At 69.0% G+C, this 57,671-nt stretch carries 46 protein-coding genes, 1 tRNA gene and 4 pseudogenes (2 of these 51 running past the window's edge); 27 read left to right on the top strand and 24 right to left on the bottom strand.

Translation table 11 applies throughout. The features are described 5' to 3' along the window. Positions 1-134: the start of a helix-turn-helix domain-containing protein gene (locus ACF1B9_RS14670; RefSeq protein ID WP_391742326.1), read on the bottom strand. Its footprint begins 160 nt before the window's first position; 134 of the gene's 294 nt are visible here — the first part of the coding sequence; its start codon is at positions 132-134; the stop codon falls past the left edge of the window. Between the two features lie 828 nt (positions 135-962). Here ACF1B9_RS14670 and ACF1B9_RS14665 point away from each other — a divergent pair. Beyond that, positions 963-1,259: a hypothetical protein gene (locus ACF1B9_RS14665; protein WP_391742327.1), complete on the top strand. Its 297-nt coding sequence runs from the start codon at positions 963-965 to the stop codon at positions 1,257-1,259. Positions 1,260-1,635: 376 nt separating this feature from the next. After that, the gene (locus ACF1B9_RS14660; RefSeq protein WP_391742329.1) at positions 1,636-2,526 is read left to right on the top strand and encodes an aminoglycoside phosphotransferase family protein; all 891 of its coding nucleotides are present in this window, start codon (positions 1,636-1,638) and stop codon (positions 2,524-2,526) included. 117 nt (positions 2,527-2,643) lie between these two features. Here ACF1B9_RS14660 and ACF1B9_RS14655 read toward each other — a convergent pair whose 3' ends face one another. Continuing rightward, positions 2,644-2,859 carry a hypothetical protein gene (locus ACF1B9_RS14655; protein ID WP_391742330.1) on the bottom strand — a complete coding sequence of 72 codons (216 nt, stop codon included), beginning with the start codon at positions 2,857-2,859 and terminating at the stop codon, positions 2,644-2,646. 570 nt (positions 2,860-3,429) lie between these two features. On the opposite strand from ACF1B9_RS14655, the gene ACF1B9_RS14650 reads away from it, so the two are divergent. Then, on the top strand, positions 3,430-3,990 hold the full coding sequence (locus ACF1B9_RS14650) for a hypothetical protein (RefSeq protein ID WP_391742331.1): 561 nt from the start codon (positions 3,430-3,432) through the stop codon (positions 3,988-3,990). Positions 3,991-4,150: 160 nt separating this feature from the next. Here ACF1B9_RS14650 and ACF1B9_RS14645 read toward each other — a convergent pair whose 3' ends face one another. Next, positions 4,151-4,501, bottom strand: a complete 351-nt coding sequence (locus tag ACF1B9_RS14645) for a helix-turn-helix domain-containing protein (RefSeq protein ID WP_391742333.1) — start codon at positions 4,499-4,501, stop codon at positions 4,151-4,153. Positions 4,502-4,588: 87 nt separating this feature from the next. On the opposite strand from ACF1B9_RS14645, the gene ACF1B9_RS14640 reads away from it, so the two are divergent. Next, positions 4,589-5,515, top strand: coding sequence for a hypothetical protein (locus tag ACF1B9_RS14640; protein ID WP_391742335.1), 927 nt, complete (start codon positions 4,589-4,591; stop codon positions 5,513-5,515). Beyond that, complete coding sequence (locus ACF1B9_RS14635) at positions 5,515-7,338, top strand: hypothetical protein (RefSeq protein ID WP_391742336.1); 1,824 nt, start codon at positions 5,515-5,517, stop codon at positions 7,336-7,338. Before ACF1B9_RS14640 ends, ACF1B9_RS14635 begins: the two co-directional genes overlap by 1 nt. A 234-nt stretch (positions 7,339-7,572) precedes the next feature. Here the strand turns inward: ACF1B9_RS14635 and ACF1B9_RS14630 are convergent. The 7 genes from ACF1B9_RS14630 to galU form a co-directional block, all read right to left on the bottom strand. Beyond that, positions 7,573-7,646 (bottom strand) — tRNA-Ala (locus ACF1B9_RS14630). 97 nt (positions 7,647-7,743) lie between these two features. Next, positions 7,744-8,868, bottom strand: a complete 1,125-nt coding sequence (gene glpR / locus ACF1B9_RS14625; protein WP_391742338.1) for a gephyrin-like molybdotransferase receptor GlpR — start codon at positions 8,866-8,868, stop codon at positions 7,744-7,746. Positions 8,869-9,026: 158 nt separating this feature from the next. Beyond that, positions 9,027-9,638, bottom strand: a complete 612-nt coding sequence (locus tag ACF1B9_RS14620; RefSeq protein WP_391742340.1) for a GNAT family N-acetyltransferase — start codon at positions 9,636-9,638, stop codon at positions 9,027-9,029. Between the two features lie 17 nt (positions 9,639-9,655). Then, on the bottom strand, positions 9,656-10,156 hold the full coding sequence (locus ACF1B9_RS14615) for a molybdenum cofactor biosynthesis protein B (protein WP_391742655.1): 501 nt from the start codon (positions 10,154-10,156) through the stop codon (positions 9,656-9,658). A gap of 62 nt (positions 10,157-10,218) precedes the next feature. Next, positions 10,219-10,719, bottom strand: a complete 501-nt coding sequence (moaC, locus tag ACF1B9_RS14610; RefSeq protein ID WP_391742341.1) for a cyclic pyranopterin monophosphate synthase MoaC — start codon at positions 10,717-10,719, stop codon at positions 10,219-10,221. Between the two features lie 124 nt (positions 10,720-10,843). Then, positions 10,844-12,157 (bottom strand): gephyrin-like molybdotransferase Glp, encoded by a 1,314-nt coding sequence (gene glp / locus ACF1B9_RS14605; RefSeq protein ID WP_391742343.1) that lies wholly within the window; start codon positions 12,155-12,157, stop codon positions 10,844-10,846. Positions 12,158-12,161: 4 nt separating this feature from the next. Further along, positions 12,162-13,064 (bottom strand): UTP--glucose-1-phosphate uridylyltransferase GalU, encoded by a 903-nt coding sequence (galU, locus tag ACF1B9_RS14600; RefSeq protein WP_391742344.1) that lies wholly within the window; start codon positions 13,062-13,064, stop codon positions 12,162-12,164. A gap of 106 nt (positions 13,065-13,170) precedes the next feature. Between galU and ACF1B9_RS14595 the strand changes: the two genes are divergently transcribed. Next, on the top strand, positions 13,171-13,758 hold the full coding sequence (locus ACF1B9_RS14595) for a 5-formyltetrahydrofolate cyclo-ligase (protein WP_391742346.1): 588 nt from the start codon (positions 13,171-13,173) through the stop codon (positions 13,756-13,758). On the opposite strand, the gene ACF1B9_RS14590 is transcribed toward ACF1B9_RS14595, so the two are convergent. Next, positions 13,748-16,498 (bottom strand): penicillin acylase family protein, encoded by a 2,751-nt coding sequence (locus ACF1B9_RS14590; RefSeq protein WP_391742347.1) that lies wholly within the window; start codon positions 16,496-16,498, stop codon positions 13,748-13,750. The genes ACF1B9_RS14595 and ACF1B9_RS14590 overlap by 11 nt on opposite strands. A gap of 240 nt (positions 16,499-16,738) precedes the next feature. Between ACF1B9_RS14590 and ACF1B9_RS14585 the strand changes: the two genes are divergently transcribed. From ACF1B9_RS14585 to ACF1B9_RS14560, 6 genes and pseudogenes are all read left to right on the top strand, one after another. Then, positions 16,739-18,325, top strand: coding sequence for a potassium/proton antiporter (locus ACF1B9_RS14585; RefSeq protein ID WP_391742349.1), 1,587 nt, complete (start codon positions 16,739-16,741; stop codon positions 18,323-18,325). Between the two features lie 517 nt (positions 18,326-18,842). Beyond that, a complete protein-coding gene (locus ACF1B9_RS14580) occupies positions 18,843-20,126 on the top strand; it encodes an MFS transporter (RefSeq protein WP_391742351.1) in 1,284 nt (427 codons plus the stop codon). Between the two features lie 66 nt (positions 20,127-20,192). Further along, positions 20,193-20,534 (top strand): FmdB family zinc ribbon protein, encoded by a 342-nt coding sequence (locus ACF1B9_RS14575; protein ID WP_391742352.1) that lies wholly within the window; start codon positions 20,193-20,195, stop codon positions 20,532-20,534. 83 nt (positions 20,535-20,617) lie between these two features. Beyond that, positions 20,618-21,451 carry an S-methyl-5'-thioadenosine phosphorylase gene (locus ACF1B9_RS14570; RefSeq protein ID WP_391742353.1) on the top strand — a complete coding sequence of 278 codons (834 nt, stop codon included), beginning with the start codon at positions 20,618-20,620 and terminating at the stop codon, positions 21,449-21,451. 459 nt (positions 21,452-21,910) lie between these two features. After that, on the top strand, positions 21,911-22,402 hold the full coding sequence (locus ACF1B9_RS14565) for a hypothetical protein (protein WP_391742354.1): 492 nt from the start codon (positions 21,911-21,913) through the stop codon (positions 22,400-22,402). Between the two features lie 9 nt (positions 22,403-22,411). Then, positions 22,412-22,579, top strand: a pseudogene (locus tag ACF1B9_RS14560) (MscL family protein); the annotation flags it as partial. Positions 22,580-22,689: 110 nt separating this feature from the next. Here ACF1B9_RS14560 and ACF1B9_RS14555 read toward each other — a convergent pair. Together ACF1B9_RS14555 and ACF1B9_RS14550 are read right to left on the bottom strand one after the other, a co-directional pair. Beyond that, positions 22,690-22,899, bottom strand: coding sequence for a hypothetical protein (locus ACF1B9_RS14555; RefSeq protein WP_391742356.1), 210 nt, complete (start codon positions 22,897-22,899; stop codon positions 22,690-22,692). Between the two features lie 21 nt (positions 22,900-22,920). After that, positions 22,921-23,226 (bottom strand): annotated as a pseudogene (locus tag ACF1B9_RS14550) (hypothetical protein); the annotation flags it as partial. Positions 23,227-23,500: 274 nt separating this feature from the next. Here ACF1B9_RS14550 and ACF1B9_RS14545 point away from each other — a divergent pair. The 3 genes from ACF1B9_RS14545 to ACF1B9_RS14535 all read left to right on the top strand — a co-directional run bounded on the left by ACF1B9_RS14545 (position 23,501) and on the right by ACF1B9_RS14535 (position 26,910). After that, entirely contained in the window at positions 23,501-24,658 is a 1,158-nt protein-coding gene (locus tag ACF1B9_RS14545) for a low temperature requirement protein A (protein ID WP_391742357.1), read from the top strand. A 201-nt stretch (positions 24,659-24,859) separates the two neighbouring features. Next, a complete protein-coding gene (locus ACF1B9_RS14540; RefSeq protein WP_391742358.1) occupies positions 24,860-26,005 on the top strand; it encodes a P1 family peptidase in 1,146 nt (381 codons plus the stop codon). A gap of 134 nt (positions 26,006-26,139) precedes the next feature. After that, positions 26,140-26,910 carry a DUF6227 family protein gene (locus ACF1B9_RS14535; RefSeq protein WP_391742360.1) on the top strand — a complete coding sequence of 257 codons (771 nt, stop codon included), beginning with the start codon at positions 26,140-26,142 and terminating at the stop codon, positions 26,908-26,910. Positions 26,911-27,018: 108 nt separating this feature from the next. On the opposite strand, the gene ACF1B9_RS14530 is transcribed toward ACF1B9_RS14535, so the two are convergent. Next, a complete protein-coding gene (locus tag ACF1B9_RS14530) occupies positions 27,019-28,605 on the bottom strand; it encodes an MFS transporter (RefSeq protein WP_391742362.1) in 1,587 nt (528 codons plus the stop codon). Positions 28,606-28,698: 93 nt separating this feature from the next. On the opposite strand from ACF1B9_RS14530, the gene ACF1B9_RS14525 reads away from it, so the two are divergent. Next, positions 28,699-29,799, top strand: a complete 1,101-nt coding sequence (locus tag ACF1B9_RS14525) for a helix-turn-helix transcriptional regulator (protein WP_391742364.1) — start codon at positions 28,699-28,701, stop codon at positions 29,797-29,799. A gap of 86 nt (positions 29,800-29,885) precedes the next feature. Here ACF1B9_RS14525 and ACF1B9_RS14520 read toward each other — a convergent pair whose 3' ends face one another. Further along, positions 29,886-30,884: an RNA polymerase sigma factor RpoD/SigA gene (locus ACF1B9_RS14520; RefSeq protein ID WP_391742365.1), complete on the bottom strand. Its 999-nt coding sequence runs from the start codon at positions 30,882-30,884 to the stop codon at positions 29,886-29,888. Between the two features lie 148 nt (positions 30,885-31,032). On the opposite strand from ACF1B9_RS14520, the gene ACF1B9_RS14515 reads away from it, so the two are divergent. Both ACF1B9_RS14515 and ACF1B9_RS14510 read left to right on the top strand, forming a co-directional pair. Continuing rightward, positions 31,033-31,365, top strand: a complete 333-nt coding sequence (locus ACF1B9_RS14515) for a GNAT family N-acetyltransferase (protein WP_391742367.1) — start codon at positions 31,033-31,035, stop codon at positions 31,363-31,365. Between the two features lie 71 nt (positions 31,366-31,436). Then, a complete protein-coding gene (locus ACF1B9_RS14510) occupies positions 31,437-32,540 on the top strand; it encodes a questin oxidase family protein (protein WP_391742369.1) in 1,104 nt (367 codons plus the stop codon). A gap of 100 nt (positions 32,541-32,640) precedes the next feature. Here ACF1B9_RS14510 and ACF1B9_RS14505 read toward each other — a convergent pair. Continuing rightward, positions 32,641-33,422: pseudogene (locus tag ACF1B9_RS14505) on the bottom strand (dioxygenase). A gap of 135 nt (positions 33,423-33,557) precedes the next feature. Here ACF1B9_RS14505 and ACF1B9_RS14500 point away from each other — a divergent pair. Beyond that, on the top strand, positions 33,558-34,070 hold the full coding sequence (locus ACF1B9_RS14500) for a MarR family winged helix-turn-helix transcriptional regulator (RefSeq protein WP_391742371.1): 513 nt from the start codon (positions 33,558-33,560) through the stop codon (positions 34,068-34,070). 112 nt (positions 34,071-34,182) lie between these two features. Here ACF1B9_RS14500 and ACF1B9_RS14495 read toward each other — a convergent pair whose 3' ends face one another. Together ACF1B9_RS14495 and ACF1B9_RS14490 are read right to left on the bottom strand one after the other, a co-directional pair. Then, the gene (locus ACF1B9_RS14495; protein WP_391742372.1) at positions 34,183-35,715 is read right to left on the bottom strand and encodes an MFS transporter; all 1,533 of its coding nucleotides are present in this window, start codon (positions 35,713-35,715) and stop codon (positions 34,183-34,185) included. Positions 35,716-36,042: 327 nt separating this feature from the next. Beyond that, positions 36,043-36,759 (bottom strand): TetR/AcrR family transcriptional regulator, encoded by a 717-nt coding sequence (locus ACF1B9_RS14490; RefSeq protein WP_391742374.1) that lies wholly within the window; start codon positions 36,757-36,759, stop codon positions 36,043-36,045. 344 nt (positions 36,760-37,103) lie between these two features. Between ACF1B9_RS14490 and ACF1B9_RS14485 the strand changes: the two genes are divergently transcribed. Further along, on the top strand, positions 37,104-38,381 hold the full coding sequence (locus ACF1B9_RS14485; protein ID WP_391742375.1) for a M6 family metalloprotease domain-containing protein: 1,278 nt from the start codon (positions 37,104-37,106) through the stop codon (positions 38,379-38,381). A 40-nt stretch (positions 38,382-38,421) separates the two neighbouring features. Here ACF1B9_RS14485 and ACF1B9_RS14480 read toward each other — a convergent pair whose 3' ends face one another. The 4 genes and pseudogenes from ACF1B9_RS14480 to ACF1B9_RS14465 all read right to left on the bottom strand — a co-directional run bounded on the left by ACF1B9_RS14480 (position 38,422) and on the right by ACF1B9_RS14465 (position 42,700). Further along, entirely contained in the window at positions 38,422-40,236 is a 1,815-nt protein-coding gene (locus ACF1B9_RS14480) for a class I adenylate-forming enzyme family protein (protein WP_391742376.1), read from the bottom strand. 98 nt (positions 40,237-40,334) lie between these two features. Further along, positions 40,335-40,463 (bottom strand): annotated as a pseudogene (locus ACF1B9_RS14475) (serine hydrolase); the annotation flags it as partial. A 78-nt stretch (positions 40,464-40,541) separates the two neighbouring features. Next, positions 40,542-41,966 carry a sensor histidine kinase gene (locus tag ACF1B9_RS14470; protein ID WP_391742378.1) on the bottom strand — a complete coding sequence of 475 codons (1,425 nt, stop codon included), beginning with the start codon at positions 41,964-41,966 and terminating at the stop codon, positions 40,542-40,544. After that, entirely contained in the window at positions 41,963-42,700 is a 738-nt protein-coding gene (locus ACF1B9_RS14465) for a response regulator transcription factor (RefSeq protein ID WP_391742379.1), read from the bottom strand. The genes ACF1B9_RS14470 and ACF1B9_RS14465 overlap by 4 nt, the downstream gene beginning before the upstream one ends. A 171-nt stretch (positions 42,701-42,871) precedes the next feature. Between ACF1B9_RS14465 and ACF1B9_RS14460 the strand changes: the two genes are divergently transcribed. The 3 genes from ACF1B9_RS14460 to ACF1B9_RS14450 are packed head-to-tail and all read left to right on the top strand — an operon-like array spanning position 42,872 to position 45,481. Then, on the top strand, positions 42,872-44,233 hold the full coding sequence (locus ACF1B9_RS14460) for a ferric reductase-like transmembrane domain-containing protein (protein WP_391742381.1): 1,362 nt from the start codon (positions 42,872-42,874) through the stop codon (positions 44,231-44,233). Between the two features lie 11 nt (positions 44,234-44,244). Next, positions 44,245-44,688 (top strand): FMN-binding protein, encoded by a 444-nt coding sequence (locus tag ACF1B9_RS14455; protein ID WP_391742383.1) that lies wholly within the window; start codon positions 44,245-44,247, stop codon positions 44,686-44,688. Next, positions 44,681-45,481 carry an FAD:protein FMN transferase gene (locus ACF1B9_RS14450; RefSeq protein WP_391742385.1) on the top strand — a complete coding sequence of 267 codons (801 nt, stop codon included), beginning with the start codon at positions 44,681-44,683 and terminating at the stop codon, positions 45,479-45,481. The genes ACF1B9_RS14455 and ACF1B9_RS14450 overlap by 8 nt, the downstream gene beginning before the upstream one ends. 720 nt (positions 45,482-46,201) lie before the next feature. On the opposite strand, the gene istB is transcribed toward ACF1B9_RS14450, so the two are convergent. Next, entirely contained in the window at positions 46,202-47,041 is an 840-nt protein-coding gene (istB, locus tag ACF1B9_RS14445; RefSeq protein WP_391742387.1) for an IS21-like element helper ATPase IstB, read from the bottom strand. Next, positions 47,041-48,333: an IS21 family transposase gene (gene istA, locus ACF1B9_RS14440; RefSeq protein ID WP_391742388.1), complete on the bottom strand. Its 1,293-nt coding sequence runs from the start codon at positions 48,331-48,333 to the stop codon at positions 47,041-47,043. Before istA ends, istB begins: the two co-directional genes overlap by 1 nt. A gap of 477 nt (positions 48,334-48,810) precedes the next feature. Here istA and dpdE point away from each other — a divergent pair, with 477 nt between their 5' ends. The 4 genes in view from dpdE to dpdH are tightly spaced (each overlapping or abutting the next) and all read left to right on the top strand, a layout consistent with a single transcriptional unit that may run on beyond the window. Beyond that, complete coding sequence (gene dpdE, locus ACF1B9_RS14435; RefSeq protein WP_391795914.1) at positions 48,811-52,350, top strand: protein DpdE; 3,540 nt, start codon at positions 48,811-48,813, stop codon at positions 52,348-52,350. Continuing rightward, positions 52,350-54,944 carry a protein DpdF gene (gene dpdF / locus ACF1B9_RS14430; protein ID WP_391742391.1) on the top strand — a complete coding sequence of 865 codons (2,595 nt, stop codon included), beginning with the start codon at positions 52,350-52,352 and terminating at the stop codon, positions 54,942-54,944. Before dpdE ends, dpdF begins: the two co-directional genes overlap by 1 nt. Next, complete coding sequence (gene dpdG / locus ACF1B9_RS14425) at positions 54,944-55,810, top strand: protein DpdG (RefSeq protein WP_391742393.1); 867 nt, start codon at positions 54,944-54,946, stop codon at positions 55,808-55,810. Before dpdF ends, dpdG begins: the two co-directional genes overlap by 1 nt. Continuing rightward, positions 55,803-57,671, top strand: the 5' portion of a protein-coding gene (gene dpdH, locus ACF1B9_RS14420; RefSeq protein ID WP_391742394.1) for a protein DpdH. It continues 1,182 nt past the right edge of the window; 1,869 of the gene's 3,051 nt are visible here — the first part of the coding sequence; its start codon is at positions 55,803-55,805; the stop codon falls past the right edge of the window. Before dpdG ends, dpdH begins: the two co-directional genes overlap by 8 nt.

Here is a 57,671-nt window from a genome sequence, read left to right as displayed (position 1 = left end):
AGACCCAGCCCCTGAAGGGTCATCTGCCTGGTCAGGGCTTGTGCGACAGCCTGGACCACCCTGGCCTGGGGCTGGTCAACGAACGTCGCCTCGGGCCAGTTCTTCGGGTCCCGAGCCAGCTCCCGCGGCGGCATACTGCGGCCTCGACGACGCCTTCGAGGTCATCACGTTCGGGGTCAGCGAGCAGCTGCGCGCGAACTCTCCATCCCTGCCTGCGACATCGAGAATCAGGACGCGGTCAACGCCCTGTACAACCGCTTCCACCGCGCCTGGACCCGTATGAACCGGCTGCTGGACGCGGCACCGCATCAGCGCCGCAGCCGGCTCCCCAGAGCTGCGGGGCTCAAAGTCGCTGCCCAGTGGAACGGCGACCGTGGACAGCCCGCGCTCCGCCACCTTGAAGAGCTCGCTAACCGGCTGGGCACCGTCCCAGTCCGCACCGCCTTCAGCAAAGGCCCGATGCGCCACTGGGGCGGGGACACGACGATCGACACCACCTGCGTGCCGACTTGGGCCCCCCCACACCCGCAAGCGCTCCGCCCTGGAGTGGCACTACAAGGGCGGTGGGGACCGCGAGTTCGGCTACAGCGCCACGCTCGCCATCGCGGCCCACGCCGACCCGGACCGAGCCGGCCGCTACCCACAGCTGATCTTCGGCATGGTGCTGCACACACCCAAGAAGGACATGGGCCGCCACGCCCACTACGTCAGCGCCGTGCTCGCGCAGCTCACCGAACTCCGTAGCTTCACGGCGGCCGATCGCGCCTACACCAAGCTCCTCCCCGAGATCTTCCACCAACCGATGCGCGCCCTCGGCTACATGCCCGTGCTCGACTTCACTGAGCCCCAGGTCACCGCCGCTACAGCGGAAGGCAATCATCAGGGCGCGATCACCAAAGTGGGCCGCCTCTTCTGCCCCCTCACCCCGCGCCGTTTGCTCGACCTCTACACCTTCCTGGGCCTTGGCCTACCAGACGTTGCGTGCCCACATCGAAGGTGGCAATGGGCGGCTGAAGTCTGTCGACACCGCCCTGCACGCCCGGGAGAGACGTCAGCCCCGTGGCCGTGTCGCTCAAACTCTGCTGTCCGCCATCACCGTCATGGTCCACAACATCAAGGAGCTCGAGCAGTACCTGGCAGCCAGCAAGCAGAGCGCGATCACCGGCCTCGACCTCGAGCCGAGCGATGTCCTTCTGCCTTACCCGGCGATCAGCTTGACGGTCGCGCCCCGCTCTCAGGTGCTGAGCCGCAGCCCCTGAGTGGGCACGTTCCAGGTAATTGAAGATCGACACGTCGCGAGACCGCAGGAGCCTGCCTCCACGCCTGCGGTCCCCGCGGCATGTCCGCATCCCAACCCCCGGTCTGTTCCGACGCGGACTGCCACGCTTCCCAGCGGCCCGGCAGGCTGACTTTCACACAAGCAGGAGCTCAAACGACGAGATCCCGGTCAGACGATGACCGTCTGACCGGGATCTCGTGTGTGCGGTGGGGCGTTCACGAATGGGTCTGACCTGGGGCTTCCCAAGCTTTTGAAGATCTTTTCCCGCGTGGGGAGTGATCGTTCCCCGATGGCCTCCTACGGAACGACGTCGATATGTAGGTGCATGGCGGCAGTTCGGGCTGCAAGCTACCGGGATGAATTTGGAAGAGTTGGAAGAGGTCGACGCGCGGTTGGTGGGTCGATTCGGCCCTCTGGCGGAGGGTTGGCTCGCTGAGGTTCCGAATCTCGCTGCGCGGCTGGCCGTGCGGTGGGGATTCGTGCTCGGTGAGCTGTTCGAGAGCGGAGCCTCCTCCGTCGTCTTGCGCTGCCAATGGCCTGACGGAAGACCAGCGGTTCTCAAACTCAGTCCGGATCGGGACCTGTTGACCCAGCAGGTGGAGATGCTGCGCGTGTTCGCGCCGTCGGGTCGGGTGCCGGCCGTGCTGTCTGTCGACGCGGTGGCCGGGGCGATGGTGTTGGAGGAAGTCCTGCCCGGCACCGTGGCCGAGGACATGCCGCAGATGTCAATGCCGCAGCAGTGGGGAGAGCTGCTTGCCGCATTGCACGCCGTGGCCCCGCCCGCGCACTGGCCACTGGATCTGCGCGGTCGGTTTGACGAAGCCTTCGTCCGGATCGGGCGGCGGCTGTCCGAGCCGGCCATCGGCGCACGGATTGACCAGGCCGCGTGGCAGCGGGCGATACGGCGCTGTGAGACGTTGCTGGACAGCCAGGCCAGGATCGTGCTGCTGCACGGCGATCTGCACCTCGGCAACGTCCTGGACGGCGGCCCGTCGCGCGGCCTGATCGCAATCGACCCCAAGGCATGCGTGGGCGATCCCTGCTTCGACGCCGTCGACTACGTGGTGGCCGGCGCCGGACAAGAGGGTATCGAGGCCCGTTGCCAGCGGGTGGCGACCGCGTGCGGGCTCGATGGGGACCGGTTGTACGCCTGGAGCCGAGTGATCGCCCCCATGGCAGCCATCGCGCACCTCACCTACGGCGGTCCGGAGCCGATGATCGACGAGCTACTCGCTCTGTCCGGCTGATCCCACGCGGAGGTCCGTTCCTGCCGGTCCGAGTGCTCTCGGCTCTCGTTGGCCACGTGTCGTTTTCCATGGTGCCCGGCCACCACTTCTTGGCACCCAACTCAGTTGGCAGAGAGGTCAGTTCTGCTCTCGGAACTCGTCCAGGAGCCGGAAGAACTCTTCGACGGGCGCGGATCCGTCGGATGCCTCACGTTCGATCTGAGCGGCCCAGCTGAGCGAGCTCGGCCGGCCGAAGTGCCGGCAGAGCCACTGGCTGAACGGGCCGTCGCCCCAGAAGGGGGAGGGCTCGTCGATGGAGTGCACGCCCAGCGCTATCTGGTATCCGACAAGCATGGATTCCAGATGGCGAAGCGACCCTTGCCGTGGCAGTCACATGCCGGGCCGCAGGCGGATTTGCTCCAGGAAGTCGTACACATCAGTGCACTCCCGCCAGGGCTGGACGGTGCTCTGCGAGTCATCTTCGGGCGGCATGAGCAGAGCCTACGGGCCGCTCACGAACGAGTAGCCCTGACCTGAACGGCGATGAACGCTTGGGGCCCGCTGCCCCGAATTGTTCCACAACGTAAAGAGAGACCAGCCATACCCGCGCCCGAGGGTGCAGGATTTAACCGCTCAACTCGTCGGATGAGCCTTGAAGATGGCTGGTCTCGAGGTCAATTAGGCCCTCTTCTCCAACAACCGTCAACCCCATACCCGTATCAAGTGCCACACCACACTCCTGAGCAATCAGCCAGCAGACCAACACGCCATCGCTCTGCACCGTATCCAGGTCACTCACGCGTACGTCCGGCCTGCGGGACAGCCCAACGTCCCTGGATTGTTTGGCATTTGGGTGTCTGGGATGTCTGGCGTTCCCTACGATGTCTGGCATCAGTGTTGGCTCCAGAGAGTCCAAGGGGACGCATGGGTTTCGAGGGCGAGGAAGCCGCGGCGCCAGGGTTGCGTGTCGCCATCGAGTTCTATGGCGAGAAGGCAGAGCGACTGTCTCGGCGGGCGAAGGAGCTGGAAGAGCAACTCGGTTCCGTGCGGGAGGAGATGGCCCAGACTCTCGTTACCCGTGATCAGCTCTCTCGCGCGCTGGCGGAGATCGACGCGGGCACCGCACCGCAGCCAGACAAGACCGCACCGGAAGAAGAGCCCCCCGAGGCTGCACCACCTGACAGTGCCGCGAAGGCCAGCTCCGCACGCGGAGGCAGCAGCGCCGATTCGGGCAAGCGCCGGTCCGCCTCGGGTGAGCTGATGCGCGCGATCGAGCAGGTGCTGACCACGGCCGGTGTTCCTTTGCATCTGAAGGAGCTCACTGCGGCGCTCGGCCGGCCGACCGAGGGCAAGCCGGGGACAGCCGCATTGGAGTCGGTGCGGTCCACCTGCAAGCGGTTGGTGGAGACCGGGCGCCTGGTGCAGCCGGAGACCGCTGTGTTCGCGATCGCTCCTGGCCGCCGGGAAGGAGCCGCCGCAGGCTAGCGCTCCTCAAAAAGGTGTCCTCTCCTCCCCTGGCAGGGAGGAGAGGACGCGGTTCTTTCGAGGTGGAACCCTCTGGAGAACCTTCACGCGGCCCCTTATCAGTTGGCTCACGTTTGCCTTCGAGGCTAGAGCAATCCCGCTCGCCTCGGGGGCGCGTGGCCTATTTCGTCGTCCCTTCCGCAGCCCTTCGCGGGGGACGGGAAGGCCTAATTCCATGCGTATGACGCATTTCCCCGGCGGCCGGATAGAGCGGCACTCCCAGAAAGTGCTCCAGCCGGGCAACGGTGGCGATGTCCGGCCAGGACTTTCCGTCGAGCAGGTCGGCCACGGCCTGCCGGTTGACTCCGGAGCCGTCGGCGAGCTGCCGCAGGCTCCGCCGGGGTGCACGGAGTGCTGCGGCGAGGGCGCGGGCGACGGCCTGGACGGTGGCTGCCGCCACGTCGCCGATGACGGCCTCTGGCCAGGCTTCCGGATCGCGGGCAAGCTCGCGCGGCGGCGTTCGCCGGTTCATGCCACCGACCATGCTGATGCACTCCTTTACGTGAAGATCGTGACCGACCCCTTCACTGGCTGCTTGACCAGCCGGTGGGATTGGTCCGTGACGTTGAGCCCGCAGGTCTCCGCCCGTATCCGCAACTACCGCCCCCGCCTGCCCAGGCAGCAGTGGGCTCCGGTCGCCGACCAGGTGCGGGCCACTGTCGCGGCGGCGGCCCCGGCAACCTGTTACGACGCGGCGCATCTGCTGCATGTGGTCGGCCGCATCGCGGTCTGGGCCGACAGCACGGGTCTGCCACGGGATCCGGGGCTGTGGCTGCGGACCGAGACGATCGACGGGTTCATCCTGCTCGGTCTCGCCGGCCAGGAGGGCAGCACCCGCCAGACCTTCCGGACGTGGCTGCGCCTTACTCGGGAAGCCCTGGTGTGGGTGCAGCGCGGAGAGGCCCCGCCGGTCCGCATCGCCGCCAGCCGACTTCCCCAACCTCCCTATGAGCCAGGCGAGTTGGCCAGGCTGAAGGGGTGGGCTGAGCTGCTTCCCGGTCGGGCCCGGCTGGATGGACTGGCCCTGATGGCGCTGGGCGCGGGCTGCGGGCTGCAGCCCGGCGAGGTTCCGGCCGTGCGGGGCAGCGACCTGCGAGTCACTGCCCGGGGCATGGTGGTTCTCGACGCCCCCTGGCTGGGCCGTCTGGTGACCTGCCGCGCTCCCTGGGAACAGGCTCTGGCCGAGCTCGCCGTGCTTGCCGGGGACGACTACGTATTCCGGCCAGGCCGGAAGGTGGAGGCGGCGAAGAACCTGGTCAGCTCCTGGCCCGCCCGGCACAGACCGCACGCGGGTCTGCCCGCGCTCGCGGCCCGGCGGCTGCGGACCACCTGGATCGTGGACCTGCTGGGCCAGCGGATCGATCCGGCACTGGTCGCGGACGCTGCGGGGATGCGTTCGACCGCCGCGCTGGGCCCCTACTTCCACTGGGTCCCGCCCCTGGCTCCGGAGCAGGCCGCCGAGCTGCTGCGCGGACCCGCCCAGTGATGCGCCGCCCGCAGGACGCCGAGGACACACTGTCTGCGGTGCGGCGACTGCGGCCCAAGCCGCCGCTGAGCGGAATGCGGAAGATCCCGGACTCCAAGGTCGGCCAGCTGCTGACACTCCTGGACCGCACCGGTGTCCCCCAGGAGCTGGAGGATCTGCTCCGCGACCGCCCCGGCCCCAAGGGTGTACGCCCGCGGGTGGTTCTGGCCGGGTTGCTGCTGTCGGCGTACTACACAGGCAGGGCCACGGTCGCCGACGCCCGGCGTCTGCTCCACTACGGTCTGGAGCCCAGAGCCCGTACCTGGCTGGGCATCCCGGAACGCCCTCCGGCCGGAGCCGCCGCCCGGATCGCTTCCAGCAAGCGGCTCTACCGGGGACTGAACGCGATCACCACGCTCCTGGACCCCGCCCGCCACGACCGGCGTTCCCGACTGCCGCAGCGGCACGCCGACTTCCACGCCGCCCTCTGGGACAGCCCCGAGGGCCGCACCGCCGCCGCCCGCCTCCAGCTCCTGGCCAACCGCCTGGTCCTGGCATCCGTACGCATGGCTGACCAGCGTGGATACCTGCGCGGCTGGAACGGCGACGTCGGCGTCGACGCCACCGACATCCGCGTCAGCGCCCGCCCCGACAGCAGCCGACTGACCACCGCCTCGACGGAAGTCACCGCCGGCTGGCACTTCAAGGGCGGCACCGGCGACAAGGTCTTCGGCTACAGCGCAACCCTGGCCATCGCCGCCCACCACCGCGACCCGGGCAATGACGCCCCCGGGGCCTACCCGCAGCTGTGTCTGGGCTTCGAACTCGACACCCCCACCGTCCGCACCGGCCCCAACGCCGTCACGATCCTCACCCAGATCACCCAACTCGGCCTGCCCACCGGCATCCTCGCCGCCGACCGCGCCTACACCGGCTGCAGCCCGTCCACCTTCCAGACACCCGTCCGCCGACTCGGCTACCGCCTCGCCCTGGACTACAAGGTCAAAGAACGTGGTCTGCAAGGCAGTTGGCAAGGGGCGCCACTCGTCGACGGCTCCCTGCTCTGCCCGCTCACCCCGGCCCCACTCATCCACGCCACCGCTGGTGCCGACGACGACACTGTCCGGTTCCGCAGCGACGCGCTCCGCGAGAAGATCGAAGCCCGCGAGCCGCACCACCTCAAACTCAAGCAGGGCCCTGACGCCCGCGGCGCGATCCGCCTCCAGTGCCCGGCCAGCGGCCCGTCCCCCTCGGTCAACTGCACCCGCCGCGACCGGCTGAGGCCCCGCGCACAGGCTCCCGCCGCCATGCCTTCCCGGGTGATCGACCTCAGCCTGCCCCTGCCCCGGAATCTGCCGACCGCGGCCCGCCCCACCGTCCAGGTCCCCGACGCCGAACGCTTCGCACCGCCACCTGCAGTCACGCTGCCCCAGGTGTGCTGCGCGGGATCGATCACCGTGCCCGCCGACACCGAGGCCAACTGGCGTCTGGCCAAGTACCGCCAGGACGTGCATTACCTCCACACCCCATGGCTGAACACCTACCGCCCCATCCGCAGTCACAACGAAGGTGCCAACGGCCGTTTCAAGAGCGGGACCCTCGACATCGGCAACCCCAAACACCGGCCCGCCCCCGGTCAGGTCGCCCAGACCCTCCTCCTGGCGGTCATGCTCACCGTCGCCAACCTGACCGTTCTGGAAACCTGGCTCACCGAACGCGCCGGCCCGGACGCACTCACCGACGCCGACTTCGACACCACCGGCCCCCTGCCCCCGCCCAGCACCCCGCGCATCGCCCTGCCGGAAACAGACAACGGGCGCCACCCGCCTCCGCGCTCCCGCTGAACCTGACTCCGTACGACAACTCCAGCCCACCCGCGCACGCCGAACTCCCCGCAGATCGGCGTGCGCCGCCATGCCCGCACCACACCCACAGGCCACAAGGCACATGCCAGCCCGACATAACCTGCGCACCCAGACCTCCAGACAAGCCCCAGAAACGACGAAATCCCGCCCGATCAATGTGATCGGACGGGACTCGTGAACCGCTTACGAGCTAACTCGTGAACGGCCCTGCGGTGGACCTGTGGGGATTTGAACCCCAGACCCCCTCGATGCGAACGAGGTGCGCTACCAGACTGCGCCACAGGCCCTTGCAACGAGTGAAACTCTAGCACCCCCACAGGGGTGCTCGGAAATCCGGTCCTTGCTGGTCAGCCGAGTCGGTGTCGCAGCGGGGCCCGAAGGCACTCACTCGTTGGCGGCACGAGGGCGTTCCCCGTCCTCGTACTGGTCGAAGAGCGGGGTCCGGCCGCGGTCGCGGGTGCGCCGGGACTGGTTGGTCCGCTGGCGCGGCGCCGGGTCGACGGGGGGCGCCACGGCGTGCGAGGTGCCCGTCTGAGTGGGCTCGGCGGCGCTGGAGCGGGCCGCGCTCCAGGTCTCCGGGTTGCCCACCTCGACGCCGCCCGTGACACGCGGGGCGACCGGGGCGGTGACGTACGTCGGCAGCGGGACCGGCACCGGCTCCCAGCTGTCGCCCTGGACCCGGCCGCGTTCACGCTGCTGGTCGACCCATTCCGCGTGGTCCGTCTGCTCGACCAGGGCGCGGCGGCCGGCCTCCTGCGGGGAGACCGCGGGGGCGGGCTCGGGCTCGGGGTGGCGCGTTTCGGGCTCCTCGTCGGCCTCGGCGGGGGCCGCCGCGGCCGGCTGGTGCCTGCGGGGACGGTTCTCACGCAGATGCTGCGCCGCGACCTCGGCCCGCCGCCGGTCCATGGTGAAGGCGAACCTGCGTCGCTCCTGGGAGCGCAGATGCACGATGTACGTGCTCAGCAGCACCGCCGGGACCGCGGGCGCCCAGAGGAAGCCGAGGCCGCCCACCGCCGCGACGACCGCGCCGAGAGTGAAGGCGAGGAAGAGGACGACAGTGGTGCGCCGCCGGCGCGCGAGTACCTGGAGGCGCTGGGCGCGCCGGACCCGCTCGGCGTCCGCCGCACCGGCGCGCGGGCGCGCGCGCCGCGAAGGGCCGGGCCCGGAGCGTTCCCGGTCCGAGCGCTCGGGCGGGTGCGCCGGGTCGTGCATCCGGGCTTCGGTGTGCGCCGGAGGCGCGGCGAAGGCCCGGACGTCCACGGAATCCAATCGATCCGTGACGACGTCCGGGTCGGCGTCGGGCTCCGCCTCCTCGGCGATGCGTCCCCGCAACTCCTTGGCGTACCGGCGCTCCATGGCCGCCCGTCCGGACAGCAGCCGGATGGCGGTGCTGAAGCGTTCCGTCGGGCGGGCTTCATTGAGCTCGTCCTGCCTGCGGAGCCACATCGGCACCAAGTAGGCGGCCCAGGCCCCGACGATGACTGCGTAGATGAGGCCGCTGCTGCTCACGTCTCACACCGTAGAGGGGTTTGCACGGGGGCATCCGCCAATTGGCCCGGTGTGTCGCACGATCCGGCTGATTTCAAGGACTTTTTTTGTGATTGTTCAGATCGCCCGTGCGTGTTTGCGCGTTCGTTTGCGGCCATATGCCGACCAATATCGAACACTTATTTCATTTCCCGTGGGGTTCCGGGTCGTGCCTGGTGCCAGCGTCGGAGCAGCCCGTCGGGCACTTCCTCCGCGGTGAGCGCGTAGATGAGATGGTCCCGCCAGGCGCCGTCGATGTGGAGATAGCGCGGGCGCAGGCCCTCCTCGCGAAATCCCAGTTTCTCGACGACCCGTCTGCTGGGCCTGTTCTCCGGCCGAATGCATACCTCGATGCGGTGCAGTCCGACCCTGGCGAAGCAGTGGTCGACGGCGAGGGCGACCGCGGTCGGCATCACCCCGCGGCCCGCCACCTCCTGGTCGACCCAGTAGCCGATGTGGCCCGAGCACATCGAGCCCCAGGTGATCCCGGCGACCGTCAGCTGGCCGACCAGTCGGCCCTCGTACTCGATGGCGAAGGGCAGCATCCGGCCCGCATTGGCCTCGGAGCGCAGATGACGGACCATCTGACGGTAGGTGGGGCGCTGGGCCACCGGACCGCCCGGGGCGGGCGGCGGCACGGTCGCCTCCCAGGGGCGCAGCCAGTCACGGTTGCGCCGGTTGACCTCGCGCCACATGCGCTGGTCGCGCAGTTTCACCGGACGGAGAGTGACCTCGCCGTCGTTGAGGACCACCGGCCAGGTCGGGACGTTCAGCTCGGGCTCCCGGGTCGGGGGTGATCGCCGCCGCGCAGCTGGTCGACGGCGTGCACCAGAAGACGTGCGAGGACGGCGAGGCCGTCGCGCACCCCGCCGGTGGAGCCCGGCAGGTTCACGATGAGCGTGCCGGCGGCGACGCCCGCGAGGCCTCGGGAGAGCGCGGCGGTGGGCACCTTGTCGCGGCCCTCGGCACGGATCGCCTCGGGGATGCCGGGGATCTCGTGGTCGAGGACGCGGCGGGTGACGTCGGGGGTGCGGTCGGTGGGCGAGATGCCCGTGCCGCCGGTGGTGACGATGACGTCGTACCCGGCGGCCACCCCGTCGCGCAGCGCCTGTTCGACCGGGTCGCCGTCGGGCACGACCCGCGGCCCGTCGACGGTGAAGCCGAGCTTCGTGAGCGCCTCGGAGATCAGAGGGCCGCCCTTGTCCGCGTAGACCCCGGCGGAGGCCCGGTTCGACGCGGTGACGACGAGGGCGGCGTACGGGGCGGTCAGCGCGCCACCGAGCGGCGGCCCGGCCGGTCGCCCCTCACCGGACTGCCCGGTTCCAGGCGCCGTCACGCGTCCGCTCCGTCCGGTGCGGTGCGCCGGTAGTCGCCGGACTTGCCGCCCGACTTCGCCTCGACCCGTACGTCCGTGATGACCGCGGACTTGTCGACCGCCTTGATCATGTCGATCACGGTGAGCGCGGCGACCGAGACCGCCGTCAGGGCCTCCATCTCGACGCCGGTGCGGTCCGTGGTCTTCACCGTGGCCAGGATCTCCACCGCGTCGTCGGCGACGCTCAGGTCGACCTTGACGCCGGAGACGGCGAGCGGGTGGCAGAGCGGGATCAGGTCGGAGGTGCGCTTGGCCGCCATGATCCCGGCGATACGCGCGGTGGCGAGGGCGTCGCCCTTGGGGACCCCCTCGCCGCGGAGCAGCTCGACGACGCGGGGCGAGACGAGGACCCGGCCGCTGGCTCGGGCCACCCGCGCGGTGACGTCCTTCTCCGAGACGTCGACCATGCGGGCCGCGCCCGCCTCGTCGATGTGCGTCAGCCTGTTCTGCGTACTCAACTCACTCCGCCTCGCGGTAGGGCGCCGGTTGCCCGCTCGGCCCGCACCGGGGTGCGGCCCCGGGGCCCCGGGGGTGTCCCCGGGAAGGCACAGCGGCAGATACCGTACCGCCACCGCCCGGGGATCAATGGAGCAGGATCACCTCGGTGTCCGTGCCGGGCTCGGCGGAGGTGACGTCCTCGGGCAGCACGATCAGCGCGTCGGCCTGGGCGAGAGCCGCGATCAGATGCGATCCGGAACCGCCGACAGGGGTGACGGTGCCGGCCTCCGCGTCGTACGTGCCCCGCAGGAACTGCCGCCGGCCGGCCGGTGAGGAGAGCGCCTTGTCGGTGTTCAGCGCGGCCCTGGTGGTGGGACGGTTCACGTCCTGAAGCCCCATCAGCGTACGGATCGCGGGCCGTACGAACAGCTCGAAGGAGACGTAACTGGAGACGGGATTGCCCGGCAGCGCCAGCAGTGGTGTGTGTTCGGGGCCGATCGAGCCGAAGCCCTGCGGCTTGCCCGGCTGCATGGCGAGCTTGCGGAAATCGATGCCGCTGCCGGGCTCGTCCTCGTCGCCCACCGACGACAGGGCTTCCTTGACGACGTCGTACGCCCCGACGCTGACGCCACCGGTGGTGACGACGATGTCGGCGCGGATCAACTGGTCCTCGATCGTGGCGCGGAGCGTATCCGCGTCGTCCGTGACGGCACCGACGCGGTAGGCGATCGCTCCGGCGTCCCGGGCGGCGGCCGTCAGGGCGAAGCTGTTCGAGTCGTAGATCTGGCCGCCGGCCAGCTCCTCGCCCGGCTGGACCAGTTCGCTGCCGGTGGAGATGACGACGACGCGCGGCCGGGGCCGCACCTTCACCGTGGAGCGGCCGATCGCGGCGAGCAGCCCGATCTGCGGAGGTCCGATCACCGATCCGGCGCTCAGGGCCAGATCGCCCGGCTTGACGTCGCTGCCGCGCGCCCTGACATGGGCACCGGCCTCGACGGGGCGGTGGACGCGGACCTCACCGCCCGCGCCCTCGGGGGCGTCGCGGTGGGCACGCATGGTGTCGGCGGGGCCGCCGCCCGTACCGCCGTCGGTCCACTCGACCGGGACCACGGCCTCGGCACCAGCCGGCAGCGGGGCGCCGGTCATGATGCGGGCGGCCTCGCCCGGTCCGACGCTCCGGTCGCCGGGCAGCCCGTCACTGCCCGCCGCGACGTCACCGATGACGGTGAGCACGGCGGGGAACTCCTCGTCGGCGCCCTCGACATCGGCGACGCGGACCGCGTACCCGTCCATCGAGCTGTTGTCGAAGGGCGGCAGGGCGATCTCCACGACCACGTCCTCGACGAGGACGCAGCCCTGGGCGTCGTGCAGTTGCAGCTCGATGGGTTCGAGCGGTCGCACCGCGCCGAGAATGTCTTCCAGGTGCTCGTCCACCGACCAGATCGTGCTGCTGCTCAAAGTGCTACATCTCCTCGGTGACATAACTGCGGAGCCAGACCCTGAAGTCCGGGCCCAGGTCTTCACGTTCGCACGCGAGTCTGACAATGGCACGGAGGTAGTCGCTCCGGTCACCGGTGTCATAACGGCGCCCCTTGAAGACGACGCCGTGCACGGGGCCGCCGATCTTCTCGTCCTCGGCGAGGAGCTGCAGGGCGTCGGTGAGCTGGATCTCGCCGCCGCGGCCCGGCTCGGTCTTGCGCAGTATGTCGAAGACGGCGGGGTCCAGGACATAGCGGCCGATGACGGCGAGGTTGCTGGGCGCCTCGGTCCTGTCGGGTTTCTCGACCAGGCCGCTGACGCGCACGACATCACTCTCGGCGGTGGGCTCGAAGGCCGCGCAGCCGTACATGTGGATCTGCTCGGGATCGACCTCCATCAGCGCGACGACACTGCCGCCCTCGCGCTCCTGGATCTCGACCATGCGGGCCAGCAGCGGGTCGCGCGGGTCGATCAGGTCGTCGCCGAGGAGGACCGCGAACGGCTGGTCGCCCACGTGCGGTGCGGCACACAGCACGGCGTGGCCGAGGCCGCGCGGATCGCCCTGCCGGACGTAGTGCATGGTGGCCAGGTCGCTCGATTCCTGGACCTTCTGGAGCCGTTCGGCATCTCCCTTGCGGGTGAGTGCGGACTCCAGCTCGTAATTGCGGTCGAAGTGGTCCTCGAGGGGACGCTTGTTGCGACCGGTGATCATCAGTACGTCGGAGAGACCGGCGGCCACCGCTTCCTCGACGACGTACTGGATCGCCGGCTTGTCGACGACAGGCAGCATCTCCTTCGGAGTGGCTTTGGTGGCCGGCAGGAAGCGGGTACCGAGCCCTGCGGCCGGGATGACAGCCTTGCTGATCCTGGTGTGCGACTGAGTCATGCGAGGAACGATATCCGGTGCGTATGGGCGGAAGATGAGGTTCCGGTTAATTTTGTACACCTATATGCACATACGAGAGATTCACGGGTGCCCGTTGAACATCGACATGTCCGAAAAGGCGCTTCTCAGGCGTGAACTGCTGGCCGCGCGGCGCCTTCTCAGCAGGGAAGACGTGGAAGACGCCGGGGTGGTTCTGTCCCGGGTCGCATGGGACCTCCCGGAAATGTCCGAGGCCCACACCGTCGCCGCGTACGTCTCGGTGGGGAGCGAGCCGGGCACGCGCGCCCTGCTGGACGTGCTCCGCGCGCGGGGCGTGCGGGTGCTGCTGCCGGTGCTCCTCCCGGACAACGACCTGGACTGGGCGCCGTACGAAGGAGCCGCTCATCTGGCCCCGGCCGGCCGCGGGCTGCTGGAGCCGGACGGGGAACGGCTCGGCCCGGACGCGGTTCTGGAGGCCGACGTGGTCCTGCTGCCGGGCCTCGCGGTGGACGCGCGCGGAATGCGGCTCGGCCGTGGCGGCGGCAGCTACGACCGGGTGCTGGCCCGGCTCGCCGCGGCGGGGGCGCATCCCGCGCTGATCGTCCTGCTCTACGACAACGAGGTGGTCGCGCGGGTCCCTGAGGAACCGCACGACCACCCCGTCGACGCGGTGGTGACTCCGGCCATGACCCGCCGGACGGGCCCTACGGCTTGAGGGTCAGGGTGTCGGTCGTCGACTTCGTGACGGCGTTCGTCCCGAAGGACCAGTCGAGCAGTTCGCCCTTGACCCACTTGTCGGTCTGATCGGTGTAGTGCGCCGCGAACGCGTGCCCCGAGGCGCCGGTGAGGTTGATCCAGCGGGACTTGTCCCAGTCCCCCACGTTGACCACCATCCGCATCGACGGAACCCAGACGACGTCGTAGCCGCCGGCCGCGTTCCAGCCGGTGGCGTTCACCGCGGCCTCGCCGCCGCCGATGTTCCACGGGCCGCGGTTGAGGACACGCTGGAACAGACCGGGGCCCTCGGTGCCGAGGGTCTGGTTCTTCAGGGTCAGCTGGTGCAGCCGGCCCCAGCTCCAGGTGGTGATGTCCTTGCCGAGCTTCGCGGTCAGCTCCCAGCGGGCATCCGTCATGGCGCGGGCGAAGAGCTGGTCGCGGTTCTCGGTCGCCGTGTCCCGACCGCTCCTCGGCGACTTCCACCAGTCGCTGTTCGGGTCGTCCATCAGGTTGGCGACCACCTGGTACCAGCGGTCACCGCCGTCCGGCTGAGCCGTGTCCGCGTCGCGCCGGCCGCACTCGCGCACCAGCTTGCCCTGCTCGTCGACCGGGCCCGAGCTGTCGGCGCGGGGCACATTGAGGCACTCGCCCTTGACCCGCAGCTCCTTGGGCAGCTTGTCGCCGAAGGCCAGCTTGAGGATGTTGCGCCAGACCGCGTTGAAGTACGCGGCCGCGGCCGAGTCGGACTCCTGGGTGTAGTCCCAGCCCTCCAGGAGCTTCTGTGCCTCGCGGACGCTCTTGTCCGAGATGTTGATCTTCATCAGCTCGGGCACCAGCAGCGCGGCGATCTCGCTGGTGTTGTCCATCTGCATCTTCTGCATGTCTTCGGTCGAGATCTTCCCGCCGCCCTTGATCTTCGACTGGATGAGGTCGTTGATCCGCTGACTGCGGGTGCCGTAGCCCCAGTCCTTGGTGAGCAGGTGGGGATACTTCTCGTCGATGACGGGCTGGTTGGCGGTGACGATGTAGCCGCGCTTCGGGTTGTACTCGTAGGGCAGCTCGTCGAACGGGATCGGGTCCTTCTTCCAGCCGTACTCCGAGGACCAGCCGGGGCTGGGCACCGTGCCGTCGCCCTGGAGGCGGACCGGGATCTTGCCGGGGGCCTGGTAGCCGATGTTGTTCTTGGTGTCGGCGTAGATCAGGTTCTGCGAGGGAACTTCGAAGTGCTCGGCCGCCGCCTGGAAGCTCTTGAAGTCCTTGGCCCGGTTGAGCTCGAAGACGGCGTCCATCGACTTGCCGGGTTCCAGCGCGGTCCACTTCAGGGCGACCGCGTACCCGTCGGCCCGGTCCGGAGCCGAGTTGCCGACGGGGGCCTTCTGGCCGACCGTCTCCAGTTCGCTGCTGCGGTCGGAGACCAGCGGACCGTTGTTGGTCTCACGGACGGTGATCGTCCGGCTCTTGCCGCCCGCGACCTTGATGGTCTCGTCGCGGGTGGTGAACGGCTTGACCTTGCCGTCGTACAGGTAGCCGTCGCCGGAAACCTTCTCCAGGAAGAGGTCGGTGACGTCCGCGCCGAGGTTGGTGAAGCCCCAGGCGATGTCCTGGTTGTGGCCGATTATCACACCGGGCATGCCGGAGAAGGTGTAGCCGGCGGTGTCGTACTGGCACTTCGCCGAAATCTGGCGGCAGTGCAGCCCCATCTGGTACCAGAGCGAGGGCAGCTGGGGCGCCAGGTGCGGGTCGTTGGCGAGCAGCGGCTTGCCGGTCGTCGTGTACTGGCCCGAGACCACCCAGGAGTTGGAGCCGATGCCGTTGCCGTTCGGGCCGAGCAGCGCCGGGATCTGGTCGAGGGTGTCGGAGAGCGAGGCGAGCTGGGTGCTCACGCCCTCGGTGGCGCCCTGCACGGTGTCCGAGCCGAGGCCGGTCGACGACGGCGTCGCGGCCGGGTCGAACTTCCCGGTGACCGAGGAGATCGCGCCCCCCTCGACGATCGGCTTGTGCTTCTTGTACGGGTAGGGCGGGTAGAGGTCCTCGATCTTCTTCGCGTCGAGCCTGCTGGTCATCAGCGAGCGGTCGATCTCGTCCTGCATGTTGCCGCGCAGGTCCCAGGCCATGGCCTTGAGCCAGGCGACCGAGTCGACCGGGGTCCACTCGTCCGGCTTGTAGTCGTTGGTGAGGCCGAGGGCGGCGTACTCGACGGAGATGTCCTTGCCGTCGCGCCCCTTGAGGTAGGCGTTCACGCCGTCCGCGTACGCCTGGAGGTTCTTCTTGGTGTCCGCGGACAGGACGTTGTCGTACTCCTCCTGAGCGACCTTGCGCCAGCCGAGCGTGCGCAGGAAGGAGTCCGTGTCGACCTGCCCGGAGCCGAACATCTCGGAGAGCCGGCCCGCCGTCATGTGACGGCGGACGTCCATCTCCCAGAAGCGGTCCTGCGCCTGCACGAAGCCCTGGGCGCGGAAGAGGTCGGCGTCGGTGTCCGCGTACAGCTGCGGAATCCCGTAGCTGTCGCGTTTGACGTCGACGTTGCCGTCCAGGCCGTCGATCTTGATCGACCCGGTCGTCTGCGGGTACGAGGCCCGCACGGTTGATACGGACCAGAACGCGCCGTAACCGATACCCGCGACAAGCGCCAGCACCAGGACGATCACGATCAGGCGGGCACGTCGCCCCTTCTTCCTGCCGGTCTTCCCACCGGTGGAACCAGTGGTGCCGGAAGAGGCGGTTGTGTTGGCGGGCATCGCTGTCCTTCGAGGGGCAGGTGGTCCTGGGAGTGCAGGAGCAACCATAGGCGCAGCACCGGCGCGGCTCTGACGCGGCATCGAGATGGTTCGAATTCCGAGGTGGTCGTACGAATGATCGAGCGCGTCAAGAAAACGTTAAAGATTAGGTAAGGTAACGAAGTACCGGCCGCCAACGGCCGATGCCGAGGCTCGATTCGGCAGGCGTACGCAGGGAAGGAACGGCCACTGTCTGTCCACGTGCTCAACGAACTCCTGCTCGTCTGCTCACTCGTCCTGCTCGTCGCGGTGGCGGCAGTGCGCATCTCGTCCCGCAGCGGGCTCCCCAGCCTGCTCCTGTATCTCGGCATCGGGATCGTCATGGGGCAGGACGGCCTCTTCGACGTCAAGTTCAACAACGCCGAACTGACCCAGGTGATCGGCTATGCCGCGCTGGTCGTGATCCTCGCCGAGGGTGGCCTGGGCACGAAGTGGAAAGAGATCAAACCCGCGCTGCCGGCTGCCGCGGCGCTCTCGATCGTCGGCGTCGCGGTGAGCGTCGGCGTCACCGCGGCCGGGGCGCACTACCTGGTCGGCCTGGACTGGCGCCAGTCGCTGATCATCGGCGCGGTCGTCTCGTCGACGGACGCCGCCGCGGTCTTCTCCGTGCTGCGCAAGGTGCCGCTGCCCGCCCGGGTCACCGGTGTGCTGGAGGCCGAGTCCGGCTTCAACGACGCCCCCGTGGTGATCCTGGTGGTGGCGTTCTCGACCAAGGGACCGGTGGACAGCTGGTACGTACTGGTCGGGGAGATAGCCCTGGAGCTCGCGATCGGTGCGGCCATGGGTCTCGCCGTCGGCTGGCTCGGCTCGTTCGGGCTGCGTCACGTGGCGCTGCCCGCGTCCGGCCTGTACCCGATCGCGGTGATGGCGATCGCGGTGTCCGCGTACGCGGCGGGCGCCCTCGTCCACGGCAGCGGCTTCCTCGCCGTCTACCTGGCCGCGATGATCCTCGGCAACGCCAAGCTGCCGCACTGGCCCGCCACCCGCGGCTTCGCCGACGGGCTCGGCTGGCTGGCCCAGATCGGCATGTTCGTGCTGCTCGGTCTCCTCGTCACCCCGCACGATCTGTACGACGACTTCTGGCCCGCGGTCATCGTCGGGCTGGTGCTGACCGTGGTGGCACGTCCGCTGGAGGTCTTCATCTCGCTGGCGCCGTTCCGGCTGCCCTGGCAGGAGAAGGCGTTCATGTCCTGGGCGGGGCTGCGCGGCGCCGTACCCATCATCCTGGCGACCATCCCGATGGTGTCCGGGGTCGAGGGCTCCACCCGGATCTTCAACATCGTCTTCGTGCTCGTCGTCGTCTACACCCTCATCCAGGGCCCGACCCTGCCCTGGATGGCCAAGGCCCTGAAGATCGCCGACGATCCGGCCGAGGCCACCGACCTGGGCATCGAGTCGGCCCCGCTGGAACGGCTGCGCGGCCATCTGCTGTCGGTGGCGATCCCCGGCAGGTCGAAGATGCACGGCGTGGAGGTCGGGGAGCTGCGGCTGCCCGCCGGGGCCGCGGTCACCCTGGTCGTACGGGACGGGAAGAGCTTCGTGCCGGCGCCGTCGACCGTGCTCCGGCGCGGTGACGAACTGCTCGTGGTCACCACCGACCCGGTGCGCGACGCGGCGGAGGAACGGCTGCGCGCGGTCGGCGAGGGCGGCAAGCTCGCGGGCTGGCTGGGCACCACCGGCAGTGGCGGCGAGAGCCTCGCCGGGGCCGATGTGGCCCATGACGTGGCACACGCGCTGAAGGCCGTGAAGAGAATGGGGAAGGCGGACGGGTCGAAAGCCCGTCATTGACGTCGTCGAGGCCGTCGAGGTGGCCCCGCGGCCCCAGCGGTCCCGGTGGCCCCCGGCCGCCGAAGCCGCTGGGCCCGTCGGGGCTGCCGGTGCCGCTGGAGAGGCTGCGACGGCTGGGACAGAAGAGGCTGTGCGTTTCTGTCCGAGGCGCGTTTCCATCCGGGCGCGTTTCTGTCCGAGGCGCGTTTCTATCCGAGGCCGGGACGGGACCCCTGCGCACAATCAGAGGCCCGCAAGGGTATCTGCCTGTACCATGAAGGCCATCTGATCGGCCCCTGACAGGGGTCGAACGGCCCGATCGGCCAACCCGATCGACCAACCTGAACGACCAACTCTGCCTGACGCAGAGCTGGCGCGACCGTATGGCGGTCGTGGCGTCCTCCGCCTCTGCTGAGCGCCCGGCATCTACCGCAGTCCCGCGCGAAGAGGACAGCTCTCGGCAGCACCCGTACGAGCCCGCACCACCCGTGCCGGCAGGGCGGGAGCTCGGCCACCAGGCGGCAGAAAGGCATGGACCGTGGCGTCCACGGTCTCCGACCGCCCCGGATACGGGCAGTTGCTGCGCACCCCTGGTGCGTGGACGTTTCTCCTGCCGGGCTTCGCCGCACGGCAGCCCTTCGCGATGCTGACGATCGGCATCGTGCTCCTGGTCCAGCACACCACCGGCTCGTACGGCAGCGCGGGCTCCGTCGCCGCCGTGACCGGTGTCTCCATGGCCTTGTTCGCACCGCAGACCGGAAAGCTCGCCGACCGTTTCGGCCAGCGCGCCGTACTGCTGCCCGGTCTCCTGGTGCACGCGGTGTCCGTGTCGGCGCTGACAGCGCTGGCGCTGGCGGACTCGCCCCTGTGGGCCCTGTTCGTGGCGGCCGTGCCGACCGGCGCGTCCGTTCCGCAGATCGGGCCGATGGTCCGGGCCCGCTGGGCGGCCGTGCTGGGCGCGGCACCGGGCCGTGAGGCCTCCCCGCTGATGCCGACCGCGGCCGCCTTCGAGTCGGTGACGGACGAGTTCACCTTCGTCATCGGCCCGGTGGTCGCCACCGCTCTGTGCACCGGGGTGCACCCGGCGGCCGGCCTGATCACGGAGGCCGGCCTCACCCTGGTCGGCGGCCTGCTCTTCGCCGCGCAGAGCCGCACCCAGCCCGCGGTGAGCACCCCCGCCACCAGCGCCTCCCGGCGGCATGCGTCCGCGCTGTCCGTCCCGGGTGTCCGGGTGCTCGCGGTGACCTTCCTGGGGATCGGCGCGGTCTTCGGCGGCATGCAGGTCTCGCTGACCGCCTTCGCCGAGGAGGTCGGCCGGCCCGGTGCGAACGGCCTGCTGTACGGGGTCTTCGCGGCCGGCAACATGCTGGCCGGGATCGCCTGCGGCGCCATCGCCTGGAAGAGCGGGCCGCGACGGCGGCTGATCGTCGGGTACACGGCACTGACCCTGACCGCCTCCGGGCTGTGGGCGGTGCACTCCATGACCCTGCTGGCCGGGCTCGGACTGCTGGTCGGGCTCTCCATCGCCCCGGCCCTGATCAGCGGCTACACGCTGGTCGAGGGGCTGGTGCCGGAGTCCGCCCGGACCGAGGCGTTCACCTGGCTGACGGGCTCGGTCGCTCTGGGCCAGGCGGGCGCGGTGACGATCGCCGGACGACTCGCCGACGCCCACGGCGCGAGCACCGGTTTCGTGGTGCCGCTGGTGGGGACCGTACTGGCGCTGGCCACGCTGCTGGCACTGCGTTCGAGGCTCGTGCCCGCCGCCTCGTCGCGGGCCGTGGCACGTGGTGTCGGTCACCGGGAGCCGGTCACGGTGGACTGATCCCGCGGAATACGTCAGTATGGAGCGTCGTTAGCACTCATTGAGTGAGAGTGCCAGGAGGAGCAAGTGCCGACCTATCAGTATCAGTGCACCGAATGCGGCGAGGGCCTTGAGGCGGTGCAGAAGTTCACCGATGATGCCCTGACCGTGTGCCCGAGCTGCGAAGGACGCCTGAAGAAGGTGTTCTCGGCGGTCGGCATCGTCTTCAAGGGCTCCGGTTTCTACCGGAACGACAGCCGTGGCTCCTCGTCGAGCAGCACCCCGGCGTCGTCCTCGGCGAAGGCATCCGGTTCCGATTCATCGTCGTCGTCGACCGGGTCCGACTCGAAGTCGCCCGCTTCCTCCTCGGTCTCCGCGTCTTCTTCGTCCGCCTCGTCGTCCTCGACGAGTGGTACGTCGGCAGCCTGAGCCGCACCGCAACGTTCCCCGGGGACCCCGTCGATCCATTCGGCGGGGTCCCCGGCGTTTCCCCGCGCCGCTAGTGTGATCGCATGGTGAACGCAGAGATCGGTGTCATCGGCGGCTCGGGCCTGTACTCCTTCCTGGAGGACGTCACGGAGGTGCGTGTGGACACCCCGTACGGACCGCCGAGCGACTCTCTCTTCCTCGGCGAGGTGGGCGGCCGACGCGTCGCCTTCCTGCCCCGCCACGGGCGCGGCCACCATCTGCCGCCGCATCGCATCAACTACCGGGCCAACATGTGGGCCCTGCGCTCCGTCGGTGTGCGTCAGGTGCTCGGCCCGTGCGCGGTGGGCGGCCTGCGTCCGGAATACGGGCCCGGCACACTGCTCGTGCCCGACCAGATGGTGGACCGCACCAGGGCCAGGCCGCAGACTTACTACGACGGGGAGACCAGGGCCGACGGAGCGGAGCCGAACGTCCTGCATCTGGGCTTCGCCGATCCCTACTGCCCCGAGGGGCGCCGGGCCGCGCTGGCGGCGGCACGCGCGAAGCACTGGGAGCCGGTGGACGGCGGAACGCTGGTGGTCGTCGAGGGCCCGCGCTTCTCGACCCGGGCGGAATCGCGCTGGCATGCGGCGATGGGCTGGTCGGTGGTCGGGATGACCGGGCATCCGGAGGCGATCCTCGCCCGCGAACTGGGCCTCTGCTACACGACGATGACGTTGGTGACGGACCTGGACGCGGGGGCGGAGGCCGGAGAGGGTGTCTCCCACGGAGAAGTGCTGAAGGTGTTCGCGGCCAATGTGGACCGGCTGCGCGCGGTGCTCTTCGACGTGGTGGCCGCGCTGCCGGCGGTGGCCGACCGCGATTGCCCGTGCTCCCACGCGCTGGACGGACTGAACACGGGGATCGAGCTTCCTTAGCCTGGTGGGGACGGCCGTGGGAGGCAGTTGCGGGTAGCGGGTAGCTGGTGACCGTTGTGGCGTGAGTGGGTGAGGGCGTTGTCCACAACGCCGGGGACATCCACAGGCTTCGGCGCGAAACTCGCGGACGGCGGATCGTGAGGGGTGTTCGCCCGAATCTCCTCACGGCAGGTGGTGTTGGCCATGTCTCCGTCGTCTCAATCACCCCCGTTGTCTCAGTCGCCTCAGTCGTCTCAGTCGTCTCAGTCGTTTCAGTTGCTCCCGCCGTCCCTGCCGTCCCCGCCGTCTCAGGCGTTCCCGCCGCCTCAGTCCTCTCCGCCGTTCTCAGCGTTCGCGCCGTTCTCATCGCCCCCGTGGTGCGCGTCCGCGCGCCCTGAACGTCCCGTTGCCAGTGCCGGGGCGGTACGGCCGACGGCTCCAGGACCACCGGCGTCGGCTCCCCCGCCGTGCGGTGTGCCCGTGTTCGAACCGTTGCGGGTACGCGGAGGCGGTGGGCACCGACTGCGGCGTGCGGTGTGGCGACAGCGCCGCGTCCTGGCCGCCGGGCTGGCCCTGACAGCTGCCGCACTCACCGCGACGGGGCTGGGCGGTGGTGGCGCGGGCGGGGACACCGCGCAGGGGGCACGGATGAGGGAGGGCGGTGCGGCAGGAACGGCTACGGAGCCGGGGCGGCGGTCGGCTCCACTGGTGTCCGCGCCGGTCCGGATCGCGGATGCCGCGACAGTGCGGCTGTTGCGACCGGGAGACCAGGTCGACGTGATCGCTGCCGAGTCGACCGGAACCGATGTCCGGGTGCTGGCGAAGGGCGCGCGGGTGGCCGATGTCCCACAGCCCCCGGCCGAAGGTCCTGTGGAAGACGGAGCGCTGATTGTGCTGGCGGTCCCCCGGACCGTGGCCGCGTCGCTGGCCGGCGCGGGTATTTCGACCAGGCTGGCGGTGACTCTGTGCTGACGCGCGCTGATGAGCAATCAAACAATCGGACTGCTGGAAGGGTTCAAAGCCTTTCTGTCGCGCGGCAACGTGATCGATCCGGCGGTCGCCGTCGTCATCGGCGCCGGTTTCACACAGATCGTGAACGCGGTGGTGAAGGGTGCGATCAACCCACTCGTCGGCGCGTTCGGCACCAAGGTCGGCGAGGTCCACGGCCGAAGTCACGACCAGTAGCGGTCACGACCAGTAGGGGGACGCGTGGCGGAAAAACCGGCAGCGGCGTCGTCGGACCACCACGGAGCGAGGGCTCAGATGTGGTGGGGCGGCTTCTCGTCGAGGAAGCGCGCCAGATCGGCGGCGCTGCCACCGGCCGGGGCCCGCTCGCCCCACCCTCGGTCCGTATCGTCCGCGGACTGCTGGTCCAGCGGATCGTCGAAGATCAGCGCCGGTTCGGGTTTCTGCTGTACCGGCTGGGTGGGCTTCGAATCGCGCGGGCCGGGGGCGGGGGCGGTGCTCATACATCCAGAGTACGGCGGCGGTCAGCGGTCCTTCGGGTCGAGCAGCCACAGCCCGAGGACCACGAGGAACGACAGGCAGAGGAAGCCCGCACCCAACCGGGCCGTGCCGGTGTTTCCCTCCATCCACGCGTCGATGACGACGGTCAGGCCCCAGAGCTGTCCGATGACGACGGTCATGGCCGACGCCGGCCGGGCCGTCAGTTCCGAGGAGCGCTCCGGTTCCTGGTCGGTTCCCGCGCCCGGGCCGGGACCGGTGTGCCTGACCCGCGGGTCGCCGTAGCCCCTGGTGGGGCGGATCTGCGGATACCGCTCGTGGAGGGGGCGGTCTGCGCGGCTGCGGCGGAGGCTTCAGGTGGCTCGGTGACTCCGTCACCGTAGGGCCGCATGGGACGATTAGTCCTATTTTGCGGCTCAGTAGGGTGAGCCCGTTCGCCCGTCCGGCCCGTAGCCTGTCGCCGGGCCGGGCACAGCCGCACCGGCCTGCGGTTTCCCCGAGACCTCGGGTCCCCGTCCACTCATGAACACCTGCACGTGAATCCACTGACCGGCGTCCGGGACATGTCACCCGAGCGCCGCCGACCCATCTGGTGTGCTGATGCCCATGCCCAGGATGACTGCCCGCAGCCGCGCCGAGAAGCATCGTGCGTCGACCCCGCTGGAGCTCTTCTTCGACCTCTGCTTCGTCGTCGCCGTGGCGCAGGCGGGCGGACGGCTGCTGCACGCCGTTGCCGAAGGACACGCCGTCACCGGAATCGTCAGCTACGCGGCCGTCTTCTTCGCGATCTGGTGGGCCTGGGTCAACTTCACCTGGTTCGCCTCGGCTTACGACACCGACGACCCGCTGTACCGCGTGGTCACCCTTGTCCAGATCACCGGGGTGCTCATCTTCGCCGCCGGCGTGCCGCGCGCCTTCGACGCGGGCGAGTGGACGGTCGGTGTGGTCGGCTATGTCGTGATGCGACTCGCGCTGACCAGCCAGTGGCTGCGCGCCGCGTACTGCACCCAGGGCTCCGAGCGGCGCGTCGCGCTGCGGTACGCCGTCGGGATCACCGTGGTGCAGCTGGGCTGGATCGGCATGCTGTTGCTGACCGGCAACTCGGGCGGAGCGCGTGCCGCCGTCTTCGTCGTGCTGGTGCTCGCGGAGATGTCCGTTCCGGCTCTGGCCGAGCGCGACCGCGCGACGAGCTGGCATCCGCGCCACATCGGCGAGCGTTATGGCCTGTTCACGATCATCGTGCTGGGCGAGACGATCGCGGCGGCCACCGTCGCGGTCCAGCAGGCCGTGGACGAGCACGGCGCGTTCCGCGAGTTGCTGCCGATCGCCGCGGGTGGGCTGCTGATCGTCTTCTCGGCGTGGTGGATCTATTTCGCCGTACCGATCCACGACTACCTCCGCGGCAGCAGGGAAGCGTTCGTCTGGGGATACGGACACTTCCTGATCTTCGGCTCGGCGGCGGCGATCGGCTCGGGCATCGAGGTCGCCGTGGAACAGGCCGTGGGCAACGCCCATGTCTCGAACGCCGTGGCGGCCGCTGCGGTGACCGTGCCCTCCGCGCTCTTCCTGCTGACGGTGTGGGCGCTGCACGCCCGCCACTTCAAGCGCGATCTCGCGGAGCAGTTGCCCCTCCCCGTGGCCGCGCTGGCGATCCTGGCCTGTACGTTCGCCGGGGATTGGGCGGTGTTCGCGGCCGGCCTGGTGGCGGCGGCGACCGTGGCCGTGGGCGTGGCCCTGTCCCGGCGGCCGGACGCGGCGGAGTGAGGGCGCGGGCAGGGCAGGGGCGGTGAGCGGGCCGTGAGCGACAGTCACGGGTGGCATGAGTGGCCCGAGCGGTACGGCCGACGACGGGGGTGGCGCGGGTGAGGGCAGAGACGCCGGGCGGCGAGTCGCGGGCGCCGTACGGCGCGAGTGGTGAATCCAGTTTTCAGTAGTGCTGAATCCAGATTCCAGTGAGGAGCACGCGTGACGGAAGAACCGCAGGAACCGACGACCCCCTTCCCGTCGTCCGCCGCCGGGCCGCTCGACGCGCTGACCGACGTCGCCGGACTGCGTGTCGGCCACGCGCAGGTGGCGGGCGCGGGCGCCTTGAGCGGCACCACGGTGGTCCTCGCGCCCGAGGGCGGTGCGATCGCGGCCGTGGACGTACGCGGCGGCGGCCCCGGCACCCGGGAGACGGACGCGCTCGATCCGCGCAATCTGGTGCAGCGTGTCGACGCCGTCGTCCTGACGGGCGGCAGCGCGTACGGACTGGACGCGGCGTCGGGCGTGATGGCCTGGCTGGAGGAACAGGGGCGCGGGGTGTGGGTCGGGCCCGATCCGGCGCAGGTGGTGCCGGTGGTTCCGGCCGCGTGCGTCTTCGACCTGGGGCGGGGCGGTGACTGGCGGGCCCGCCCCGACGCATCGACCGGTCGCGCGGCGGTGGAGGACGCGGCGGGCACGGAGTCGGGGGCTCCGGTCGCCGAGGGGGCTGTCGGCGCCGGTACGGGTGCGGTCGCCGGACAGCTGAAGGGCGGGGTGGGCACGGCGAGCGTGCGGCTGGCGTCCGGGATCACGGTGGGCGCGCTCGTCGTGGTGAACGCGGCAGGTTCGGTGGTCGATCCGCGTACGGGAGTGCTGTACGGGGAGTACGGCGCCGCCGAACCGCCGGTGTACCCCGCGCCCGAGGTGCACCGTGCGGCACAGCGACGCCTGGCCGAGGCGCGGGCGACGGACGCCCGGCCTCCGCTGAACACCACGCTCGCGGTCGTCGCCACGGACGCGGATCTCACCCGCGCCCAGGCGCAGAAGCTCGCGGGCACGGCGCACGACGGGCTGGCGCGCGCCGTCCGCCCCGTACATCTGCTGACCGACGGGGACACCGTCTTCGCACTGGCCACCGGCGCCCGGCAGCTGGATCCGCGGAACCCCATCGCGCTCAACGACCTCCTGGCGGCCGGCGCGGACGTCGTGACCCGCGCCATCGTGAAGGCCGTCCGGGCAGCTCAGAGCGTCGACGGCCGCCCCGGCGGAGGCAGCTGTCCCTCGTACAGCGATCTCTACGACAGCCACCGGCCCCCGGCACAGCCCGCACCGCGCGAACGCCCGGCGTCCGACTCGCCTCCCGAGTAAGGAAGTTCGGACGAACCGACAGGAACCATCTGCGTGCGACATACGTTTTCCTGAACCCCGGTCACGATGTCGGAGCCAGGGACTACGTTAAGCACGCACCAAGTAACACGCGGCGACGGCCTGGAGACAGCACCTTGAGCGATCCGTACGAGACAACCGAGCAGCACCTCGAGCGACTCCTGCGACGGGCACTCAACTCTTTCGACCTGCCCGACAGCACGGTCGAGAGACTCGGTACCGCACTCGCCCACAGCAGTTCCCTGCACTCCTCGCACCACAGTTCCGTGCTCCACCGAGAGACCTACCGGCACACCTATCTGCTGTCCGACGGCACCCCTCTCACCCTGTGGGAGCTGGTGCACGGCGGTCCGCGGGGCACGACGGACCCGCGGTCCCGGACGGAGCCCGACCTCCGCCACCACGAGCTGTACGACGACGAGGCCGATGTCCATGTCGCCGCCGCCCGGCTGGCCGGCGGCTTCGGTGAGGCCCCGATGTTCGGGGACGACGGACCGCAGGCCGATCTGGAGGTGCTCACCGTCCTGATGGCGGCGCCACCGGTCCCGCTGCCCCGGATGTACGCCCCGGACAATTCCGCCGACCACGCCCGCCGAGTGCTGCGCCGCGCGGAGAACAGCGACGGCCCCGGTGAGGAGACCGCCCGCCTGCTGCGCGCCGCGTTCGCCCATCACATCACCCAGGTCTTCGGACGGCAGTGCCGGGTGGACGGGCGGGACGCCGGTTTCACCCTGTACGAGCACGCCTTCCTGCTCCTCGACGGCAGCGAGACGAGCCTGTGGGAGGTCGAGCACACGGCCACGCCGGACGGCCGCCACATGTGCGAGGTGTACGGCGACGAGGACTCGGCGCGCGGCGCCATGGAGAGCCGTACACACATCTGCTGACCGGAGCCCGGCACACATGAGAGGTGCCCGTACTCCCCCGGGGAGTACGGGCACCTCTCGCCTTCAGGACGCCGACACCGTCACGAGTGTCATGGCGGCGTCATGGCCTCACGGCGTCAGCGCAGGCTCCTTGCCGAGTTCGGCCCCGGCCCCGGCTCCGGCCCCGCTCACGGACGTCACGGAGACGCTCTCGTCGTCCACGGCCCCGTCGCCGCCCTCCACCTGCTGCCGCGGCCGGGCCGGCAGCGCGAACATCACCAGGAAGATCACCGCGAGCACCCCGGCCACGTACCACAGCGAGTGCTGGAACGCCTCCGCGAACGCCGGACCCACCTGCTGGGGCGCCAGCCGGTCCCCGATGGAGCCGAAGAAGACGACCGACACCAGTCCGAGCCCGAGCGCGTTGCCCATCTGCTGCACGGTGTTGATCAGCCCTGAGGCCGAACCGGAGTGCTCCTTCGGCACCTCGGACAGCACCATGTCCGTCAGCGGAGCCACGATCAGGCCCATGCCGATACCCATGACCACCAGCGGCAGCGCCATCTGCCAGGACGCAATGCCCATGCCGTAGCGGTCCGACTCCCAGATGTAGAGCAGCAGGCCGACGATCATCAGCAGCGCACCCGACTGGAGGACCTTGCGGCCGAAGCGGGGCACCAGCTTCTGTACGGAGATCCCGGCGGCGAACGAGACGGCGATCGAGAACGGGATACCCGTCGTGCCGGCCTTCAGCGCGCTCCAGCCGAGCCCCATCTGCATGTAGAGCGTCCAGACCAGGAAGAAGATGCCGAGGCCGAGACCGAAGGTCAGCTGCACGGCGATGCCCGCCGCGAAGCTCTTGACCCGGAACAGCGACAGCTCGACCAGCGGTGAACCGTCCTTGCGCGCCTTGCCCCGCTCGAACACCACCAGGACGAGGAAGACCAGGAGGCTGCCGACCATCGACACATGACCCCACAGCGGCCAGCCCAGCTCGCGGCCACGGGTGAGCGGGTAGATCAGCATCAGCAGTCCCAGCGTCACCAGGGCGACACCGACCAGATCGAGCCGGAGCGCCTTCGGGGCCTTGGACTCGGTGATGAACTTCCGTCCCAGGATCAGACCCGCTATGCCGACCGGCAGGTTGATCAGGAAGATGGGCCGCCATTCGAGACCGGCGATGTTCCACTCGGTGAGCAGCGCGCCCAGCAGCGGTCCCAGGACGGCGCCGAGGCCGACGATCGCCCCGAAGAGGCCGAAGACCTTGCCGCGCTCGTGCGCCGGGAAGGTGGCGTGCACGATCGACAGCACCTGCGGAACCATCAGCGCGGCGGTGCCGCCCTGGAGGATGCGGGAGGCGACCAGCATCTCCGGGTTCGCGGCGAAGCCGCAGAGCGCGGAGGCCAGCGTGAAGCCGCCGATACCGATGAGGAACAGTCGCTTGCGGCCGTAGATGTCGCCCAGCCGGCCGCCGGTGATCAGCCCGGCCGCGAAGGCCAGGGCGTATCCGGCGGTGATCCACTGGATCGAGCTGAACGAGGCGCCGGTGTCCTGCTGGATGCTCGGGACGGCGATGTTGACGATCGTGACGTCGACCAGGTCCATGAAGGCCGCGGTCATCACGATGGCGAGCGCGAACCAGCGTCGCCGGTCCGACGGGTCCGAGGACACCGTGGGCCCGGATGCCGTGGACGGCAGAGATGTGGAAGAAGTCATGGGAAGAAACTAAGCAGCCATTAGGACAGCTCATGACCCAATGGGCTGGGCATCCTGGTGAGATGACCGACACTCCGGCACGAGGCTGAGCCCATGACCGACACTCCGGCACGACTGCTGAACCTGCTGTCACTCCTCCAGACGCCCCGCGAATGGCCGGGCAGCGAGCTCGCCGAGCGGCTCGACGTCAGCCCGCGCACGATCCGCCGCGACATCGACCGGCTCCGCGAGCTCGGCTATCCGGTCGAGGCCTCGCGCGGATCGGTCGGCGGCTACCGCCTGGTCGCGGGCACCGCCATGCCGCCGCTGCTCCTCGACGACGAGGAGGCGGTGGCCATCGCGGTGGGCCTGCGGGCCGGTGCCGGGCATGCCATCGAGGGGGTCGACGAGGCGTCCGTACGGGCCCTGGCGAAGCTGGAGCAGGTGCTGCCCTCGCGGTTGCGGCACCGGGTCTCGACCCTGCAGAACGCGACGATGCCGCTGACCCGTGGCGACGGCTCGACCATCGACCCGCACACGCTCACGGTGATGGCGGCGGCGGTCACCGGGCGGGAGCGGCTGCGGTTCGCCTACCGCGCGGGGGACGGCGCCGAGACGAAGCGGCAGGCCGAGCCCTACCGGCTGGTGAGCACCGGGTGGCGCTGGTATCTCGTCGCATACGACCTGGGGCGCGAGGACTGGCGTACGTTCCGGGTCGACCGGGTCAGCGAGCCGTTCGCGACCGGGGCCCGGTTCACCCCGCGCGAGCTGCCCACGGGGGACGCGGCAAAGTTCCTCGCCGGCTCCATCGCCCGGCGGCAGCCCGAGCTGGCCGTCGACGTGAGTTTCGCGGCCCCGGCGGACTTCGTGTCCGCGCGCCTCCCGGCCTCGATCGGCCCACTGGAGCGGACCGGCGAGAACAGCTGCCGGCTGCGGGCGGCGCTGTCGGACTCACTGGAATGGGTGGCGGTCCGGCTCGCACTGGTGGACTGTGAGTTCACCGCGCACGAGCCGCCGCAGCTGGTGGAGTACCTGAGTGATCTGGGCGCCCGGTTGACCCGCGCGGGAGCGGCGCACCGACGCGCGGACCCACCGGCCACGCGCCGACGCGCCGGGGCCGCGAAGACGCCGACCGACCGGTCCACAGGCACCGGGGCCGCGGGCGCCAAGGGCTCAGCCACCAGCACCAGAGGCGCCATGGGCACAAAAGGATGAGCCCCGGCGCCAGGGGGGGTGGGCGCCGGGACTCAGCTCAGGGGGTCACACGAAGCGACCTATTTCGGAGGTTACTGGACTCGGGCTCACGCCGCAGCGTCAAAACCCGTGTCGTGCGCCATTCGCTTCAGTTCGAGCAGCGCGTGCTTCTCGATCTGGCGGATCCGCTCACGGGTCAGCCCGTGCTGCTTGCCCACCTCGGTGAGGGTCCGCTCGCGGCCGTCCTCGATGCCGTACCGCATACGGATGATCGACGCGGTGCGGTTGTCGAGCTTGCCGATCAGGTCCTCCAGCTCCTCGCTGCGCAGCAGCGTCATCACCGACTGCTCGGGTGACACCGCGGAGGTGTCCTCCAGCAGATCACCGAACTGTGTCTCGCCCTCGTCGTCCACGGACATGTTGAGACTGACCGGGTCACGGGCCCAGTCCAGGACATCGCCCACACGCTCCGGCGTGGAGTCCAGCTCTGCGGCTATCTCCGCGTGCTCCGGCTCGCGCCCGTGTTCACGGTTGAACTCGCGCTGCACCCGGCGGATCCGGCCGAGCTCCTCCACCAGGTGGACGGGGAGCCGGATCGTACGAGACTGGTCGGCTATGGAACGGGTGATGGCCTGGCGGATCCACCACGTCGCGTACGTGGAGAACTTGAAGCCCTTGGCGTAGTCGAACTTCTCGACCGCGCGCACCAAGCCCGCGTTGCCCTCCTGGATCAGGTCGAGCAGGGGCAGCCCGGCCCGCGGGTAGCGGCGGGCGACGGCAACGACGAGCCGGAGGTTGGAACGGATGAATATGTCCTTGGCGCGCTCGCCCTCGGCGACCAGCGCCTCCAGCTCCGCGCGTGATGCTCCACCGGCTTCGCTCTCCACCACACCGTCGAGAATCTGACGCGCGTACACACCCGCCTCGACGGTTTGCGACAGCTCGACCTCCTTTGCGGCATCGAGCAGCGGCGTACGCGCGATCTCGTCCAGGTACATGCCGACCAGGTCGCGATCGGCGATCTCTCCGCCCGCTGCGCGAACACTGCTTGCCCGGCTGGTCCCACCGGTGGCGGACGAACGACGGGCGACGGCACGGGTTGCCATGCGTGCTCCCTTGCTGAGTAGGTCGCGACACCCTCTCGGGTGCCCTGCATCCGATGGAAACAACGACTGGAATCCGGACAGAATTCCCATGCCTGGCATTCATTTTCGCGATCATGCAGTACCCTGTGCCGCCGCGAGAGGGGTGCGCATGCCGAACATCCAGGCAGAAGTGCAGGTCAGGCCGGGCATCGAAGGTGATTTGGTGGCCCTCACGGACATCTACAACCATTACGTACGTGAGACCGCGCTCACATTCGATACGACTCCCCTTACACCCGAACAGCGGCTGCCGTGGCTTCGTTCCCACCCGGAAGACGGCCCTCACCGTCTTCTGGTTGCTCAGGATGTCCGCATTGTCGGTCCTGATTCGATCCTGGGGTACGCCACCAGCAGCTCTTTTACGTACGCCGAGGTGGGCCGGAAGTTCGGAACCTACTGGGACGTGGCCTGGTACGAGAAGCGGATGGGGCCCGGGTCCTAGGTCGCGCACGGTCCCGGACCGGGACCACAGCCCGATACGCGCCACGGGCGCCACGCCTAGCGTCCTCGCGTATGGACGAGACGACGAGCACGGACGGCACAGCAGGCGGCCGGGACGACGACGCGGCGGGCGTCAGGGGCGACGCGACGGCCGGCGGGACCACCGAGGACGCCACGGGCACGCTCGACGAGGCGTTGGAACGCCTCCACACCGCGGGGCCGGAACGGAACGGCTGGCTGAGCAATCACGGTCCGATGGCCGTCGAGGCACTGGTCCGGCACGGTCAGGCACCGGTCGTCCACCGCTGGCTCGACCACTACAGCGACAAGCTGGAGGACATGCCGGACACCGCGTCCCGGGTCACCGCGGAGAACTGGCGCGAGGCCCTGGGAGACCCGCGCCGGATCGCGGACTGGACGCGGTACTTCGAGCGGGAGACGACCGAGCGCCCCTGGCGGGACGTCCTGGCCGAGTGGTGGCCGCGGCTGCTGCCCGGCATCGCGGCGGGCGCCACCCACCCCGTGATCCGGGTCGGCCACTCCGTACGCACCCTGCTCGCGGGCGAGGCGAGCGCGCCCCGGATCACCGAGCTCGCCCATGGCCTCGGCTACTGGGCCGCCCGCCACCAGCCGCTGCCCGCGCTGACTCCGCTGGCCCCCGCACCGAGCGCCGGGGCCGCGCTGGACGCCGTGCCGCCGGTGCCGGAGCAGAGCGGCGGCATCCGGGACCGGCTGGCGCAGCTCACCGCGTTCCCGGTGTGGCCGCAGCGCTTCACCGACGGCCCGGACGAGGCCCGGACCCGGCTGGAGGAGCTGGTGCGGGCCGCGACGCATCGATATGCCACCCACGGGCACGGCGAGCCGGTCATGCTGGTGCATGCCGCGACCGCGCCCAACGCCGTGCTGCGCACTCTGCCCGCACTCCCCCGCGCACTGTGGGCGCCGAGCCTGGAGGCCGCCTGGGCGGCGAGCGCCGCCGTCACCGCCGCGTACGGCCCGGCCGAGCCCGCCCCGTACGCGCCCACGGCCGCTTCCGCCGAGGAGCTCTTCGCGCGGGCGGCGGCGCACGGGGACGACCACACCATCAAGTTCACCGACACCGCACTGGACGTCGGCGACTCCACGGCCCTGGCCGCCGCGCTCCGCTCGATCGAACTGAACCCGCCGACCCTGTGACGGATCCCCCGAGGCCTCTCACCGCCCCTCGGCGCCCCCGTTCCCCCCGTTCCCCTCGGCCCCCTCGGCCCCCTCGGCCCCCTCGGCCCCCTCGGCACTCTCAGCCGAACTGCACCGACCGTTTCGCGAGCCCCATCCAGAACCCGTCGATGACGCTGCGGCCCAGGCCCAGCTCGCTCTCCGACGCGCCGAGTGTCACGAAGAGCGGCGCGAAGTGCTCGGTGCGCGGGTGGGCCAGCCGCCCGGCCGGGGACTTGTGCTCGAAGTCCAGCAGGGCGTCGATGTCCTGCGCCTGAAGCGCCCGCTGCCCCCAGTCGTCGAACTCCGCCGACCAGCCGGGGACGCCGCCGCCCGCGTGCCGCAGGGCGGCCAGGTTGTGGGTGAAGAAGCCGCTGCCGACGATCAGGACGCCCTCGTCGCGCAGCGGTGCGAGCCTGCGCCCGATGTCCATCAGATTCTGCGGGTCCAGCGTCGGCATGGAGATCTGGAGTACGGGGATGTCGGCGTTCGGGAACATCTCCACCAGCGGGACGTATGCCCCGTGGTCGAGCCCGCGGTCCGGGATGTCCTGGACCGGCGTACCGGCGCCACGCAGCAGCTTGCGCACGTTCGCCGCCAGTTCCGGGGCGCCCGGGGCGGCGTACCGCACTCGGTAGTAGTGCTCGGGGAAACCCCAGAAGTCGTGGACGAGCGGGACGGTCTCCGTCGCTCCGAGGGCGAGCGGGGCCTCCTCCCAGTGCGCGGAGACCATCAGGATCGCGCGGGGGCGGGCAGCCCGGCGGACCAGGCGGCCAGTTCGCCGGGCCAGACCGGGTCGTCGGCCAGCGGCGGTGCGCCGTGGGAGAGGTAGAGGGCGGGCATGCGCTCCGCGGTGACAGTCATGGCACTCCCCATCCGCTGCTGATCGAGGTAAGTCTTCTACTGGTCTCTTTGAGAAGGAAGGATTCTTTAATCTTCAAGCTCCTACCTTCCGAGACCTTAGCTCTATCTAGTTAAACTTTCAAGAAAAGGTCTACAGTGGAGTACATGACCACGGCATCCCCCGGCGAGCCCCGCTGGCTCTCCGACGAAGAGCAGCGTGTCTGGCGTGCGTATCTCCACGCCACCACGCTCATGGAGGACCACCTCGACCGCCAGTTGCAGCGTGACGCGGGGATGCCGCACATCTATTACGGACTGCTCGTCCAGCTCTCCCAGGCGCCCCGCCGCCGGAAGCGGATGACCGAGCTGGCCAAGGACGCCAAGATCACCCGCTCCCGGCTCTCGCACGCCGTCGCACGGCTGGAAAAGAGCGGCTGGGTGCGCCGCGAGGACTGCCCGTCCGACAAGCGCGGCCAGAACGCGGTCCTCACCGACGACGGCTACGAGATGCTCCGCCGGTCCGCGCCGGGCCATGTCAGCGCCGTGCGCCAGGCGATGTTCGACCGGCTCACACCCGAGCAGATGCGCTCGCTCGGCGAGATCATGCAGGTCATCGCCACCGGGCTGCAGCCGGAGGGCACGGACGCGGATCTGCCCTGGCTGCGCTGAGCCACTCACCGGGACACGGCTCCGCCCCGGTTCCGCCGAGCGGAACCGGGGCAGAGCCGCGTTCACCTCACTTCACGGCCGCGTTCACCTCACTACACGCCGCAGGGTGACGTCAGTGGGCGACGACCGGGACCTTGAACTCGTCCTCGACACCGTCGGCGTCACCCGAACCGGAGCCTCCGCTCGCCGTGGTCGCCGTGGGGCGCCCTGCGTTGATGAAGGTCACCGCGATCGCGGAGGCCACCACCAGAATGCCGACGGCCCACCAGATGGCACCGGTGAAGCCGTGCACCATCGACTGGAGCTTCAGCAGCTCGGGGTCGCGGGCGCCGAGCGCGGCGTGCGAAGTGGCGTACGCCGTCGCGGCCGAGGCCGCGATGGTGTTCAGCAGCGCCGTACCGATCGCGCCGCCCACCTGCTGAGAGGTGTTGACCATCGCGGACGCGACACCCGAGTGCCTCGGCTCGACACCGTGCGTCGCCAGCGACATGGCCGGCATGAACGCCGTACCCATGCCGAGCCCCAGCAGGAGCTGCGCGGGCAGGATGAGCGTGGTGTACGAGGAGCCGACCTCCAGCCGCGTCAACAGCAGCATGCCGACGGCGGCGGCCAGGAAGCCGGGGCCCATGAGCTTGCGCGCCGGGACGCGGGTCATCAGCCGGGCACCGATCTGCGTCGAACCGGTGATCATGCCCGCGATCATCGGGAGGAAGGCGAAGCCCGTCCTGATCGGCGAGTACCCCTTCACGACCTGCAGGTAGTACGTCAGGAAGAGGAACAGACCGAACATCGCGATGACGGCCAGACCCAGCGAGAGGTAGACGCCGCCGCGGTTGCGGTCCAGCACCACGCGCAACGGCAGCAGCGGCGACTTGACCCGGGACTCGGTCAGGGCGAACGCCAGGAGCAGCGCACCGGCCGCGACGAACATGCCGATGGTCAGCGCGTCCGACCAGCCGGCGGACTCGGCGCGGGTGAATCCGTACACCAGCGAGACCAGACCCAGTGCGGACAGGACGACGCCCGGGATGTCGAGCGGCGAGCGGTTGCGGCTGCCGGCCGGCTCACGGATCACGAAGTACGCGCCGGCGGCCGCGACGACCGCGAACGGGATGTTGACGAAGAACGTCCAGCGCCAGTTCAGTGCCTGGGTCAGGAAGCCGCCGAGGATCAGGCCGACGGCACCACCGCCACCGGCGATCGCACCGTAGATGCCGAACGCCTTGGCGCGCTCCTTGGCATCGGTGAACATCACGGCGAGCAGCGACAGCGCCGCCGGGGCGAGCAGCGCGCCGAAGACGCCCTGGAGGGCCCGGGAGCCGAAGAGCATGCCCTGGTTCTGGGCCGCGCCACCGAGCGCGGAGGCCAGCGCGAAGCCGATCAGGCCGACGACGAACGTCCGCTTGCGGCCCCAGAGGTCGGCGATCCGGCCTCCGAAGAGCAGCAGTCCGCCGAAGGCGAGCGCGTAGGCCGTGATGACCCACTGCTTGTTGGCATCGGAAATGCCCAGGGCCGTCTGGGCGTGCGGCAGCGCGATGTTCACGATCGTGGCATCGAGCACGACCATCAGCTGCGCGAGGGCGATGAACGCCAGCGCTTTCCAGCGACTGGGGTCCGGGAGTCGGATATCAGCTGTTTTTGACATGGAGGTATCCACCTAAGGACGCGCGTGGGCGCGCGAAATCGTGAACCGAGAGGTCGGCGAACGGGCAGTCGGTAAGGGACGGCCGGCGAGAACGGCCGCCGGAGAAGGCCGGGCGGGACGGGTCGGGCGTCGTCGGCGGGGCGTGACGGATCAGCCCCGACGGGTCGGGCGCCGAGACGGGTCAGGTGCGACCGCTCGGGCATGACAGGTCGTTGCGGGTCGAACGGTGAAAGGGAGACGTGGTCGAGGTGCGATGAAAAGGGAAGGCGTGGTCACAGTGCGGCGGTCGCGCCGCCGGGCACCCGGTTCAGGGGCCCGGCGCGGGCCTCATGGCCGGCGCCGCAGATCCTCCAAGGTCGCCGCCGTTCCGGGCAGCCGGGAGCGGGCCGGAGCCTCCAGTCCGTCCAGGAACAGCTGTAGATGACGGTGGGTGAACCGGTCGATGTCCGGGCAGCCGATGCCGGGCAGCGGCCGGGTGAGCTGGGAGAGGGCGACCAGTACGTCACCGACCGCGATGTCGGTGCGCAGGCGCCCGGCGGACATGGCGCGCGCCACGAGCCCTTCGACGGCCTCTTCGAGGCGCCGACGCTCGGCGAGCAATTCGGGGTGGTCCTTGTCGAAACCGCCGGACAGCATCGGGCACAGGGCCCCGATCCGTTCGTCGGCCGCCGCGTGCACGAAGCGGCAGAGCGCGGCAAAGGGATCGGCCTCCTCGGCCGCCGCCGCTTCCTCCGCGCGGTCCGTGGTGCGGGAGGTGACCGCGAGCACGACCTCGTGCGTCAGCGCGGCCCGGTCGGGGAAGTTCCGGTAGAGCGTGGCGTTGCCGACGCCGGCGCGGCGGGCGACCTCGTCGAGCGGCACGTCCGGCCCGAACTCGACGAACATCTCGCGCGCGGCCGTCACGATCCGCTCCCGGTTGCGCAGCGCGTCCGCCCGCGGACGGTGCGTCCGGGGCTGCGCCGTTCCGGTGGCGGTGCGAGTGGCGGTGTCCACGACGACTGTCCCTGCCTTCCGACTCCTGGGGTTCCCGGCGCCACGGTCCATGCGGTGCCGGTCTTCGGTTCTGGTCTCTTCGGCCTCGGCCCTGCTTCGGCCTCGGTCTCGATCCTGCTTCGGTCCTGGTCCTGGTCCTGCTCCTGGTTGTTTCCATCCTCGCAGCACCCCCTTCCCGCAACCGGGGAATGCCTCCCCGTTTCGCGGGGACACGAGTTCAAACGGGGAAACGGTCCCCGGTTATTTCCCCACCACGATGTGACCTGAGGCACACCTCGAAACGGGAAAACCAACCGTTCGGCGCACCCGGCGAGCGGTGCCGCACCACCCGTCACAGGCTGATCCGCAGAGAGCAGTCAGGGCCGGCCGGCTGCCGCGGACCCCGAGGCGCCTGTATGCAGAAGACCCGCCACCGGATACGCAAGCACCGCAGCCCGATCGCGCTCGCCTCGGCCACGACCCTGGTCATCGCGGCACTGGCCTCGGCCAGCAGCGCGCTTCCGATATCCGGCCGGGCCACGGCGGGACCGGTGGCGAGCACCCGGGCGGCGGGCACAGCCGCGTGCCGAATAGCGACGACCCTGGGCGTACAGATGTCGGAGGGCATCCCGACGGCGGCGAACTACGCCCACTCCACGGGCAGGATCCACGCACTCAACCTGATGATCGACTTCCCCGACGCACCGGGCGCCGAACCGGCGATGGACCGGTTCGGCGAATTCTTCCCGCAGACCATCAACTGGTTCCGGACCGCTTCGTACGGACGACTCACCTACATCCCCGACACGCCCGTGAAGACCTGGCTGCGGATGCCGCTCCCGTTCTCCGAGTACGGGATAGAACGCGGATCATCGTACGAGCCGGGCTACCGCCAACTCGTCCAGGACATCGTCGCCGCCGCGAAGCCGAAGGTCGATTTCAGTACGTACGACCTGGTCAACATCCTGGTCACACCGAACGCCGGGCCCCCCGCCCTGGACACCGTCCTGTCCGTGACCTTCTCCGGCAACGACGAGGCCCCGCACGCGGACGGCGTCCCGCTCGCCAACACGTCGTTCATCTACAGCCGCCAGGACGACGGCTCGGGCTCGGTCAAGCAGAACGGATACCGCGTCCTGCCGCACGAGAACGGCCATGTCTTCGGCCTTCCCGACCTCTACACCGTGGAGGGCGGCGGCGCGGTCGGGCACTGGGACATCATGTCGGAGGACTGGGGGGCCAACAACGACATGCTCGGCTGGCACAAGTGGAAGCTCGGCTGGCTGGACAACAAGCAGGTCAGCTGCGCCGCCCGGTCCGGCACCAGCGACCACGTCCTCGAACCGCTGGCCACCCGGGGCGGCATCAAGCTGGCCTTCGTACCGCTGAGCAGCGAGTCCGGCTACGCCGTGGAGGTACGGACCCGGGCGGGCAACGACCAGGCGGTCTGCCGGCCCGGGGTGCTGATCTACAAGGTTCACTCGGACGTCGACACCGGTCAGGGGCCGGTGTCCGTCGCGGACAGCACCAAGGACAGCGGCGGCTGCACCCAGTTGCCCAATGTGCACCCTGAACTCTCCGACGCCGCCTACCAGACCGGCCAGACCTTCACGGACCGGGCAAGCGGCATACGCATATCCGTGGTCGGCAAGGACGACAAGGGGAACTACCGCGTCCGGATCACTCGCCCCTGACCGCCCGAGTCCTCGGCCTGTCCGTCCCGCTCGGCCACGGTCACGGCCGACCGCCCTCTCCACCCGAATCCATGGCCGGTTCTTCCCCGTCGGCCCGCCGTACCTCCGCCTCGACGGGCCCGCGCAGCTCCCGCTTGAGGATCTTCCCGGTCGGATTGCGGGGCAGCGGTTCCCCGCGTACCAGCACATGGGCCGGAACCTTGAACGCGGCCAGGCTCCGGCCGACGTGCGCCCTGAGGTCGTCGGGAGTGACGGTGGCACCGGCCCGCAGCCGGACGACGGCGGCGACCTCCTCCCCCAGGACCGGATGCGCGACCCCCAGCACCGCCGCGTCCTCGACGTCCGGGTGGTCGTGGAGCACCGCCTCGACCTCGACGCAGTACACGTTCTCCCCGCCGCGGATCACCATGTCCTTGATCCGGTCGACGACATCGACCCGCCCCGCGCGCACCACCGCGAGATCACCGGTCCGGAACCAGCCGTCGGTGAACGCCCGAGCGGTCGCCGCCTCGTCCCGCCAGTAGCCGCGGACCAGGGACTGGCCGCGCAGCCACAGCTCACCGACCTCGCCGTCGGGCAGCATCTCGCCCGTGGGGCCCGTGATCCGCACCTCGGTGGCGGGGGTGGGACGGCCGACGCTGCCCGGGTGGAGCCGGTACTCGGCGCCGAAGTTCGCCAGGACCCCTCCGCTGGTCTCGGTCAGGCCGTAGCCGTTGCGGGGCTCGATCCGGTCGCCGTGGCGGGCGGTCAGCCGCGCGACCAGGTCGGGCGGGGCGGCGGCCCCGCCGGTGTTCAGCATCTGCAGACTCTCCAGACCGTCGCCCGCCCGCTCGGCCGCCGCGAGGAGCTGGAGCGCGGTCGTCGGGACTCCGGCGTAGTGCGTGACGCCGTGTGCGCGGATCAGCCGCAGCGCCTCCTCGGCATCCCACTTCCGCATCAGGACGATCGTGCCGCCCGCCGCCATCGCCGCGTAGAAGCCGGTGAACGCGGCCACATGGAAGAACGGGAACGTCAGCAGCGACACCGGGGCGGGGCCCTGCCCCGGGACGATCCCGCGACCGAGCGCGGAGGCGGCGGCGTGGTAGCGGGGGTTGAGTACGGCACCCACCTGGGCGAGATGGGTGGCGACCGCGCCCTTGGGCCGGCCGGTGGTACCGGAGGTGTAGATGATCGTCGCGTCGTCCTCCGGCCGGATCTCGACCTCGGGGGGCGCGGCGAGCGGATCGGGCGCGGGCAGGTCCTCGTACCGCTCGACGCCGTCCGGGACCGCCCCCTCCGTGTGGAAGACGACCACGCGCGCCCCGCTCTTCGCCGCCCAGCCGACGACCCTCGGCAGCCGCTCGCCGTCCACCAGCAGCACCCGCGGCTCACAGTCGTCCAGCGCGTACGTGAACTCGTCCTCGGTCCACCAGGCGTTGAGCGGGACGGCCACCAGCCCGGCCAGTTGCGCGGCCCAGAAGGCGATCTGCCACTCCGGGTGGTTGCGCATCGCGACGACGGCCCGGTCTCCCCGGCGCAGCCCGTACGGCCCGGTCAGCCGGCACGCCAGCGCGGACGCGGCAGCGAAGAACTCGGCGTACGAGTAACCGCGCTCCGCCGAAATCAGGAACGGCCGGTCCCCGTAGGCCCAGGTGGTCTCCACGAACTCACGGAGTGTGCGTGGCCCGTCCGCGTACACGAGGGCTCCGGCGTGCGCCCCGTCCTCCGCCCGCACCACGGCGAACGGGGCTCCCGGAGCGGTGAGCGCGGCTTCGACACGGGCCGCGGCGTCCGCGGCGGCGGCTTCATCGGCTGCGGTGGCCGGGGGGCGGGCCTGCGGGGCCGATGCGTCGGGATTCGGGTCGATGTGCGGCACGAACGACCTCTCTAAGCGCTTGCTCAGTACCTTCGCGACGGTATGCCCGCGCCCACCCGTCGTCAAGGGAACCGTCCGGCCCGCGCCCGCAACGGCTCTCAGAGCTGCCGAAGGTGGTCACGCAGTCTGCGGGCGACCTGCGCCATGAGGGCGTCGGCGCCGGGCTGGGCACTGGCCGGGACATGTGACCCGGTGAGGACGGCGATGACGAAGGCCCGACCGTCGGAGTCGGTGGCCGACAAGACCGCCCCGGTTGGCGGCCCGCGGTCCTGCGAGAGGGCCGCCGGCCTCCGGGCCCGGCGGGGTCAGGCGGGGAGCGTCAGGCGGAAGGCCGTATGTCCGGGGCCGCTGGTGACGGTGACGGCTCCGCCGTGGGCGGTGATGACGGCGTGGACGATGGCGAGGCCGAGACCGGTGCTTCCTGTGCTGCGGGAGCGGGCGTGGTCGGCGCGGACGAAGCGTCCGAAGACCTCGGGCTGGAGCTCGGAGGGAATCCCTGGTCCGTTGTCACTCACGCACACAGCGACGCCGGTCCGATCGACGGTGAGGGCGACGGTCACTTCGGTGCCGGGCGGGGTGTGGGTACGGGCATTGGCCAGGAGGTTCCCGATGGCCTGTCGGAGTCGGTGGGCGTCGCCGGTGACGGTGACCGGTTCTCCGGGGAGGTCGAGGAGCCAGCGGTGGCCGGGGCTCGCGGCGCGTGCGTCCTCTGTCGCGTTCAGGATCAGCAGGGTCAGATCGACCGGCTCGTGTTCGAGGGGGCGTCCGGCGTCCAGGCGGGCGAGGAGAAGCAGGTCGTCGACGAGCCACGTCATGCGCTGCGACTCCCCGTCGATGCGCTCCAGGGCATGGCGCACCGCGCCGGGAACGGGGCCGTGGTGGCGCAGGGCGAGCTCGGCGTGGCCCCGGATGTTGGCGACGGGGGTGCGCAGTTCGTGGCTGGCGTCGGCGGCAAAGTGCCGGAGCCGCTCCTCACTGGTCTGGCGCTGGGTGAGCGCGCCCTCGACATGGCCGAGCATGTGGTTGAGGGCGCTGCCGACCTGACCGACCTCGGTACGGGGGTCGGTGTCGGGAAGCGGTCCGGGCATGGCGACCTCTCCACTGGCGAGGGGCAGCCCGGCCACCTCCGCGGCACGGGCGGTGACCCGCTGGAGGGGGCGCAGGGAGATCCGCACCCACAAGGCCCCGGCGACGCCGGTGACCACGAGGGCGGCGCCGAACAGCACGGCTTCGACCGCTTCGAGGCGGTGAACGGTCTCTTCCACCGGGTGCAGGGGCAGGCCGGTGATCAGGGTGTCCTGGTCGTCGCCCCGGACAGCCGTGACGCGGTACGCCCCCAGAGCGGTGAGGCGGACGCTGTGTCCGTGCGCGTCGGCGGGGATCCCCGCCAGGGCGTGACGGTCCCCGGAGGTGAGGGGCAGGGGGCGGTCGGTGGCCTCGTGCACGACGGCTGCCTGGGTGACGGTGCCGTTCAGGAGGCGGGCACCGAAGGTCGACTCCGCCTGGCCCCGGGTGTCGGGGCGGTTGTCGGCGTCGGGCGTGGCCTCGTGCTCCAGGCTGGCGGCGAACCGGCCGCCGGAGGCGGACAGCTGCTCGTCCAGGCGCCCCATCAGGAAGCCCCGCAGTGCGAGGGCGGTGGTGATGCCGACGGCGAGGCAGGCGAGGGCGAGCAGTGCGACGAGTCCGGCGGTGAGCTGGCCGCGCAGGGTGCGGGGCAGCGCGCGTCTCATCGGGATTCCGGCTTGAGGACGTAGCCGACACCACGCACCGTGTGGATCAACGGGGGGCGTCCGGCGTCGATCTTCTTGCGCAGGTAGCTGATGTAGAGCTCGACGATGTGGGCCCGGCCGCCGAAATCGTAGGCCCAGACGCGGTCGAGGATCTGGTCCTTGGACAGCACCCGGCGCGGGTTGCGCATGAGGAACCGCAGAAGTTCGAACTCGGTCCGGGACAGCTCGACGGTGACCCCGCCGCGCCTGACCTCCCTGGCTTCCTCGTCCATGGCGAGATCACCGACGGTGAGCCAGTTCGTGCCGGCGGATTCCGCCGTCAGGCCGGCCCGCCGGAGCAGCCCGCGCAGCCGGGCCAGGACTTCCTCCAGGCTGTAGGGCTTGGTGACGTAGTCGTCGCCGCCGGCGCTGATGCCGACGATGCGGTCCTCGACCGCGTCCCGGGCGGTCAGGAACAACACGCACACGCCGGGTGCGTCGCGTCTCAGCGCGCGCAGGACCTGCAGGCCGTCGAGGTCCGGCAGCATCCAGTCCAGGACCACCGCGTCGGGCCGGAAGTCGCGGGCGGTCGCGAGCGCGCTCGCGCCGTCGGCAGCGGTGCGGACCTGCCAGCCCTCCCCGGCCATGACCCCGGCCAGGACATCGGTGACGTCGGGTTCGTCGTCGACGACGAGAACCCTTACCGGTTCTCCGTCGGGGCGGTGCAGAGGCGATGTCGTACGCGGCTCGTCCATGGTTCCTTCAGCATCCCCCGGCGCGGACCACGGCAGGTCGGGCCGTGTCTCTGAGTTTCCTCTGAATCGGCTCGGCGAGTCGCCGGCGGGTCGCTTTCAGAAGATACACAGAAGTTGAACCGGGAGGCTGGCCGTCCGTCGCCGGAACGAGTCCTGTCCGGAGGAGCCCCCATGACCACCACGTTCACCACCACATACGCGAGCCGCGGGATGCGTCACCGGCGCCCGCGCCGCAGCGCCGTGCGCTTCTTGGCGCCGTCGGCGATCTGGGCCGGTGCCGCGGGAGTGCTGGCCCTGTGGTGGATCGACACGACCTCGGTGGTCGGCCCGGCGGGCTGGCTCACCGGCGCCGGGCGCATCACGGGGCTGCTGGCCGGTTACGCCTGCGCGGTGCTGCTCGCCCTGATGGCCCGCGTGCCACTCCTGGACCACACCATCGGCACGGACCGCCTCGCGCGCTGGCACGCCCTGGGCGGTCGCTGCACCGTCTCGCTGGCCCTCGCCCACACCCTGCTGATCATCTGGGGCTACTCACTGACCTCCCACACGGACGTGCTCGGCCAGACCTCCACGCTCGTCCTGCACTACCCCGACCTCCTCAAGGGCACGGCGGGCTTCCTGCTGCTCGTGGCCACCGCAGTCCTCTCGGCCCGCGCGGCCCGCCGGAGGATGAGTTACGAGACCTGGCACTACCTGCACTTCGCCACCTACCTCGCGGTCTTCCTCGTGTTCGGCCACCAGCTCTCCAACGGCGCGGACTTCGTCGGCAACCGCCTCGCCCAGGTGGCCTGGTACACGCTGTATCCCGGTGTTGCCGTGCTGGTCGCCTGGTACCGGTTCGCCGTTCCCGTCCGGCGCGGGCTGCGTCACCGCCTGCGCGTCGCGGCCGTCCACCCCGAGGCACCGGGCGTGGTCTCCGTCCACCTCACCGGCGAGCACCTGGACGAGCTGGGGGGTGAGCCGGGGCAGTTCCTGCGCTGGCGCTTCCTGGCCCGCGGGCTGTGGTGGACCGCGAATCCCTACTCCCTCTCGGCCCCCGCGCACCCGCGCCACCTGCGCATCACGGTGAAGACCGCGGGCGGCCACAGCGCCGCGCTCGCCCACCTCGCGCCCGGCACCCGGGTGTGGGCCGAGGGACCCTACGGCGGCCTCACGGCGAAGCGCCGCACCGCTCCCAAGGTCCTGCTCCTGGCCGGCGGCGTCGGCATCACCCCCCTGCGTACGCTCTTCGAGACGCTGCCGGGACAGGTCACCCTCGTCCACCGCGCCCGCCGCCCCGAAGACCTCGCCCTGCGCGGTGAGATCGACGCGATAGCCGCCCGCCGACGGGCCGCCGTGCACTACGTCGTCGACGAACCGGCCGAGTACTCGTCACCTCTCAGCGCCCGGGGCCTGAGTGCTCTGGTGCCCGATCTCGCCGCGCACGACGTCTACCTGTGCGGTCCGCCCGGCATGACACGGGCCGCGATCCAGGCCCTGCGCGATGCCGGTGTCCCGGCACGGCGCATCCACCACGAGTCGTTCGCGTTCTGAGGAGAACCGTCATGCGCCGAGCCGTCCTGGCAACCACCGGGATCAGCGCCCTCGTCATCGCGCTGCTCGCCCTCAAACCCCACCAGCGCCCCGTCCTGGCAGGAGTGACCCCCCGATCCCCCGCGGCCTCCTCGTCCCCGCCCACCTCTGCGGGCGCGGCGTCGGGCGCGTCCACGGGGACGGGCACGTTCACCGGGGATCCCATCGACACCCCGTACGGAACCGTGCAGGTCGCCGCCACCCTCGCCCAGGGAAGGATCACCGCCGTCAAGGTGCTCCGGGCCCCGGACCACAACGGCCGCGACCAGCAGATCGCCTCCTACGCCCTGCCACGCCTCACCCGGGAGGCGATCGGCGCCCAGAGCGCGCACATCGATGCCGTCACCGGCGCCAGCTACACCAGCCAGGGCTACATCCAGTCCCTGCAGAGCGCCCTGGATCAGGCCCATGCCTGACACCGCACACGGGCTGCGCCACGTCGAGCACGTGATGGGCACGGTCTTCTCCTTCGACATCCGGGACGAGCCCACCACTGCCGTCCACCGCGCCCTCGCCGAGGCCGTGCGCCAACTCCACCAGGTCGATGCCGTGTTCTCCACCTACCGGCCTGACAGCCACATCAGCCGACTCGACCGGGGTGAGATCCGCCTCGGCGACTGCCCGCCCGAGGTCCACGAGGTGCTGTCCCTCTGCGCGCGGGCCGCCCACGTCACGGACGGCTGGTTCAGCATCGTCCCGGCCGGTGTTCTCGACCCCTCGGGCCTCGTCAAGGGCTGGGCCACCGAAGCCGCCTCCCGGCTGCTCCACGAAGCCGGCGCGCACCACACCTGCGTCAACGGCGGAGGCGACCTCCAACTCCGCGGCCGGGCAACCCCCGGCTCCCCCTGGCGCATCGGCATCGCCCACCCCCTGCGGCCCGGCGAACTGCTCACCGTCATCACCGCCGACCACGACCTGGCCGTCGCCACCTCGGGCACCGCCGAACGCGGCGCCCACATCCTCGACCCGCACAGCGGCACACCCGCCACCACGTTCGCCTCCCTCACCGTCGTCGGCCCCCGGCTGACCATGACCGACGCCTACGCCACCGCCGCGTTCGCCATGGGCGAGGACGCGCGGGACTGGCTGGAAGCGCTGGACGGCTACGAGGCACTCGCCGTCCTGCCCGACGGCCGGACGTGGCAGACCTCGGGATTCAGCCGATACGGCTCACGAGGTGCAATGCGATCCCAATCCCGCCCGCAGTGAACGGGTGCCCCCTTCACAGCCGCGGAGTGGGCCACGCGCATGGAGTGCTCTGCCCGTCCGATGCGACGTGGACTGCCCGACCTCGCGCCAGGCCGACAGCACCGCAGCTCCCACACCACAGACGCACCCGGCCAGAACCAGGATTACCTATCTCACCCCACCCGCTACACTGTCGGCGGTGGCCGGGCCCTCACAGGTCGGACCGCCGCGAACCTGTCGGCAAACTGATCTGAAGCCCATGGCCCATCCGGGTCAGGTTTCGCACACGTTTTCCGACAGATCCCAGCCTTCGTGGGATGTGTCTAAAACGATGAATCCCCAGGTCAGGACAGATCTCTCTCAGGAAATAGAAACGAGTTTCTCGATTCTCCAAACGCCACGATCTGGCTCCGCACTGTGGCCTTGATCGTGAATAGCCGTCACCTGCGATCCCGCTCGCGGCCTGATCCTTGCCATCGGTCAAGCGTCAGACGAGCAGTTCGGTCGCTTCCTATCAGGACATATCGATCGCGCTCCTGCGACCGCGTGCAGGTTGGATCCGGATCATGATGGCTCGGGTGCAATTCCCCGTACCGTGCCCTTACGCGAGCATGCGCAGAGGGGCCACAGCTCCCCGTTCGGGCATCGTGGATGGCTAACGCTGTGACTGTCGGCAACGGCTGAATTTGAGGCCAGTTTGAACGGTTGAATTGTGGGCCGTTGTGGGTCTCGGTTGGTTGGTCAGTCGTTGTCGGTGGGGGTGGGGACGCGGCCGAGTTTTCGTCCTCGCATGCGGTAGGACTCGCCTTTGAGGGAGTGGACCTCTGCGTGGTGGACGAGCCGGTCGATCATGGCGGCGGCCACGGTCTCGTCTCCGAAGACCTCTCCCCAGCGTCCGAAGGGCTTGTTGCTGGTGACGATCACACTCGCTCTCTCGTAGCGGTTGGCGATCAGCTGGAAGAAGAGGTTGGCCGCTTCGGCTTCGAAGGGGATGTAGCCGACCTCGTCGATGACGATCAGCGGGTAGCGGCCGAGTTTGACGAGTTCTTCCTGGAGTTTTCCGGAATGGCGGGCGGCGGCGAGGCGGTCCACCCACTGGGAAGCGGTGGCGAATGCCACGCGGTGTCCGCTCTGGCAGGCCCGGACGGCGAGGCCGGTGGCGATGTGGGTCTTGCCGGTTCCCGGCGGGCCGAGGAAGACTACGTTCTCTTTGCCCGTGATGAAGTCCAGTGTGCCCAGATGTGCGAGCTGTTGTCGCGTCAGGCCACGCAGATGGGCGACATCGAGTTCCTCGAGGGTCTTGATTGCGGGGAAGCGGGCAGCCCGGATGCGGCCTTCGCCGCCGTGGCTGTCGCGGGCGGACACCTCGCGTTGCAGGCAGGCGACCAGGTATTCGGTGTGGGTCCAAGACTCGGCGCGGGCGCGTTCGGCCAGACGTTCGGCAGCGTCCAGCAGAGTGGGAGCCTTCATCGCACGGGCGAGAAAGGCCAGGTCCGAGGTGGTTTGACGGCCGGTGGGCGCCGCCCGGCCCGCAGTTTTCGCGGTGCCGGCCCCGGGGTCGGCCGCTGGGGTGCGAGGCATCAGGTGTCCGCCTCCTCTTTCCCGCCACCGCCCTCAATGAGAGTGAACATGCGGTCGTAGGTGCCCAGTTCACGCTGTTCGACTTCGACCCCGAGATTGTCCGGTGCCAGTGCGGCAGCACGAGCGGTGGTCGCTGCGGCGGCTTGCTGATGCCAGGCATCTGCCCGTAGGAGGCGGGCCGCGTCGGCATGCTCGGGATCGGTGAGCGTCTGGTGGCGGGCCCAGCAGCGCGGGTGCCGGGCCACCGTCCCTGGCCCGGTCCCGGGGGTGTCGGTGAGGGTGACCGTGATGGCCTCGTTGTCCGCGCGGACCAGGACGCGGTGGCCGATGGCCCGGGGGTGGACGGAATAGTCGCAGGTATCGACCCGGACGTAGTGGTCACGGCCGATGCGGGTCTGGAAGCGCCACCAGTGGGGCGGGGCGACCGGCGGGACCGGCAGCATCTGGGCCCGGTCGGCCTCGAAGCGGTCCGCCGGCCGCGCGGCGATCGCACGATGAGTCCTCCGGTTGGCGATCTGCAGCCAGCCTGTGAGCTGGGCATTGAAGTCATCAGGACCAGTGAACGTGCGGCCCGGAAGGAAACTCGTCTCCAGATAGCCGTTGGCACGCTCCACCAGGCCCTTGGCCTCCGGGTCGCGGGGCCGGCACAAGTGGACCTTCACCGCGAGCAGCCCCGCGAACGCGGCGAACTCCGAGGTCAGCTTTCCTCTGCCAATACCTGCCTCGTTGTCCCAGACGAGCATCCTCGGGACGGCTTGCCAGCCATCGGCCAGCAGCCGCCAGTGGCCGTCGATCAGGTCGCCGGTCTGCCGGGAGGGCAGCATCCGGGCAGTGATCATCCGTGAGTAGCCCGAAACGATGACCAGGACCGGCGGGCGCCCGCTCTGGCCGTACCCGAGGGGGATCCCCACCGGCGGGAACCACAGATCGCACTGCGCGAGCTCGCCGGGCTGATAAACCGTCCGAGAGACCGGGTCCACCGGCAGATACGCCGGCCGCAGCTCACGCACCCGCTCCCGCAGGATCGTCAGCCCGCGCTCCCAGCCGATCCGCTCCGCGATCACGGTCACCGGCATCGTCGGGGTCTGTCGCAGCAGCTCCCGGACCGCGGGCTCCACCGCGTCCACCGCGGAACCCGTCGCAGCCCGCCGGTACTGCGCAGGCCGGTCCGAAGCAAGAGCCCGCAGCACCGTATTCCGCGAAATTCCCAGCTGCCGGGCAACAGCCCGCGCGGACAGTCCCTCAGCCCGGTGCAACCGGCGGATCTCAGCCCAGTCCTCCACAAGGATCACCCTCTCTTCCTCCCGACTCCAGAGACCCTGAAGCCAGAATGATCAAGAGATCGCAGAGTGGCTCACTTTTCATCCGCCGTCCGTGGTATCCATTTCACCCGTTGCCGACATCCACTCCAAGGGATCAGCCTCACTGCCCGCCTTCCACCGTCAGCGAAGGCGTCCACACGCGACTGCCGTTCCTTACGCATGCGGGGCCGTTGTCAGTGGGATGCGGTAGACGTTGTGTCGTCAACGGGTCGAGGGGGGAAGCCGGTGGCGGCACCGTACAGTCCGGTCAGCACCCCTGTACTGCGGAGAGCACATCCCTCCTGCGCCAAAGTCTTTCATTAGGGTTAAAAACCCGAACTTCGGGGATGAAATGCCTCTGGCGCACGGTGAGAGCAGTCGGGGGTGGTCGCGTGGAGTACGGGTGAACTACCCCACCCGGCCGGCGCATGGGGTAGTGCCCTCTTCGGCGTCCGACCTGCGGAAACGATGACGAGGTGGCTTGTCTGCCCTATCATCCGTTGCGCGCTGCACATGTGGGGTGTCACTGCATCCGGCCGCCGCAAACGGCACATCCTCAAGGGTCCGACAACCCACAGAACTTGTGATGGTGAAGAATATGCAGCTATGGCGCCGGGGGGCGCTGCGCCCTGGGGAGGGGCGACCTGCACAACAGGCGGGGGCAAGATCGTGAAGCAGGGTCACGTGAGCGACGTAAGACGACTCGGTACCTTTGTGCGGATATCGGGGGGTCCGGGGATCGGCAAAGTCGGGGAGGTAGAGGGAGAGCGCGTGCGCGTTGACTACTTCGAGTCGCCGACCGCGACGATCGCACAATCGCAGTGGGTGGCGGACCACCTGGTGCACCGGGTCCTCCTGGAGCGCGAGGAGCGCATCTGGTGGAGGAGTCCGGACGGGCTATGGAACGCGGGTCGCATCATACAGGCAGAGCCCGCCCAACGTTCCTACATCGTCAGGTTCCCCAATGTGGACTACGACCTGCCTGTTCGTGAGGAGCATCTCCACGTTCGGTGGGATCGCCCGGTGCTGGAGCCCGCTGCGGATCTGACCGTCCGTGGTGGCAGCACGACGCCGTACCGAGACGCGAGACTCCCCGTCCTTAAGAACCTCGTCCGGCAGCGTGGTGCCTGTGCTGACATGAGTACGTTCCTCTCGTCGACGGTGGAGATCTTTCCGCATCAGGTGAACGCCGCGCTCACGGTCCTCTCCGACCCTGTACAGCGGTATCTGCTGGCCGATGAGGTCGGCCTGGGGAAGACGATCGAGGCCGGGTACGTCGTTCGTCAGATCCTCATCGATAATCCGGCTGCGTGCGTGGTGGTCGTCTCGCCAGCCGCTCTTCGCCGACAGTGGCTGTCTGAGCTCAAGGACAAGTTCCACATCGGGGACTTCCCTGATGCGACGATCGTCGTCACCAGCCACGAGACGCCCGAGAAGTGGGCTGGATACAAGCATGCCGACCTCGTCGTTGTGGACGAGGCCCATGCGCTCGTGCAGGCAGGTCCGGATGAGACGCCTTACAAGGAGTTGTGCGCACTAGCGCACTCGGCCGAGCGACTGCTGCTGCTGTCCGCCACCCCCGTGACGTCGGGCTACCTGACGAACCTTGGCCTGCTGCACCTGCTCGACCCAGAGCTCTACTCGTGGGAGAGACGTCAGGACTTCGAGGACCGTTATCGCATGCGCGAGCAATTGGCCAACTCGGTCTACTCCCTGAACCCGCAGTACACGTATGTCATCCGGGACAGCATCGACGAGATTCGAGCACAGGTCCCCTCGAGTGACGTGCGTCTGACCCAGCTCGCAGACGAGGTCCTCGACATGCTCGACGAGGATGACGAGGTGAGCGACCCCGATCAGCAGGATGAGTTCGCCCGTCGGGTTACCGAACTGCGCGCTCACATCAGTGAGACGTACCGGATCCACCGCCGAATGATTCGAAACCGGCGCGAGGCGGTGCTACAAGAAGCCAGCGGTCCGGACGCCGAGGCACTTCCCTATGAGGTGCGCGGCCGCCAGCGTCCCGAAGCCCTCTACTCCCCCTCCCCCGTCGTAGAGGCCGGGAGTGAATTCGTGATGCTCTGGTGGAACTCGGTGCGCGAGCACCTGGAGAACGAGGGGCTGAGCGATCAACTCTCGAAGTACGCCATGCCCTTGGCGGTTCTCACGTCGCGGGCGCCCGCGCTTCCGTACGACGCCATCGATGCGCTGCGGTGGCGGGTGAGGGCCGACGCCGATGCTGGCGAACGTGCGGGGCTCTCACTACGGGAGCGGGAACTGCTGCGCGGTGTGCCAGTAGTTGCCTGCGAACAAACACTGCTGGCCGAGGCTGAGGAAGACTGGCCTGCGGGGGGCGAGCCGAGCACGGAGAATCTGAAGCACATCATCCGGGCGTTTCTTCCTGTCATGCGGAAGGCACAGCGCACCGTGGTTTTCTGTGGACCCGGCCGACTGGCTGGCGCGCTCACAGGTCGGTTGCGCTCCGACTTCCCGAAGGTAGTAATCACCGAGCACACGCGTAGCATCGGCGCGGCCCAGGCTGCAACCGACGTCGCTCGTTGGGCAGACCCAACGCCTGGGCAGGCGGTTCTCCTCGTCGATGACACGGCCGAAGACGGCTTGAACCTGCAGGCAGCCGACTGTGTTGTCCATCTGAGGCTTCCCTGGTCCCCCAACCAACTCGAACAGCGTCTGGGCCGCGTTGATCGCTATCCCGGTCCGGCTCTGCCTGGAGCGGTTGGTCCCGCACTTCAGTTCCGACTGGCTGAGGAGAACGGCCCGGACGGCTCGTTCACGGAGGCATGGGCCGCCCTTCTCGGGGATGGTTACAGGGTCTTCGACCGTTCTGTTTCCACCCTGCAGGACGCCATAGCCCAGTCGGTCACCAGCGTATGGACTGGTGCAGTCGAGGTCGGGCCGGAAGGGCTTGTGACGCAGCAGGAGGCCGTGGATGCACGGCTCGGCAAGGAACGCAACGAGATCCGCAAGATGGACCTTTTGGAGTCCATCCACGTGTCGACGCAGCGCCTGCGCAGCGTTCCGGCTGCGCTGGCGGAAGTCGAGCTTGATTGGTCCGAGACGCAAAAGGCGTTCCTGGCGTACACGGACGCCACCGGAGGGGGTATCAAGCTCCGTTACCTCGATCGTTCCATCCAGGGATCCCCGGCTTGGCGCTTTCTGATCAACGACGGCTCGACCCGTCCGCTTCTTTCTCCTCGTCACTGGAAGCGGGTCAAGGATCGCCTCCCTGACGATGAGATCGCTCACGCGATGTTCAACCGGTCACGCGCGCTGCGCAGTCGCGACGCACGACTGTTCCGCGTCGGCAATCCCTTGGTGGACATGCTGTCCGATGCCGTCCTCAACGACAGTCTTGGGCAGAGTGCCGCCTTCAGGCGGATCGACCGCGGGATGCCGCCGGGGCAGGACCCGCAACCGTACTTCGGTTTCGATTTCCTCATCGAGGCGGACACCTCTGCCGCACTGAAGCACGTCAATGGCAGTGCGGACGCCGGAAGGGCTCTGCGCCGCCAGGCGGATCGTGTCTTCCCTCCTGTCATCAGGCGCGTTTGGATCGAGTCGGGCACGAACCGGCCCGTGACCACGGATGCCCAGTTGGCCTTCCTGAATCGTCCGTACGACAAGAGCAAGGGTGACACCAACTACAACAGCCAGCGTGCTGCGGAGTTGTTCGAGGTCTTCGGAGGCCAGGAGCACGCGGCCAAGTACGTGCGTGACGCCCAGCAAGCAGCGCTGGGGTTTCTGCACCAGCACACGGATCTCACGGCAGTCTGTCAGGACGCTCAGCACAAGGCACTGGAGGTTTCCGCGGTTTTGCACTCGCAGGCCCAAGCGCGGCAAGCGGCCGGCCGGCTTCTTCGTGACACCGAAAGCCTGGTCACCGACGCGGAGGTGCTGACTTCTCTTGCCGAAGGGCTGTCGCGACCCGTTGTCCGGGTCGTGGCCGCTGCCTGCCTGGTGCGCCGCGGATTGGAATTGGCCTACTGATGTCTGAAGACACATGGGTGAGAGCTCAGCACCTGCTCAACGAGTGGCCCGAAGTGAAGCCGGACATCCTGGACAAGGGCGTTCTTCGCCGTTTGGGGGACGCCCTGGCTGGGCTGCAGAGCGGCGCTAGCGGCTGGCTGGACATTGTCTCGTTGACGCGGCAACTCCTGTTGGCCAACCAGGCGCTGGGGCGGACGGGCCATTTGTCCGTGCCGTTGCGAGCGGGCCTGCCCACCGCTGATCAGTGGCGGCAGGGCGGTTGCAACGTGCTTGTCGACGGAAGTCGCGTCCTTCTACGAGGTCAGGAATGGGCCCCGGTTGAGGGTGACGGACCGGCGCACGAAGCAGGGCTTGCACAGGTGCGTGAAGCAGTCCTCGGCAAGGACTCCACCTTGCGCCGTGTCCTGGAAGCCGCGCCGGCCGACCCGTTTTGGAAGGACGTCATCGGATACGACCACTACCTTTCCAAGGGGCAGCGCCAAGCGGCCCGCTCGGTCGTCCTGATGCCGCCGGGTGAGACCCTTCTGATCTGCCTACCTACCGGCCATGGCAAGACGCCGGTAGCACTGGCCGGTGCCATGCTAGCCGGCCGGAACAGTGGCGTGTCTTTGATGGTCGTGCCCACCGTGGTCCTGGCCATCGACATGGAACGACGTGTCCGTGAGCTGCTGAGCAGGCGTGATCCCAGCGCTCTGCACAATCGGTATGCATATTTCGGGGAGTTGGACCAGGCCGACAAAGAGCAGATGCGCGCGGACATTTCAGCCGGGCGACAGGCACTAGTAATCGCCTCTCCCGAAGCTGTGGTCGCCGGACTCAGCACAGCCCTTCGCGATGCCGCCCAAGACGGTCACCTGAACTACGTCATACTGGACGAAGCGCATCTCGTCGAACAGTGGGGCAACGAGTTCCGCGCGGAGTTTCAGAGCCTGGCTGCCCCACACCGGGCTTGGCGAGAGATCGCTCCCAAGGGCCGTGCGCCCAGGACAGTTGCGATGAGTGCCACGCTCACCGAACAACAGGTGACGACGCTACGGGATCTGTTCGGTTCCGGTGAGCGAACCAAAGTGGTCTGGGCTTCCGAACTGCGCAGCGAGCCTGCCTACTTCTTGGAGGACTTCGACTCGGAAGAGGAGCGGTCCGCAGCAGTTCTGAGGGCTGTGGTACGCCTGCCGAAACCGATGGTGCTGTACACGACCCAGAAGAAGCACGCCACCGAATGGGCCGAGGCTCTGCGGACGGCAGGGATGCACCGGGTCGCCGTCGTACACGGGAACGTCAACGACGCCAGGCGTCGTCGCGCGCTCGAGGGCTGGTCAGGCCGCACGAGTCATGGTGCTGTCGCAACCGAGTACGACGTCGTCGTCGGCACCTCCGCCTTCGGACTGGGAGTCGACCTCGACGACGTACGCAGTGTCGTGCACGCGTGCGTACCTGAGACCGTGGACCGCTACTACCAGGAGGTCGGACGTGGCGGCCGCGACGGCAGTCCCTCGATTGCCTACCTGGCATCAGCGCCTGGCGACCATGGCACAGCCCAGTCACTGAACGAGCAGAAGATCCTCATGGCAGACACCGCTTGGGGACGGTGGCGGGCGATGTTCACCAAAGGACAGCACCTTCACGCGAACAGGTACTTGATCGACTTGACGCTGCGGCCACCGCGGTTGCCCGTTGGGTACGCCACGCACAAGGACTGGAACGTTCGTCTGCTCAATCTGATGGATCGCATGGGGATGATCAAGATCTTCCCTCCCACACCTCCGGTTCGTGAGTCCGAGGAGGATCCCTCGGTCCGGCAGGATCAGATGACGGCGTTCTACGAATCTGCCCGAGACCGGATCGAGATCGAACTGGTGGATGGGCAGACCAACGATGCGACATACTTCCACGACGCCTACAACCGCATCCGCTCGGATATCAAGGATGCCCAGCGGAGCTCTCTGCAGAGGATGTTGAGCGTCTTGCGCCACAAGCGGTGCATTGCGGACACCTTGGCCGAGTACTACTCGATCACGGGAGCCAATGGGGGGCGTCACTACACCATGGCAGCCTGCCGCGGATGTCCTCACTGTCGACGTCAAGGGCTTCCGCCGGGAGGGGTGGCATCCCTGTACCGCAGGCCGCTCTCGCCGGATCCGGCCACTGTTGAGTGGTCCCCGCCGGCCAGCCCTTTGGCCCACCTGCACCCGCAGACCTCGCACTTCAGCATGTACTGGCAAAGTCCTGCGGAACACAAGGACAACGTGTTGCCCGTGCTGGTGAAACTGGCGCGGTCGGGTATCTCTCACTTCGCCGGCCCTGGTGTTCGCGAAGAGGTGGCCCAGCAGATACAGCAGCAGGCACCAGGTCATCCGGTGCTCGTCGATCACGACGGCGGCCTTGTGGGCAGTGGCACCACCGCCACGATCGTCTGGGTTGCTGATGCCGTGACGCCGCGCCTCGATGAGGAACTCCGGTACCGGCTTGAGGACGGGGAGCCTGTGTACCTCCTCCTTCCTCGGCAAATCGAGGACCCGACCAGGCCCGGGGTGCCCTTCGTGACTACGCACCCGTCGTTGAACATCCAGCAAGTGAGAAGCGAGTTCAGATAATGGCATTGCTCAACACGCCTGTGCCGTATCCCGGCGAGATCTGGGCTGTCGTACGCTTCCTGGCCTCGCAGTCCGGGCCCGTGGCGTCTGAGACGCTGCGCACCTTCCTCGAGCCGCACAATCTCGACGCGAAGAAGACCACCACGGTCCATTACGCGCTCAACACGCTGCGGTCACTGGGGCTCGCTGCGGGAAGCGGCGACGGCGAGGCCTGGATCTTGTCGGGTGCCCTTGCAGACCTGCGTTCGGACGACTATGCCGCCTTCCAGCGCGCACTGCGCGCCGCTGTGCTGGGCCTTCATGGGCACCAACCGGCCGAGATCGCCGATGACCTGCGGCGGGCTCTGGTGTGGAGCCTGAGCCGGGATCCGTTCTCGGAGTCCTTCAGTTGGGCCCTCGTGGACAGCCGGCACCAAAAGAATGCACCCGATGGAGAGTTGGTCTTCGTGAACGGTTCACGGTGGTCACCGTTCGTGGCGTGGGCGGGAACTCTTGGGTTGGGCGCCTCGGCTCCGCACATCGCCCAACGCTATGTTCCGGACTGTACTTGCGCCGTGCGGCAGGTGCTGGAAGAGCACCTGCCGGCAGACACTCCTGCGGATGCTCTAGAAGTCTTGCGCCTGCTGCGTGAACACCTTCCTGTCCTTCCTGGTGGAAGCATCTCAGAGAGTTCGGGCTATGGACTGCCCGACGACCGGACGGTCGACACGGCACTCTCCTTCGCCCTGATGCGAGGCGAACACGAGAAGTGGCTCGTCATGAGCAGCGATTCGGACGCCAAGCAGCCGATCAAGTTGCAGGACCCCGAGCGTCTATCCATGCGTCTTTGTTCCTCCATCACCCGGCAGGAGGCCACCAATGTCTGACTTCAAGGGATACGTCTGCTGGGACGTGGAAAACGTCATCTCCACGATTCAGACGGAGGCGGTCGTCGCCTCGCCTGCCGTCTTTCTCTCCACGCACACCCCGTTGAGCATCCAGCGTTCCCGGATTACTGGCCGGTCGTTCAACAGCACAGGCGAGAGCGTCACGGAGGAGAACCTCCTCGACGATTTCCTGAACCGACGGACGAACACCAGGACGCTGCTCCTGCCGGTGGTCGGTGAGTCAGGCTCTGGCAAGTCGCATCTGGTCCGCTGGGTCAGGGAGAACATCGAGCCCTCCGAAAACCGAAAGATCATCTACCTCGAAAAGACTAAGACGAGTTTGCGACATGTGATCGACTCCCTCCTCGACGGCGTCGAGGACGAAGAGATCGAGCAGATCCGCAAGGACATCCGGCACGTCACCGGGACCTTCACCGCTGCCTCGCTGGCGCGCCGCCTCATCACCCAGTTGAGCGTCGCTCTGGCGGACCTCGGTAAGGAATCGGTCTCCGGGAAGAAGCGTCAACTCGTCGGACCCCAAGGCATATCGCTGCTTCTGCAAGATCCGCTCCTGCAGGCGCAGATGCTTGAGTCCGGCAAGTTCATTCCCCAATTCGCCCAGCACTTCTTGAGCGATCGAGAGTCCGGCGAGGAGCGTCGTCCTCGCTTCTCTCTGGAAGACCTCCCCTTGAGCCCGGATGCCATCGCCGGCGACATGGCAGCCCCTACTCGGCAGATCTTCGGCGTCCTCATGTCCAGGGATGAGTTGCAGGTGCTGGCGGTGGAGTTGCTCAATGAGCAATGGGACAAGGCCGTTCAAGAACTGTCGGCGCTGGGAGGCGGTCGTCTTCTTGGTGCGATGCAGAAGGTGCGCAAGATCTATGCGCGCCAGGGCAAGGAGATCATCCTCCTGGTGGAGGACTTCGCTCTGATCCAAGGTGTCCAGGGTGACCTGCTCGACGCGATCACCGAGACGTCGGAGCGGGAAGGGCATGCGGTGCTCGCGCCCATGCGGACCCTCATGGCGATCACCAGTGGTTACTTCCACGACCTTCCGGAAACGGCAGCCTCCAGGATCGCTACCTCCACCGGAGGATTCGTCTACAACCTGGACATCGTCCTGGGAGAAGGCCAGACAGGGACAGAGGACATCGCCACGTTCGTCGCGAGGTACCTCAACGCCGCTCGAGTTGGGCGTGGTGCGCTGGAGAGTGCGGGTAGCGGTTCGATTCCGAACAAGTGTGACGATTGCATTGTAAAGAGCCTTTGTCATGATTCTTTCGGTGTTTCCACGGACGGGTTCGGCCTCTACCCGTTCAATCGTCCGTCTCTGACGCGTGTCGTTCACAGCCTGGCTCCGCAGGAGAACCCGTACGCCTTCGTACCGCGCAACGTTTTGGGCAGCGGAGTCATCCCGATCTTGGCCGACGCGTACAGCGCCATCAGCAAGGGCGAGTTCCCGAGCGCCTTCTTCCAGGAGAACTACAAGTCCGTCAGGGGCGTCGACCAGGCATTGCCCAACAGCGTCAGCGAAGATATCGATACGCACGACCCCTTGAACGCCAAGCGCCGGCGGGCGACGCTGGAGTTTTGGGCCGATGCACCGCCCCAGTTGGTGAATCTGCGGCAGGGCATCAGCGAAGCGTTTTCCCTACCTGCCCTGGCTGTTGACGGCCTGCACGCAAAGCAACAAGTTTCCCCGCAGAAAGAGCAGAGCACTCCCCTGCCACCGCCTCAAAAGGAGGCGCCCGCTCTGCAGAGAAAGCTTCAAGTGGTGGAAGACTGGGCCGCAACAGGTTCTCGCCTCACCACGGACGAGGCAAAAATCATTCGCACCATCATTTCGAAATCGGTCCCTTAC

The organism is Streptomyces sp. NPDC014727, from assembly GCF_043083485.1.
In the GTDB taxonomy this organism is placed as follows: Bacteria; Actinomycetota; Actinomycetes; order Streptomycetales; family Streptomycetaceae; genus Streptomyces.
This window is presented reverse-complemented; position numbering and strand designations above follow the sequence as displayed.

Bases quoted from the DNA above. Each gene is read 5' to 3' on its own strand.
- dpdE (WP_391795914.1), top strand. From the start codon at position 48,811: ATGACGAGGTGGCTTGTCTGCCCTATCATCCGTTGCGCGCTGCACATG.
- ACF1B9_RS14460 (WP_391742381.1), top strand. From the start codon at position 42,872: ATGACCACCACGTTCACCACCACATACGCGAGCCGCGGGATGCGTCAC.
- ACF1B9_RS14515 (WP_391742367.1), top strand. From the start codon at position 31,033: ATGCCGAACATCCAGGCAGAAGTGCAGGTCAGGCCGGGCATCGAAGGT.
- ACF1B9_RS14455 (WP_391742383.1), top strand. From the start codon at position 44,245: ATGCGCCGAGCCGTCCTGGCAACCACCGGGATCAGCGCCCTCGTCATC.
- ACF1B9_RS14450 (WP_391742385.1), top strand. From the start codon at position 44,681: ATGCCTGACACCGCACACGGGCTGCGCCACGTCGAGCACGTGATGGGC.
- ACF1B9_RS14470 (WP_391742378.1), bottom strand. From the start codon at position 41,966: ATGAGACGCGCGCTGCCCCGCACCCTGCGCGGCCAGCTCACCGCCGGA.
- ACF1B9_RS14490 (WP_391742374.1), bottom strand. From the start codon at position 36,759: ATGGACCGTGGCGCCGGGAACCCCAGGAGTCGGAAGGCAGGGACAGTC.
- ACF1B9_RS14570 (WP_391742353.1), top strand. From the start codon at position 20,618: ATGGTGAACGCAGAGATCGGTGTCATCGGCGGCTCGGGCCTGTACTCC.
- ACF1B9_RS14595 (WP_391742346.1), top strand. From the start codon at position 13,171: ATGTCCGAAAAGGCGCTTCTCAGGCGTGAACTGCTGGCCGCGCGGCGC.
- ACF1B9_RS14485 (WP_391742375.1), top strand. From the start codon at position 37,104: ATGCAGAAGACCCGCCACCGGATACGCAAGCACCGCAGCCCGATCGCG.
- galU (WP_391742344.1), bottom strand. From the start codon at position 13,064: ATGACTCAGTCGCACACCAGGATCAGCAAGGCTGTCATCCCGGCCGCA.
- dpdF (WP_391742391.1), top strand. From the start codon at position 52,350: ATGTCTGAAGACACATGGGTGAGAGCTCAGCACCTGCTCAACGAGTGG.
- ACF1B9_RS14650 (WP_391742331.1), top strand. From the start codon at position 3,430: ATGGGTTTCGAGGGCGAGGAAGCCGCGGCGCCAGGGTTGCGTGTCGCC.
- ACF1B9_RS14495 (WP_391742372.1), bottom strand. From the start codon at position 35,715: ATGTCAAAAACAGCTGATATCCGACTCCCGGACCCCAGTCGCTGGAAA.
- ACF1B9_RS14660 (WP_391742329.1), top strand. From the start codon at position 1,636: ATGAATTTGGAAGAGTTGGAAGAGGTCGACGCGCGGTTGGTGGGTCGA.
- ACF1B9_RS14520 (WP_391742365.1), bottom strand. From the start codon at position 30,884: ATGGCAACCCGTGCCGTCGCCCGTCGTTCGTCCGCCACCGGTGGGACC.
- ACF1B9_RS14530 (WP_391742362.1), bottom strand. From the start codon at position 28,605: ATGACTTCTTCCACATCTCTGCCGTCCACGGCATCCGGGCCCACGGTG.
- ACF1B9_RS14525 (WP_391742364.1), top strand. From the start codon at position 28,699: ATGACCGACACTCCGGCACGACTGCTGAACCTGCTGTCACTCCTCCAG.
- ACF1B9_RS14510 (WP_391742369.1), top strand. From the start codon at position 31,437: ATGGACGAGACGACGAGCACGGACGGCACAGCAGGCGGCCGGGACGAC.
- ACF1B9_RS14655 (WP_391742330.1), bottom strand. From the start codon at position 2,859: ATGCTTGTCGGATACCAGATAGCGCTGGGCGTGCACTCCATCGACGAG.
- istB (WP_391742387.1), bottom strand. From the start codon at position 47,041: ATGCCTCGCACCCCAGCGGCCGACCCCGGGGCCGGCACCGCGAAAACT.
- ACF1B9_RS14590 (WP_391742347.1), bottom strand. From the start codon at position 16,498: ATGCCCGCCAACACAACCGCCTCTTCCGGCACCACTGGTTCCACCGGT.
- ACF1B9_RS14545 (WP_391742357.1), top strand. From the start codon at position 23,501: ATGCCCAGGATGACTGCCCGCAGCCGCGCCGAGAAGCATCGTGCGTCG.
- ACF1B9_RS14635 (WP_391742336.1), top strand. From the start codon at position 5,515: ATGCGCCGCCCGCAGGACGCCGAGGACACACTGTCTGCGGTGCGGCGA.
- ACF1B9_RS14555 (WP_391742356.1), bottom strand. From the start codon at position 22,899: ATGAGCACCGCCCCCGCCCCCGGCCCGCGCGATTCGAAGCCCACCCAG.
- ACF1B9_RS14465 (WP_391742379.1), bottom strand. From the start codon at position 42,700: ATGGACGAGCCGCGTACGACATCGCCTCTGCACCGCCCCGACGGAGAA.
- dpdG (WP_391742393.1), top strand. From the start codon at position 54,944: ATGGCATTGCTCAACACGCCTGTGCCGTATCCCGGCGAGATCTGGGCT.
- ACF1B9_RS14645 (WP_391742333.1), bottom strand. From the start codon at position 4,501: ATGAACCGGCGAACGCCGCCGCGCGAGCTTGCCCGCGATCCGGAAGCC.